General features: G+C 67.0%; 50 protein-coding genes and 2 pseudogenes (2 of these 52 only partly in view). 24 read left to right on the plus strand and 28 right to left on the minus strand.

Translation table 11 applies throughout. The features are described 5' to 3' along the window. Together BM115_RS13235 and BM115_RS13240 are read right to left on the minus strand one after the other, a co-directional pair. Positions 1–171 (minus strand): annotated as a pseudogene (locus BM115_RS13235) (chemotaxis protein CheW) (it extends 299 nt beyond the left edge of the window). A gap of 30 nt (positions 172–201) precedes the next feature. Beyond that, entirely contained in the window at positions 202–1,821 is a 1,620-nt protein-coding gene (locus tag BM115_RS13240) for a methyl-accepting chemotaxis protein (protein ID WP_092294496.1), read from the minus strand. A 287-nt stretch (positions 1,822–2,108) separates the two neighbouring features. On the opposite strand from BM115_RS13240, the gene BM115_RS13245 reads away from it, so the two are divergent. Next, on the plus strand, positions 2,109–3,434 hold the full coding sequence (locus BM115_RS13245; RefSeq protein ID WP_092294498.1) for a putative bifunctional diguanylate cyclase/phosphodiesterase: 1,326 nt from the start codon (positions 2,109–2,111) through the stop codon (positions 3,432–3,434). Positions 3,435–3,650: 216 nt separating this feature from the next. Next, positions 3,651–6,203: a DUF6600 domain-containing protein gene (locus BM115_RS13250; RefSeq protein WP_177219910.1), complete on the plus strand. Its 2,553-nt coding sequence runs from the start codon at positions 3,651–3,653 to the stop codon at positions 6,201–6,203. 150 nt (positions 6,204–6,353) lie between these two features. On the opposite strand, the gene BM115_RS13255 is transcribed toward BM115_RS13250, so the two are convergent. From BM115_RS13255 to BM115_RS13275, 5 genes are read right to left on the minus strand one after another with little or no spacing between them, the layout of a single operon-like run. Continuing rightward, positions 6,354–7,526, minus strand: coding sequence for an ABC transporter substrate-binding protein (locus tag BM115_RS13255; protein ID WP_092294500.1), 1,173 nt, complete (start codon positions 7,524–7,526; stop codon positions 6,354–6,356). A gap of 50 nt (positions 7,527–7,576) precedes the next feature. Beyond that, positions 7,577–8,284, minus strand: a complete 708-nt coding sequence (locus tag BM115_RS13260) for an ABC transporter ATP-binding protein (protein WP_092294502.1) — start codon at positions 8,282–8,284, stop codon at positions 7,577–7,579. Then, the gene (locus BM115_RS13265) at positions 8,271–9,035 is read right to left on the minus strand and encodes an ABC transporter ATP-binding protein (protein ID WP_092294504.1); all 765 of its coding nucleotides are present in this window, start codon (positions 9,033–9,035) and stop codon (positions 8,271–8,273) included. Before BM115_RS13265 ends, BM115_RS13260 begins: the two co-directional genes overlap by 14 nt. Then, entirely contained in the window at positions 9,028–10,059 is a 1,032-nt protein-coding gene (locus BM115_RS13270; protein ID WP_092294506.1) for a branched-chain amino acid ABC transporter permease, read from the minus strand. The genes BM115_RS13265 and BM115_RS13270 overlap by 8 nt, the downstream gene beginning before the upstream one ends. A 10-nt stretch (positions 10,060–10,069) precedes the next feature. Continuing rightward, positions 10,070–10,933, minus strand: coding sequence for a branched-chain amino acid ABC transporter permease (locus tag BM115_RS13275; RefSeq protein WP_092294508.1), 864 nt, complete (start codon positions 10,931–10,933; stop codon positions 10,070–10,072). A 634-nt stretch (positions 10,934–11,567) separates the two neighbouring features. On the opposite strand from BM115_RS13275, the gene BM115_RS13280 reads away from it, so the two are divergent. Further along, positions 11,568–12,047, plus strand: a complete 480-nt coding sequence (locus tag BM115_RS13280) for a carboxymuconolactone decarboxylase family protein (RefSeq protein WP_092294510.1) — start codon at positions 11,568–11,570, stop codon at positions 12,045–12,047. Positions 12,048–12,051: 4 nt separating this feature from the next. Continuing rightward, positions 12,052–12,456, plus strand: a complete 405-nt coding sequence (locus BM115_RS13285; protein WP_092294512.1) for a cupin domain-containing protein — start codon at positions 12,052–12,054, stop codon at positions 12,454–12,456. Between the two features lie 74 nt (positions 12,457–12,530). Here BM115_RS13285 and BM115_RS27095 read toward each other — a convergent pair whose 3' ends face one another. After that, positions 12,531–12,755 carry a hypothetical protein gene (locus BM115_RS27095; protein WP_143093890.1) on the minus strand — a complete coding sequence of 75 codons (225 nt, stop codon included), beginning with the start codon at positions 12,753–12,755 and terminating at the stop codon, positions 12,531–12,533. 109 nt (positions 12,756–12,864) lie between these two features. After that, on the minus strand, positions 12,865–14,118 hold the full coding sequence (locus BM115_RS13290) for an MFS transporter (RefSeq protein WP_092294514.1): 1,254 nt from the start codon (positions 14,116–14,118) through the stop codon (positions 12,865–12,867). A gap of 277 nt (positions 14,119–14,395) precedes the next feature. Here BM115_RS13290 and BM115_RS13295 point away from each other — a divergent pair, with 277 nt between their 5' ends. Beyond that, a complete protein-coding gene (locus BM115_RS13295; RefSeq protein ID WP_177219924.1) occupies positions 14,396–15,343 on the plus strand; it encodes a Bug family tripartite tricarboxylate transporter substrate binding protein in 948 nt (315 codons plus the stop codon). A 99-nt stretch (positions 15,344–15,442) separates the two neighbouring features. Then, on the plus strand, positions 15,443–16,129 hold the full coding sequence (locus BM115_RS13300) for a GntR family transcriptional regulator (RefSeq protein ID WP_092294518.1): 687 nt from the start codon (positions 15,443–15,445) through the stop codon (positions 16,127–16,129). 33 nt (positions 16,130–16,162) lie between these two features. Here the strand turns inward: BM115_RS13300 and BM115_RS13305 are convergent, their stop codons facing one another. Then, positions 16,163–17,146: a Bug family tripartite tricarboxylate transporter substrate binding protein gene (locus BM115_RS13305; RefSeq protein WP_369823418.1), complete on the minus strand. Its 984-nt coding sequence runs from the start codon at positions 17,144–17,146 to the stop codon at positions 16,163–16,165. Between the two features lie 43 nt (positions 17,147–17,189). After that, a complete protein-coding gene (locus BM115_RS13310) occupies positions 17,190–18,380 on the minus strand; it encodes a CaiB/BaiF CoA transferase family protein (protein ID WP_092294522.1) in 1,191 nt (396 codons plus the stop codon). Between the two features lie 192 nt (positions 18,381–18,572). Between BM115_RS13310 and BM115_RS13315 the strand changes: the two genes are divergently transcribed. From BM115_RS13315 to BM115_RS13330, 4 genes are all read left to right on the plus strand, one after another. After that, positions 18,573–19,553 (plus strand): quinone oxidoreductase family protein, encoded by a 981-nt coding sequence (locus tag BM115_RS13315; protein ID WP_092294524.1) that lies wholly within the window; start codon positions 18,573–18,575, stop codon positions 19,551–19,553. Between the two features lie 15 nt (positions 19,554–19,568). After that, entirely contained in the window at positions 19,569–20,321 is a 753-nt protein-coding gene (locus BM115_RS13320; RefSeq protein ID WP_092294526.1) for a glutathione S-transferase family protein, read from the plus strand. A 16-nt stretch (positions 20,322–20,337) separates the two neighbouring features. Next, complete coding sequence (locus tag BM115_RS13325) at positions 20,338–21,096, plus strand: enoyl-CoA hydratase/isomerase family protein (RefSeq protein ID WP_092294528.1); 759 nt, start codon at positions 20,338–20,340, stop codon at positions 21,094–21,096. Between the two features lie 65 nt (positions 21,097–21,161). After that, positions 21,162–22,781, plus strand: coding sequence for a carboxylesterase/lipase family protein (locus BM115_RS13330; RefSeq protein ID WP_255370809.1), 1,620 nt, complete (start codon positions 21,162–21,164; stop codon positions 22,779–22,781). 14 nt (positions 22,782–22,795) lie between these two features. Here BM115_RS13330 and BM115_RS13335 read toward each other — a convergent pair whose 3' ends face one another. From BM115_RS13335 to BM115_RS13350, 4 genes are all read right to left on the minus strand, one after another. Next, entirely contained in the window at positions 22,796–23,113 is a 318-nt protein-coding gene (locus BM115_RS13335; protein ID WP_092294531.1) for an NIPSNAP family protein, read from the minus strand. A 44-nt stretch (positions 23,114–23,157) separates the two neighbouring features. Continuing rightward, a complete protein-coding gene (locus BM115_RS13340) occupies positions 23,158–24,132 on the minus strand; it encodes a Bug family tripartite tricarboxylate transporter substrate binding protein (RefSeq protein WP_092294532.1) in 975 nt (324 codons plus the stop codon). A 122-nt stretch (positions 24,133–24,254) separates the two neighbouring features. Beyond that, on the minus strand, positions 24,255–25,154 hold the full coding sequence (locus tag BM115_RS13345) for a helix-turn-helix domain-containing protein (protein WP_092294534.1): 900 nt from the start codon (positions 25,152–25,154) through the stop codon (positions 24,255–24,257). A gap of 61 nt (positions 25,155–25,215) precedes the next feature. Beyond that, entirely contained in the window at positions 25,216–26,349 is a 1,134-nt protein-coding gene (locus tag BM115_RS13350) for a DSD1 family PLP-dependent enzyme (protein ID WP_092294536.1), read from the minus strand. Positions 26,350–26,439: 90 nt separating this feature from the next. Between BM115_RS13350 and BM115_RS13355 the strand changes: the two genes are divergently transcribed. Continuing rightward, entirely contained in the window at positions 26,440–27,438 is a 999-nt protein-coding gene (locus tag BM115_RS13355; RefSeq protein WP_218158030.1) for a LysR family transcriptional regulator, read from the plus strand. 27 nt (positions 27,439–27,465) lie between these two features. On the opposite strand, the gene BM115_RS13360 is transcribed toward BM115_RS13355, so the two are convergent. Then, a complete protein-coding gene (locus tag BM115_RS13360) occupies positions 27,466–29,661 on the minus strand; it encodes a phosphocholine-specific phospholipase C (protein ID WP_092294540.1) in 2,196 nt (731 codons plus the stop codon). A gap of 53 nt (positions 29,662–29,714) precedes the next feature. After that, positions 29,715–30,023 (minus strand): hypothetical protein, encoded by a 309-nt coding sequence (locus BM115_RS27100; protein ID WP_143093891.1) that lies wholly within the window; start codon positions 30,021–30,023, stop codon positions 29,715–29,717. 219 nt (positions 30,024–30,242) lie between these two features. Between BM115_RS27100 and BM115_RS13365 the strand changes: the two genes are divergently transcribed. The 5 genes and pseudogenes from BM115_RS13365 to BM115_RS13380 all read left to right on the plus strand — a co-directional run. Next, positions 30,243–30,431: a hypothetical protein gene (locus tag BM115_RS13365; protein ID WP_177219911.1), complete on the plus strand. Its 189-nt coding sequence runs from the start codon at positions 30,243–30,245 to the stop codon at positions 30,429–30,431. Further along, positions 30,428–31,312, plus strand: a complete 885-nt coding sequence (locus BM115_RS13370) for an isocitrate lyase/PEP mutase family protein (protein WP_092294542.1) — start codon at positions 30,428–30,430, stop codon at positions 31,310–31,312. Before BM115_RS13365 ends, BM115_RS13370 begins: the two co-directional genes overlap by 4 nt. A 14-nt stretch (positions 31,313–31,326) precedes the next feature. Next, the gene (locus tag BM115_RS27475; RefSeq protein WP_255370838.1) at positions 31,327–31,473 is read left to right on the plus strand and encodes a hypothetical protein; all 147 of its coding nucleotides are present in this window, start codon (positions 31,327–31,329) and stop codon (positions 31,471–31,473) included. After that, a complete protein-coding gene (locus tag BM115_RS13375) occupies positions 31,412–31,630 on the plus strand; it encodes an isochorismatase family protein (protein WP_255370833.1) in 219 nt (72 codons plus the stop codon). Before BM115_RS27475 ends, BM115_RS13375 begins: the two co-directional genes overlap by 62 nt. After that, positions 31,609–31,962 (plus strand): annotated as a pseudogene (locus tag BM115_RS13380) (YciI family protein); the annotation flags it as partial. The gene BM115_RS13375 and the pseudogene BM115_RS13380, both read left to right, overlap by 22 nt. Positions 31,963–31,986: 24 nt before the next feature. Here BM115_RS13380 and BM115_RS13385 read toward each other — a convergent pair. Next, a complete protein-coding gene (locus BM115_RS13385; RefSeq protein WP_177219912.1) occupies positions 31,987–32,607 on the minus strand; it encodes a LysE family translocator in 621 nt (206 codons plus the stop codon). A 97-nt stretch (positions 32,608–32,704) separates the two neighbouring features. Between BM115_RS13385 and BM115_RS13390 the strand changes: the two genes are divergently transcribed. The 4 genes from BM115_RS13390 to BM115_RS13405 all read left to right on the plus strand — a co-directional run bounded on the left by BM115_RS13390 (position 32,705) and on the right by BM115_RS13405 (position 36,492). Further along, complete coding sequence (locus BM115_RS13390; RefSeq protein ID WP_092294550.1) at positions 32,705–33,556, plus strand: LysR substrate-binding domain-containing protein; 852 nt, start codon at positions 32,705–32,707, stop codon at positions 33,554–33,556. Positions 33,557–33,704: 148 nt separating this feature from the next. After that, positions 33,705–34,547 (plus strand): IclR family transcriptional regulator, encoded by an 843-nt coding sequence (locus BM115_RS13395; RefSeq protein WP_092294552.1) that lies wholly within the window; start codon positions 33,705–33,707, stop codon positions 34,545–34,547. Between the two features lie 50 nt (positions 34,548–34,597). Further along, positions 34,598–35,410, plus strand: a complete 813-nt coding sequence (locus tag BM115_RS13400; RefSeq protein WP_092294554.1) for an SDR family oxidoreductase — start codon at positions 34,598–34,600, stop codon at positions 35,408–35,410. 107 nt (positions 35,411–35,517) lie between these two features. After that, positions 35,518–36,492, plus strand: a complete 975-nt coding sequence (locus BM115_RS13405; RefSeq protein ID WP_369823434.1) for a Bug family tripartite tricarboxylate transporter substrate binding protein — start codon at positions 35,518–35,520, stop codon at positions 36,490–36,492. Between the two features lie 9 nt (positions 36,493–36,501). Here BM115_RS13405 and BM115_RS13410 read toward each other — a convergent pair whose 3' ends face one another. Further along, positions 36,502–37,245 carry a winged helix-turn-helix domain-containing protein gene (locus tag BM115_RS13410; protein WP_177219913.1) on the minus strand — a complete coding sequence of 248 codons (744 nt, stop codon included), beginning with the start codon at positions 37,243–37,245 and terminating at the stop codon, positions 36,502–36,504. 557 nt (positions 37,246–37,802) lie between these two features. Here BM115_RS13410 and BM115_RS13415 point away from each other — a divergent pair. Next, the gene (locus tag BM115_RS13415; RefSeq protein ID WP_092294560.1) at positions 37,803–40,493 is read left to right on the plus strand and encodes a glycoside hydrolase family 18 protein; all 2,691 of its coding nucleotides are present in this window, start codon (positions 37,803–37,805) and stop codon (positions 40,491–40,493) included. A gap of 364 nt (positions 40,494–40,857) precedes the next feature. On the opposite strand, the gene BM115_RS13420 is transcribed toward BM115_RS13415, so the two are convergent. The 3 genes from BM115_RS13420 to BM115_RS13430 all read right to left on the minus strand — a co-directional run bounded on the left by BM115_RS13420 (position 40,858) and on the right by BM115_RS13430 (position 46,470). After that, positions 40,858–42,258: an MFS transporter gene (locus BM115_RS13420; protein WP_092294562.1), complete on the minus strand. Its 1,401-nt coding sequence runs from the start codon at positions 42,256–42,258 to the stop codon at positions 40,858–40,860. A 129-nt stretch (positions 42,259–42,387) separates the two neighbouring features. Beyond that, positions 42,388–45,819 carry an ATP-binding protein gene (locus BM115_RS13425; RefSeq protein WP_092294564.1) on the minus strand — a complete coding sequence of 1,144 codons (3,432 nt, stop codon included), beginning with the start codon at positions 45,817–45,819 and terminating at the stop codon, positions 42,388–42,390. Between the two features lie 6 nt (positions 45,820–45,825). Further along, on the minus strand, positions 45,826–46,470 hold the full coding sequence (locus BM115_RS13430; RefSeq protein ID WP_092294566.1) for a response regulator: 645 nt from the start codon (positions 46,468–46,470) through the stop codon (positions 45,826–45,828). A gap of 230 nt (positions 46,471–46,700) precedes the next feature. On the opposite strand from BM115_RS13430, the gene BM115_RS27480 reads away from it, so the two are divergent. Then, on the plus strand, positions 46,701–47,297 hold the full coding sequence (locus BM115_RS27480) for a hypothetical protein (RefSeq protein WP_255370810.1): 597 nt from the start codon (positions 46,701–46,703) through the stop codon (positions 47,295–47,297). 62 nt (positions 47,298–47,359) lie between these two features. Here the strand turns inward: BM115_RS27480 and BM115_RS13440 are convergent, their stop codons facing one another. The 5 genes from BM115_RS13440 to BM115_RS13460 form a co-directional block, all read right to left on the minus strand. After that, entirely contained in the window at positions 47,360–47,809 is a 450-nt protein-coding gene (locus tag BM115_RS13440) for a BLUF domain-containing protein (RefSeq protein WP_092294570.1), read from the minus strand. 10 nt (positions 47,810–47,819) lie between these two features. Then, on the minus strand, positions 47,820–48,545 hold the full coding sequence (folE, locus tag BM115_RS13445) for a GTP cyclohydrolase I (protein WP_092294572.1): 726 nt from the start codon (positions 48,543–48,545) through the stop codon (positions 47,820–47,822). A gap of 90 nt (positions 48,546–48,635) precedes the next feature. Then, entirely contained in the window at positions 48,636–49,904 is a 1,269-nt protein-coding gene (locus BM115_RS13450) for an arsenic transporter (RefSeq protein WP_092294574.1), read from the minus strand. Positions 49,905–49,925: 21 nt separating this feature from the next. Continuing rightward, on the minus strand, positions 49,926–51,992 hold the full coding sequence (locus BM115_RS13455; protein WP_369823419.1) for a penicillin-binding protein 1A: 2,067 nt from the start codon (positions 51,990–51,992) through the stop codon (positions 49,926–49,928). A 10-nt stretch (positions 51,993–52,002) separates the two neighbouring features. Then, on the minus strand, positions 52,003–52,929 hold the full coding sequence (locus tag BM115_RS13460; protein WP_092294578.1) for an alpha/beta hydrolase: 927 nt from the start codon (positions 52,927–52,929) through the stop codon (positions 52,003–52,005). A gap of 132 nt (positions 52,930–53,061) precedes the next feature. Here BM115_RS13460 and BM115_RS13465 point away from each other — a divergent pair, with 132 nt between their 5' ends. Continuing rightward, positions 53,062–53,295 carry a hypothetical protein gene (locus BM115_RS13465; RefSeq protein ID WP_092294580.1) on the plus strand — a complete coding sequence of 78 codons (234 nt, stop codon included), beginning with the start codon at positions 53,062–53,064 and terminating at the stop codon, positions 53,293–53,295. An 18-nt stretch (positions 53,296–53,313) separates the two neighbouring features. Here BM115_RS13465 and bglX read toward each other — a convergent pair whose 3' ends face one another. Continuing rightward, positions 53,314–55,611 carry a beta-glucosidase BglX gene (bglX, locus tag BM115_RS13470; RefSeq protein ID WP_092294581.1) on the minus strand — a complete coding sequence of 766 codons (2,298 nt, stop codon included), beginning with the start codon at positions 55,609–55,611 and terminating at the stop codon, positions 53,314–53,316. A gap of 273 nt (positions 55,612–55,884) precedes the next feature. On the opposite strand from bglX, the gene BM115_RS13475 reads away from it, so the two are divergent. After that, positions 55,885–56,609, plus strand: the beginning of a protein-coding gene (locus tag BM115_RS13475) for a glucan biosynthesis protein G (protein WP_177219914.1). Its footprint extends 823 nt past the window's final position; the window shows 725 of its 1,548 coding nt (coding positions 1–725); it begins with the start codon at positions 55,885–55,887; its stop codon lies off the right edge, out of view.

Raw genomic sequence — 56,609 nt, forward strand, 5'->3', positions numbered from 1 at the left:
CGGGATGTCGATCACCGGCACCGGCTGGCCATGACGCACCATCAGCCCGGCGACCCATGCCGGCGCCCCCGGAATCTGCTTGAGCGTGGTCAGCGGCAGCACCTCGGCCACCTCGGCGGTATCGAGCGCGTAGTGGTCAGGACCGATGCGGAACAGCAGGAAGAGGGCCATGGCGGGACATGCGCGTCGCGGAGCCCGCGCTCACACCTTGAAGCGGGAGACGCCGCTGCGCAGTTCGTTGGCCACGAGGGTCAGCTCGTCGATGGCCTGGCTCGACTGGCGCAGCGACTCCACGGTCTGCTGCGCGGCTTCGGACAGCTGCATCAGCGCCTGGTTGATCTGTTCGGCGCCGCCGGCCTGCGCCTGCATGCCCTCGTTCACCATCTGCACGCGCGGCGCCAGCGACTGCACCTGGCCGATGATCTGGGAAAGCTGGTCGCCCACCTGGGTCACCTCGGACATGCCCCGGCGCACTTCCTCCGAGAACTTGTCCATGCCCATCACCCCGGCCGAGACGGCCGACTGGATCTCGCGCACCATCTGCTCGATATCGTAGGTGGCCACGGCGGTCTGGTCCGCCAGACGCCGGATCTCGGTCGCCACCACGGAAAAGCCGCGCCCGTACTCGCCGGCCTTCTCGGCCTCGATGGCGGCGTTCAGGGACAGCAGATTGGTCTGGTCCGCCACGCGGGCGATGGTGGTCACCACCTGATTGATATTGCCGGCGCGCTCGTTGAGCGTGGCCAGCCGGGCGTTGACCGAGCCGGCGGCCTCCATCACATGGTGCATGGTCGCCTCCATGCGCGACAGCCCGACCTGCCCGGTGCCCGCCAGCCCGGCGGTCTGCTCGGCGGCATGGGAGACTTCGCCCATTGTCCGCACGAGGTCACGCGAAGTGGCCGAGATCTCGCGCGAGGTAGCGCCGATCTGGGTCGTGGTGGCGGCGGTCTCGGTGGCCGTGGCCTGCTGCTGGCGGGCGGTGGCGGCGATCTCGTTGACCGACGTGGTGACCTGGATCGCCGAGCGCTGCGCCTGCCCAACCAGCGTGGTCAGTTCGCCGGACATCTGGTTGAAGCCTTCCTCGACGGCCAGGAATTCGTCGCGCCGCCCCAGCGCCATGCGCTGGCGCAGGTCGCCGCCGCGCATGCCGGTCAGCAGCGAGACGATGCCGCCCATCGGCACGGTAATCGAACGCAGCAGCAGGTAGCCGCAGACCGCGGCCACTACCACCGCCAGCGTCAGCGCCACCTCGATACTCTTCTTGGCGCCATCCACGGCCTTGCTGATGTCGGTGGCGGCGCCGCTCGCGATGGCGTTGTTGTCGTCGACCAGGGATTGCAGCGCCTTGCGGCCGTCGAGCCAGACGTCGTGGGCCTGCCCGCGCAGGGCGGTCTCGGCGGTGGCGGTGTCGCGCCATTTGGTCGGGTCGAGGTAAAGTTGCGCAGCCTGGTCGTATCGTGCGTGAAGTTCCTTGAACGCCGCGAAACGGGCTCGATCGTCCCCGCGGACGATGGATGCTTCATACAGCTGTTCCATGCGGTGGAAACGCTGGGTGGCGTCCTGGTGCTGGGCCAGCAGGCGGTTGCGCGCGCCGGCGTCGTCGGTGGTCACGATCTGCCAGGCCAGCACGTAGAACTCGCCCCAGATGCCGCGCATGCCCGCGCTGTAGTTCAGGCCGGGCAGGGCATCGTTGCGCATGACATCGCTTTCATGCTCGATGGCGGACAGGCGGTTATAGGCGACCACGCCCATCAGCGCCATGACAAGGAGAATGAGGCTGAAACTCGCCAGGATGCGCGAGCGAATGGTCCAGTTGTTCACGGTCGGGTCCGCGTTGGTCTGCTTGAATGAGCCGCTGGCAGGATTCGCGGCGGGGCGCTATCCGCCGGAAGGCGGATGGCCTTGCGGGTGCGGCAGGCGTTTGCGGCGTAGGGTACTGTAAGCGCCCGGCGCTGACAACGTGGGAGGGTGCCGGGCAGCCGCCCGCCAGCCCGCGCCGTTGCGCGGTTGCGCCGCATTTCTGTACCGCTTGATTTTTCCATGGTTTTCGTCACACTTGCCAAATAGCTTGAGCGGGACATATGTTCATCACAACTGATAGGGCAGGGATGGTGGCCAGGTCGGAGGTACAGGCGACTGGCGCCTTGCCGCCGGCGGATCTCGATCCGCTGACCGGCGTGGTCGCTCGCCAGGCATACTTGACGCGACTGGAGGCGCGCCTGCGCAGCGAGGCGCCGCCACGCTTTGCTTTGCTGCTGGTGGGCATCGACGACTTTCGCGCCTTCAACGACATGCACGGGCATGCCGAGGGCGACGCCATTCTCCAGGGCGTGGCCCGGCGGCTGGCCGACGCCTCCCCGCGCGACGCCATCATCGGCCGCGTGGGCAGCGACGAGTTCGGCGTGCTGCTGACCTCCATTTCGGACCCGACGCTGGTGCGCCACGTGAGCGCCGCCATCCTGTCGATGCTGTCCGCCCCCTATGAAATGAACGGCCGCCGGCACCATGTGCTGGCCAGTATCGGCGCCTGCGTGATGCCGGCCGGCGGCGAGAATTCGTCCGATGTCCTGGCGGCGGCCAGCCTGGCGCTGGCCCGGGCCAAGCACGACGGCGGCCGGACCATCCGCTTCTTCAAGCCGCAGATGCGCACCGACGTGACCACGCGGCTGTCGCTGGTGCAGGCGCTGCGCGAGGCCTATGCCCAGCGCCAGTTCGAGTTGCTCTATCAACCCCAGGTGGACCTGCGCGATGGCCGCGTGGTGGGCGCCGAGGCCCTGATGCGCTGGCGCCACCCGACGCTGGGCCTGCTGACGCCCGCCGCTTTCATCGACGCCCTGGCGGCCAGCAGCGTGGCCGGCGACGTGGGCATGTGGCTGCTGCATACCGCCTGCGCCCAGGCGCGGGCGTGGTCGCTGACCTTCGCCGAACCGCCGCGCGTGGCCATCAACCTGTTCGCCGCCCAGCTATCGGAAAGCCGGCTGCTGACCGAGGTGCGCCACGTGCTGCGCGCGCTGGAGCTGCCGGCGAAGCTGCTGGAGATCGAAATCACCGAGACCATCGCCCTGCAGCAGGGCGACGATGTCTCCGACCAGCTCCAGGCCCTGCGCCGGGACGGCGTGACGCTGACCTGCGACGATTTCGGCACCGGCTACGCCTCCCTGAGCTTCCTGAAGACGTTCCCCGTGGACCGGCTCAAGATCGACCAGTCCTTTATCCGCAACGTCACCCACGACGATGTGGACGCCGCCATCGTCCGCTCGGTCATCAATGTGGGCGAAAGCCTGCGCATCGGCGTGGTGGCGGAAGGCGTGGAGACCGCCGAGCAGCGCGATTTCCTGCTCGCCAACCGCTGCATCGAGGCCCAAGGCTACTTCTATGGCCGCCCGATGCCGCCTGACCGGCTGACCGACTTCCTGCGCAACCAGCCGCGCTGAGCGTTTATGCTGCGTCGCAGCAAACCGGTCGTCCTGTCAGCATCTGCAAGACTTGTTTCCGCGCATATCCGCCCGACCTCAGGACGGTGCGGGGGAAATATGTGCTTACAAAGTCAGGTCCGCAAGTCGCGTTCCCTGCCGTTATCCGATATACGGTGACATTACGGCGACACCCGCCAAACGCGGTGGGTGTCCGGAACAGAGATGATTTGCACGATGCAACCCCTTAATCGCCTGGCGATTGCCCTGGCTGCCGCGCTGGCGGCGCACGGCCTGATGGCGCAGGCCCAGGATTACGCACCGCCCGGCTACGCGCAGGGCGCCCCGGACGGCTCCGTCCTCGGCAACCCCGACGCACTGGCGCCGAACGGGCAATATGCCGATCCGTCATCCCGGATCGCCACCCTGACCGATGCAGCCGGCGGCATCAGCTTCGCGCCGGCCGGCTCGGACGAATGGGCGGCCATCGGCCTGAACCGGCCCGTGACCACCGGCGACCGGCTCTGGGTGGATCCGGGCGGCCGGGCCGAAGTCCATGCCGGCACCACCACGGTGCGGCTGGGCGGCGGCACGGCCGCCAGCATCCTCAACCTCGACGACGACACCACGCAGGTCAAGCTCACGCAAGGCTCGCTGCAACTGCGCGTGCGCGCCCTGCCGCAGGGCCAGCAGGTGGAAGTCGATACGCCCAACCTCGCCTTCGTGCCCAATGAACCGGGCGATTATCGGATCGACGTCTCGCCCGATGGCAGCACCACGCTGGTCAGCATGCGCCACGGCAGCGCAGTCGTGTATGGGGATTCGCGCTCGGTCGAGCTGTCGCGCGGCCAGCGCATGCGCTTTGCCGGCACCGACCTTGCCGATGCCGGCGCGGGCGCGTACCCGCCGCCAGACGGCTTCGACCAATGGACCGCCGCCCGTGACGCCCGCGAGGACCAGTCCGTCGCCGCGCGCTATGTGCCGCGCGAGATGACCGGCTACGCCGCGCTGGATGATTATGGCGACTGGCAGCAGGACGCCGGCTACGGCGCGGTGTGGTTCCCGCGCGCGGTGCCGAGCGGCTGGGCGCCGTACAGCACGGGGCACTGGGCCTGGGTGGCGCCATGGGGCTGGACCTGGATCGATGACGCGCCTTGGGGCTTTGCCCCGTCGCACTATGGCCGCTGGGCCCATTTCGGCAACCGCTGGGGCTGGGTGCCCGGCCCGGCCAGCGTGCGCCCGTACTACGCGCCGGCCGTGGTCGGCTTTATCGGCGGCAGCGCGGCCACTATCCGGATTGGCGGCGGCCCCGGGGTCGCCTGGTACCCGCTCGGGCCGCGCGATGTCTACCGGCCGGGCTATCGGGCCAGCCAGAACTATGTCTCGCGGATTAACTACGCCCCGATCCACCACTATGGGCGGGGCGGGGACGGCCGTGACCGGGACCGGGAGCGCTGGGTTAATCGCAACGTGCCGGGCGCCATCACGGGCATGCCGTCGCGCAATTTCGTCGAAGGCCGGCCTGTGCCGCGCGGGTCCCACCACGACGCGTGGCGGACCTTGCCGGTGGGCGAGGGCCGGGGCGCGCCGCCGATGGCGCCAGTCAAGCGTAGTTATATAGGCGAGGCGCCGACGCGTGCGCTGCCGCCGATGGCGCGGCAGGGGTTCGAGCGGCAGGCCATCGCCACGCACCTGCCGGGCCGCCCGGCGTTCGACGACCGGCGCCCGGGGCGCCCGCCGTCGCAACAGGCGGGGCAGGCCGATAGAGGTGATAGAGGTGATCGCGGTGACCGAGGGGGGCCGGGCGGCCAAGGTGGACAGGGCCGGCCGGACGTGCGCCTGACCGAGGCCGCGCTGGCAGCCCGCCATCGTGGCGGCGATCCGAGCCGTGACGGCGCGCCGCGCGGCTTCGTGAACCCGGTGCAGGGTGGCGCCCAGCGTCCCGACGACAATCCGCGCGACAACGGCAGGAACTGGAGCACACGCCCGGACCAGATGCGCGGCGTGCCGCCCGAGGCCCAACGCCAGCAACAGGCCGTGCAGCGCCAGCAGTTCGAGCAACAACGGCAGTTGGGCGAGCAGCAGCGGCAATCGGCCGATTTCCAGCAACGCCAGCAGCAGGCGCTACAGAATCAGCGCCAGGAGCAGCAGCGGCAATTGCAGGAGCAGCAGCGCCAGGGGCAGGATCTGCAGCGGCGCCAGCAGTACGACCAGCAGCGTATGGCGCAGGAGCAGCAGCGCCAGCTTCAGGACCAGCAGCGCGAAGCGACCCAGCGCCGTCAGTTCGACCAGCAGCGGGCGCAGCAGGAGCAGCAGCGCCAGCAGCAGGACCAGCAGCGCGAGGCGATGCAGCGCCACCAGTTCGACCAGCAACGGGCGCAGCAGGATCAGCAGCGGCAGCAGCGCCAGCAGTTCGAGCAGCAACGCGCGCAGCAGGAGCAGCAACGCCAGCAGATGGAACACCAGCGGGCCGCGCAGGAGCAACAGCGCCAGCAGATGGAGCACCAGCGCCAGGCTGCGCAACAGCAGCGGCAGGCGCAGGAGCAGCAGCGCGCGCAGCAGGACCAGCAGCGCCAGCAGATGGAGCAGCAGCGTCAGGCCCAGCAGCAGCGGCAGGCCCAGGACCAGCAGCAACGGGCGCAGCAGCAACAGCAACAGCAGCAGGAACGCCAGCGGCAGTTCCAGCAGCAACAGCAGCAGCAACAACAGCGCGGCCAGAATGAGCCGGGTGACCGGGGCGGCCACGGCAACCGCGGGGCGATGCAGGCGCGCAACGACGATCGGCGCTAACCCGCGCGACGCGCACCAAAGACAAAGGGCGTCCGGAGCCACCGGACGCCCTTCGCTTTCTCTCCACATTTCACGCCGGCTGTGCCGCCGGCTGGTACCGCCTTGCTACGCCTTCTCCCTCCGTAGAAGCCTGTTGCTGCGCCGCCTGGCTTACTTCGCCAGTTCCGACAGGCGCACCGGTGCGATCTTGCCGTTCTGGACCCAGCCGACCACGGTGTCCGCCACCGAGCCGCCCTTGGCGTCGATGCCCTCCACCTCGTTCGGGTTCACGTCCTTCGGCAGGGCCTTGACGGCCTCCGGAATCTTGGCGCGGATGGCCGCCGAGTCGGTGGTCGTGCCGGCCAGCTTCATCGCATTGGCCAGCGCCCACGTCATCGTGTAGTTCAGGGACATCTCCGTGGTGGCATCGCGGCCATCATGGAGCTTCTTGTACTTGGCGTTGTAGGCCTGCGCGGCCGGGCGCGTGTCGTTGACCAGCGGCATCACGCCGATCGAGCCCTCGAGCATGCCGAGCCCGTTGGTGACCTTGGCCATCTCGTCCATCTTGGCCTGGTCCATGACGATGAAGCCGCCCTTGAAGCCCAGCTCGCGCGCCTGCTTGACGACCAGCGCGGTCGGCTCCGAGGGGCCGCCCACGAACATCACGTCCGGCTTCTCGGCGATTGCGCGCGACACGCCGGTGTAGAAGTCGGTCGCCTTGGTGTACGACATCGGGTTGTTGCCCACGATCTTGCCGCCGGCGCCTTCCCAGGCCGGCACGAAGGCCTGCACCCATGCCTTGGCGTAGTCATGGTCGGCCGGCACCAGTGCCACGTTCTTGCCGTAGCGCTTCATCTGGGCCTTGATAAACGGCTCGATATAGCCGGTATAGGCCGGCGGGATGCGGATGGTCAGCTTGTTGCCGGCATCGGTGATGCGCGGCACGCTCGAGTAGGCCATGACCAGGAACTTCTCCTGCTCGTTGAAGGCCTGCAGCGCGAAGATGCCGCCCGAATGCGGCACGAAGACGGCCGGGGTCTTGTGCTGCTGCACCAGGCGGCGGGCGTTGATGGCGGCCTCGGCCGGCGCGTACTTGTCGTCCAGCGCCACCACTTCCAGCTTGACCTTCTTGCCGTTGACGGCCAGGCCCTGCGCGTTGATCTCGTCCACGGCCATCTGGATGCCAGACAGCACGTTCTTGCCATACAGCGCGGCGCCGCCGGAGAGCGGGCCAGTGTAGCCAATCTTGACCACTTCCTGCGCGAGCGCGGGCGTGGCGGCGAAGAGCGCGGCCACGGCGCATGCGGCCAGCGGGAAGAAACGACCCATCGTCTTGTGCTGCATTGCTGTCTCCTTTTTGGATTTGGTACTGCGCTTGTCTGGTGTTGTTCGATCTACCCGCCGATGTAAGCCTTCCGAATGCCTTCGTCCTTGAGCAGCGACTCCCGGTCGCCTTCCATCACGATCCGGCCGCTCTCGATCACGTACGCCCGATGCGCGATGCCGAGGGCGGCGTAGGCGTTCTGCTCGGCCAGCAGCACCGTGGTGCCGGCGCGGTTGATGCGCTGGATCACCTCGAACATCTGCTTGACCACCAGCGGCGCCAGCCCCAGCGACGGCTCGTCCAGCAGCAGCGCACGCGGGCGGCCCATCAGCGCGCGGCCCAGCGCCACCATCTGCTGCTGCCCGCCGGACAGCGAGCCGGCGGGGTCGTCCTTCTTCTGGCGCAGGATCGGGAACATCTCGAAGACTTCCTCGAGCGTCTCCCGGATGCCCGCGCTGTCGCGGCGGTGCACGTAGGCGCCCAACGTCAGGTTCTTCTGCACGCTCATCGCCGGAAACAGCTTGCGGCCTTCGGGGCAGTGCACCAGCCCGGCCTGCACGATCTGCGACGGCTTCATGCCGGACAGCTCGCGGCCATCGAAGCGCATGCTGCCGCCGCTGGTGCGATGGATGCCGCTCATCGCCAGGAAGATCGAGCTCTTGCCCGCGCCGTTGGCGCCGAGCAGCACCACCAGTTCACCGGCCTTGGCGTGCAGCGAGACGTTGTCCAGCGCACGGAAGCTGCCGTACGACAGCGAGACGCGTTCAAGCTGCAACATGGTCGGCTCCCAGATAGGCTTCGATGACGCGCGGGTCCTGCTGGACCTGCGCCGGCGTGCCTTCGGCGATCTTCTCGCCGTAGTTGAGCACCATGATCTTGTCGGCCAGCCGCATGATCATGTCCATCTTGTGTTCGATCAGGCAGACGGTCTTGCCGTGCCGCACCATCTTGCGGATCAGTTCGGCCAGCCCCACGGTTTCCTCGGGGTTCACGCCGCCGGCCGGTTCATCGAGCAGCAGCAGTTCGGGGTCCGTGGCCAGCGCCAGCGCGAAGGCCACGCGCTTGCGGGCTTCCTGGGTGATGTCGGCGGCCACCTCATGGGCCAGATGCGTCAGGCCGACGAAGTCGAGCGCCGCCTCGGCCTTCTCGCGGCACAGCCGCTCTTCCTGGCGCAGGCGCCGGGAGTTGAACAGCACGTCGGCCAGCCCCGACGACGTGCGCAGCCGGTGGCCGACGATCAGGTTGTCGAGCACCGTCGCGCGGTCGAACAGGGCCGTGGCCTGGAACGTGCGCGCCACGCCGAGCCGGGCGATCTGGTCCGCGCGCAGGCCGGCCACGTCCTGCCCCTTGAACAGGATCTGGCCAGAACTCGGCGCGTGCGTGCCGGCAATCAGGTTGAAGAAGGTGGTCTTGCCGGCGCCATTCGGGCCGATGATCGCGTTGATATGGCCGGCTTCGAACGCCACGGACACGTCGTGCACCGCGGTCAGCCCGCCGAATTTCTTGGTGAGGTTGCGGATCTCAAGCATTCTCGGCTCCGGGGCGGGTGGTCGGGACGGGTGGCTGCACGTTGCCGGGGCGCGCGGCGGCATGCTGGCCACGGCGTGCGGCGGCGGCGCGGCGGGCCTGCTTCTTCAGGTACGAGCCGACGATGCCATCCGGGAAGAAGATGATCAGCAGGATCAGCACCGGGCCGAACACGAGCATGCGGTAGTCCTGCAGGAACTGGAGCGTCTGGGTGACCCAGGGCACCAGCACCGAGCCGAGCAGCGGTCCGAGCAGCGTGCCGGTACCGCCGACCAGCATCGCCATGACCATGTCGAACGTGACATCGGTACGGGCGATGTCCGGGCCCAGGAAGCGCACCTGCCCCGCGTAGAGTGCGCCGGCATAGCCGGCGAAGCCCACCGACAGCACGAACGACAGCACCTTGGTGCGCATCAGGTTGATGCCCAGCGCTTCGGCCAGCGCGTCGCTGTTGCGTACCGCCAGGAAGCTGCGGCCCAGCAGCGAGCTGACGATGCGATGCATGATGAACATGCCGATCACCAGGAAGGTCAGCACGAGGTAGTACTGCGCCGGCACGCTGTCGAAGGTGATCGGGCCGATGGCCGCCGGCACCGGAATGCCGATCAGGCCGACCGTGCCGTGCGTGAGGCCTTCCCACTTCTCGATCAGCAGGTAGATGATGTAGCCGACGCACATCGTGAAGATCGAGAAGTAATGGCCCTTGAGGCGCAGCGACACCACGCCCACCACGTAGCCGAACGCCATGCAGACCAGGCCGGAGAGCGCGAAGGCGAGCCAGAACGGCAGTTGGTGGTCCACGGTCAGGATGCCCACCGTGTAGGCGCCAATCGCCATGAAACCGCCGTGCGCCAGGTTGAGCTGGCCCGTATAGCCGGTCAGCAGGTTCAGGCCGAGCGTGGCGATGCCGTAGATGAACGCCAGCGTCATCACGGTCAGGAAGTAGCTGTTGGGCACGACCAGCGGAAACGCGATGGCGGCCGCCAGCAGCAGGGCCCAGCCGGTCTTTCCTTGCAGTGCTTTCATGGATCGCTCCTTACGCCGTCTTGGCGGCGAACAGGCCCTGCGGGCGGATGGACAGGATGATCACCAGCAGCATGAACGCGATGATGTCCTTGTAGTCGGTGGAGATATAGAAGCCGCCGAAGCTCTCGGCCATGCCGATGATCAGGCCGCCGACGATCGCGCCCGGGATGCTGCCCATGCCGCCGAGGATGATGATCACGAACGCCTTGGTGATGACCAGGTTGCCCATGCTCGGGTAGACGAGGTTGATCGGCGCGTACAGCGTGGCGGCGATGGCGGCGAGCGCGCCCGAGATGGCGAAGACCAGCAGGGTGACGCGCGTGGCGTCGATGCCGACCAGCGCGGCGCCCTCGCGGTTCTGGGCCATCGCCATGATCGTGGAGCCGGTGACCGTGCGCGTCAGGAACAGGTGCAGCAGCACCATCAGGCCGAACGCGGCGACGATGATCAGCAGGCGCTGCATCGGCGCGGTGAGGCCGAGGAACTCCACCATCTGGCCGTACGGCGTGGGCATGCGGTGGAAGTCCGCGCCCCACAGCGCCTGCGCGCCGGCTTCCAGGAACAGCAGGATGCCGATGGCGGCAATCATGTCGTGGATCTCGGGCGCGTTGCGCAGCGGATGAAACACCAGGCGGTCCGCCAGCATCGACAGAACGGCCACCACGGCCGCGGCAGCCAGCATCGCCAGCCAGTAGTTCAGGCCCAGCGTGGTCATGGCGTAGTACGACACATAGGCACCGGCCATGTACAGCGCGCCATGCGCGAAGTTCGGCACGTGCAGGATGCCGTAGACCAGCGTGAGCCCCAGCGCCACCAGGCTATACACGCCGCCCAGCGTCAGGCCGTTGAGAAACTGTTGGAAAAACAATGCCACGGGATTACCTCGTACGGTTCGCGAAACAAGGTGCGCGCCGGCGCGGGACCGGGGCGCGTGGAGGTGCGTTGCCGTTGGGGCGGCAGCGCGGGCCGGATCGGCGTTGCGTCAGCCTGACCGGCGCGGATGCTGGCGGTTCAGCGCTGTCGCGGGGTGGCCGTCGATGTGGCGGGCAAGCGCGGCCAGCCTGGCGCTGGTGCCGCGTGTCGGTTGTCTTGCATGTGTTGTCTCCTTGCGTTGCCGCGCCAGGTGGCGCGCCACTCTCCTGGAACCCGGCAGGGCCGAGGGTCCGGTGACGCCGTGTCGTTGCCGCGAATCCTGTCTCCCGCAGCGGGGCAGTGGAGGCGGTTCGCGTTCTAGCACGGTCGTTCGTTTTCAGCGAATTTGCATGGCGATTCGACCAGCGTCAAGCAATCGGGCGATGCATTCCGCTGTGCGAAATACGCATCCCGCGCCAGTGCTTGGGGTCTTGGTGTTATCCCTGATTCTTTGGGGGTAAACGGGGGGCGGCGTGCGCTGCCGTGGGCATGCGGATTGATGCCTGACGGGAAACACTGTGCGCGCCTAGTCGGTCTGGCGTGGGGTCCACGCGCCACCTACCATGGTCTCAGGCATCGACCACAGGAGAAACGTCATGACCCAACGTACGAACTACTTCCAGCAATCCCCGGAACTGACCAAGAAGCTCATCGAGTTCGGGGCCCTGTTCCAGAAGACCACGATCGAGGCACCGATCCACGAGCTCGTCGAGATTCGCGCGTCGCAGCTCAATGGCTGTGCGTTCTGTGTCGACATGCACATCAAGATGGCCAAGATCCACGGCGAGCGGGAACTGCGCCTGCACCACGTGGCGATCTGGCGCGAATCGACGCTCTTCTCGCCGCGCGAACGCGCCGCGCTGGCTTGGACCGAAGCGCTGACCCACCTTGCCGCCGACGGCGTGCCCGACGCTATCTACGAGCGCGTGCGCACCCAGTACAGCGAAAAGGAACTGTCGGATCTGACCTTCCTGGTCGGGGCCATCAATGCCTGGAACCGCCTGAACGTGGCGTTCCGCATGGTGCCCGGTTCCTCGGACAAGGCGTTCGGACTCGACAAGGCCAACCTGGAGTAATGCCATGAAGACAGTCGCATCCGTTGCTGCAACCCTGATGCTGTCGTGCCTGATGGTGGCCGGGCCGGCAGCCGCCGCGCCGCAGGCCAGCGTCAAGCAGTTGATGACGAAGCCGTTGCCCGAATATCCGGGCAAGGAAGGCGAGATGATCGTCGTGGACTATCCGCCGGGCGCCGTGGATCCCGTGCATCGCCATGATGCGCACGCCTTCGTCTATGTGCTGGAGGGCAGCATCATCATGGGCCTGAAGGGCGGCAAGGAGGTCACGCTCAAGGCGGGCGATACCTTCTACGAAGGCCAGAACGATATCCACACGGTCGGGCGCAACGCCAGCAATACCGAGCCGGCGAAGTTCGTGGTGTTCCTGATCAAGAAAAAGGGCGCGCCGATCCTGACGCCGGTGAAGTAACCGGACAGGGGCCTCCGCGCGTCCCCGTCAACGTCATCTGACTTGGCAACATTTGCCTGCCCCGGACCCATCCCCTAGGGGGTCGTGCGTTTGGGGCGGGTGTCGTGCACGGTGGAGGGCGGCGGGTACACGTCGTCGCTCGCGGCGATGGGCTCGCGCGGGGGCGGGGGCGTGGAGGAGGTGTCCCGGGGCGGCGTGTCGCAGCCGGCCACGCCAAGCCCGAGCAGGGTAATGAGAATGCATCCGGCCAACGCGCTGCCCAGGGCGCGGCCAGGACGGGGATCTCGGTGATAGGCCATGAATGGTCCCGGTGAATGTGCTGTCTTCCAGCATAGACCACCGGTGTTGCCTGCGGATGACTTGTGAATGCGAACCGATTCTGCCCGTCCCTGGGGCTGACATGCCGGTTCAGCGCGCCTTGGCCCAGCGATCGAACACGGCGCAGGCGAGCAGCAGGGCGCTGGTAACAAAGAACACCGCGCGCATGCCAAGGTGCACGCTGATCTGCGCGCCGATCAACGGCCCGATCACCTGCCCGGAGAACTGCGCGGATTGCAGGTAGCCGAGCATCTTGCCGGACTGGTGCTCCTTGACGGCCTGGCGTACGAGCTTGCCGATGGCGGGGAGCAGCCCGGCGAGCGCCATCCCCATTACGCCGCGCAGCGCGGCCAGCGTCCACCAGTTGGTCACGAACGCCTGGGGAATCAGGACAAGGGCGGTGGCCACAAGGCAACCGATGATGACATGCCAGGCACCGACGCGGTCGGCCAGCGCCCCTAGCCGCGAGGCCGTCAGTACGCTGCCAAATGCCGAGCAGGCCATGACGATGCCGGCCACCGTGGCCAGCCGGTCGTGCGGTACATCGAGTTGTCCGATATAGACGGTGATGATTGGCTCGATCGACATATTGGCCAGCAACACCATCGCCGCGGTCACCAGCAAGGCCGGCAACGCGAAGCGATGCGCGCTGCGGGTAGCACCGTCGGAGGGCACGGGTTGGCTGGCGGCCTTCGGCGGACGTGTGAAATCCTCGCGCACGCCAAAGATCGTCAGCAGCGCCGCCACGCCGATCATGGCGCCGCCGGCGAAGAACGTGCCGCGAATCCCGATCAGGTTCGGCAGCAGGCCCCCAATGAGCGGGCCGACCAGATTACCCGTCAGCGCACCGGTGGACAGCACGCCGAGCGCCCAGCCCGCCCGCTCGGGCGGCGCCTGCGTGCCGATCATCACGGTGGCCGCCGACGCATAGCCGCCGATCAACCCCGCGGCGAAGCGCAGCGCAACGAGTTCATAGACGTTGTGGGCCAGCCCGATCATCGACATCACGATGGCCATGCCCACCGCGGCGCGTACCAGCATCGGCTTGCGCCCGAAACGGTCGGCCAGCTTGCCCCACAGGGGCGCGGTCACGGCGGTCGCAAGGAACGTGATGCCGAACGCCACGCCTGACCACTGCACCACTTCGTCCTGCGACGTCACGCCGAGTTGCTCCACGTACAACGGCAAGAACGGCAGCAGCATGCTGAGGCTGACCAGCGTGGTGAAGGAGCCGAAGACGGCAACCGCCAGATTCCGTTGCCAGTAAGCGGCATTGCGGCCGACGTAGCTGTCAGTCGGGTGCCGGGTTGCGGGAGAGGGGAGGGAGGGGGCGGATTCAGTCATTGCGGCGGACGTCTGCGATCGGTGGGGGGCACGGGCCAATCTAGCTGCCCGGCGCCGAGCGAAGAAGACACATCGCGGATCAACAGTTTTGTGCGTTGGTAAAGAATGCGGCGCGCCGGCCCCCCCGATGGCCGGATATCGAACACCACTTGCGCGGCGCTCGTTGGTTTGGCCGTTGCGTCCCCCATAATGAGCCGCCGACTCGCGCGGCAATTCAAAGAAACAGAATCGGAGACAGCAATTGAGTATCAAGACACGCGCCACGGGCGCCGCACGCATGGCGGCCATCCTCATTGCGGGACTGGCCATCGGCCAGGGGGCGAGCGCAGCAGAATGGCCGACGAAGCCGATCAAGGTCATCGTTCCTTATACGCCGGGCGGGTCGACCGACACCGTGTCGCGCGTGGTGTTCGAGCGGGTCTCGCAGACCCTTGGCCAGCCCATCATCATCGAGAACAAGCCGGGCGCCAACAGCACGCTTGGCGTGGGTGTCGCGGCGCGTTCCGCGCCTGACGGCTATACGTTCGTGTCGGTGCTGGCCGCCTACAGCGCCAACATGTCGCTCTACTCGAAGCTGAGCTACAAGCCGTCTGACCTGGTGCCGGTGGCCGAGATGGCGGAACTGCCGCTGTTCCTGTTTGCCAGCAAGCGGCTGCCGGTAAAGACCGTCGGCGAACTCGTCGCCTATGGGCGCAAGAACCCGGACGCGCTGACCTTCGGCTCGAGCGGCGTTGGCAGCTCGGCGCACCTGACCGGCGAACGTCTGGCGATGGAGTCGAAGCTCAAGATGACGCACGTGCCCTACAACGGTAGCGCGCCGATCCTGCCGGCGCTGGTGTCTGGCGAGGTGTCGATCGCGTTCGATCCGCTGCTGGTGCCCATGCCCCACGTGAAGACCGGCAAGATCAACGTGCTGGCTGTGGCGTCGGCAAAGCGCTGGCCCGGAGAACCGCAGATCCCGACCATGGAGGAGTCCGGCTTCCCCGGGTTTGTCATGAGTTCGTGGACCGGCCTGCTGGCGCCGGCCGGCACGCCGCAGCCGGTGGTGGACCGCATGGCGAAGGCCATCGCCGCCGCCACTACCAGTCCTGAAGTATCGAAGAAGCTGACCGAGCTCGGCTTCGTGCCGGTCAGCGATACGCCGGAGGCCTTCCGCAAGCTGATCGAGCGCGACACGGTGCGGTACGGCGAGATCGTCAAGGCGGGGAAGATCTCGCTGGACTGAGTGGCGTCGCTTTTGTGCACATAGCGGGCAATTGCGCATACGCGGGCGGGCGCGGTAGTAGAATCGCGCCATCCCCACTCAGCGCGCTCGCAGTGTTCCATGTCCGATGAAAAGAAGAGCTTGTCCGAGACCATCCGTACGGCGATCGAGCAAGACATTCTGAGCGGGAAGTTGCCCAGCGGCACGCAGCTGGAGGAACAGCAGTTGCTCGCGCGCTTCAAGGTGTCGCGCACCCCGGTGCGCGAGGCGCTGATCCAGCTCGAATCCGCCGGACTGGTCGATCTGGTGCCGCGTCAGGGCGCCATCGTGGCATCGATCACGCTGCGCGAATACGTGGCGATGAGCGAGATCCTGGTGCAGTTGGAGTCGCTGGCCGCCCGGCTGGCGGCACGCCGCATTTCGGCGCCGCAGCGCAAGGCGATCCAGACGGCACTGGAGGCATGCCGGGCGGCTGCCGAGCAGGCCGATGGCGGGGCGTACCGCAAGGCCAACGACACGTTCCATCACATCATCTACGAAGCCAGCTGTAACGACATCCTGTCGCGCCAGATCCTCACCATGCGCGCACGGATGCGCGGCATGCGCGATCTGCGCTTCGAAAAGCCTGCGCGCATCCGCGCCTCGCTGGCGGAGCACGAGGAAGTGCTGGAAGCGATCCTGCGCGGCAGCGAGGACGCCGCCGCGGCGGCCATGGTGCGCCACATCGCCACGGGCGGCGATGTCTATGCGGACATGATCGCCTCGATGCCCGGCGACGGTGCGGGGCGGGGGCGCGGCCGGCGCTGATCGGCGCCGGGGCTCTTCATTGTCAGATCTTCGTCAATCAAGCTTCACGCCGGCCTGCACGATACGCTCCAGCGCATTGCGCCCATCGGCGGAGGCCCACGCGCCGAACTCCGCCGGCGATTCCGATAGCGACACTTCGCTGCCATTGGCGGCCAGCTTGGCGCGGATTTGCGGGTCGGCCATGACCTTGCGCGTGGCCGCGAAGATCTTGTCCCGAATCTCCGGGGGCAAGCCCGCCGGGCCATAGAGACCGAACCAGAACGTGAAGTTGAACCCCGGGAGCCCGGTTTCGGCCAGCGATGGCAGGCCGGGCGCCACTTCGGACGGCTTCGGCGTCGTCACCCCAATCATCTTCACGACGCCTTGCGTGCCCATCGGCAACACCGAGGCGGCCGTCCCGAATGACATTTGCACTTCACCGGCTGCCACGGCCTGCAAGGCCGGCGCGCCGCCCTTGTACGGCACATGCGTCATGCGCACGCCCGTGGCTTTCTCGAACTGCAGCCCCGCCACGTGCGGCGAACCGCCAATGCCGGACGACGAGTAGTTGAAGCCGCCCGCATCGGCCTTCGCCTTGGCCACGAGCGCCTTGACGTCCGCGACACCCAGGTTCTTGTTGACGGCCAGGATCAACGGCGAGACGGTCAGGCGCGTGATGGGCGTGAAATCCTCCCCTTTGTAGCGCGCCTTGTAGAGCCGCTGGTCGATGCCATACAGCGTGGCCGTGGCCAACGCCAGCGTATAGCCGTCCGGCGGGGCGCTGGCCAATGCGGTGGAGGCCAGCGTGCTGCCCGCACCGGGCTTGTTATCGACGACGATGGTCTGTCCGAGTTGCTTGGACAAGGCTTCGCCGAAGATGCGCGCCACGTAGTCGGCCGCGCCGGCCGGCGTGTAGCCCACCAGCACGCGAATGGGGCGATTCGGGTAGTCGTCGGCCGCGAGCGCGGGCGAGGCGAACGTTGCCGCCAGCGCCGCCATCGCGAGTACGCGCCTGGCGCGCAAGTATCGAGGGTTCATCGCTTGTCTCCGCTTATTGTTTTGGCTTGTCGGGTGCGGCCGGTCACGCCGCGATATTGGCTTCACGCAATCGGCCGATGCGGGCATCGTCGTAGCCCAGGTCGCGCAGGATGGCGTCCGTATGGGCACCGGGGTCGGGCGCCGCGCTGAAGAATCGCTCGGGATGCGGCGCGGCGGAGAGGTTGATCGGCGAACGCAGCAGCGCCAGCGGTCCCAGTTCGGGGTGGTCGGCGGGGCGTGTCATGCGCAGGTGCTGGACCTGCGGATCCTCGAACGCCTGGCCGATATCGAAGACCGGGCCGCACGGCACGCCGACGGCGTTGAGCCTGTCCGTCAGCTCCGCGGCGGTGAACGCGGCTGTGCAATCGTTGATTGCCGCGTCGACCCGCTCGCGCTGTGCATTTCGCCCGGCGGCACTGTGCAGCGAGGTATCGGCCAACAGCGCATCCGCGCCGAGCGCCTGGCAGAAGTGGGTCCACATGCGGTCGGTGCTGGCGGCGATGTTGACGACGCCATCCTGGCATCGATACGTGCCCATCGGGGCCAGCGTGGGGTGCGCATTGCCTTGCTGCGTGGGCACCACGCCTTCCACCGTGTAGCGTGCGCCCTGGAAATCGAGCTTGTTCAGCATCGCCTCGATGAGCGAGGTGTGGACCCATTGGCCGCGTCCCGTGCGCTCGCGTTGCAGCAGCGCCAGCAGGATGCCTTGCCCCAGGAACATGCCGGCCGTGGTGTCCGAGATGGCGATACCCACGCGTAGCGGACCGTCCCCGGGCATGCCGGTCACCGAACTCAGTCCGCACATGCCCTGCACGATCTGGTCGAGCCCGGGGCGCTCGCAGTACGGGCCGTCCTGCCCGAATCCGGAAATGCTGGCCAGGATCACACGCGGGTTCAGCGCGCTCAGGCGTTCATAGGTCAGGCCCAGCCGCTCCTTCACCACGGAACGGAAGTTTTCCACCACCACGTCCGCGCGGCGCACCAGCGTGGCCAGGATCTCAGCCCCTTCGGGCGTCTTCAGGTCCAGGCAGAGGCTGCGCTTGTTGCGATGCAGATTCTGTTCGTCCGAGCCCCGGCGGCGCCCGGTGACCGAGCCGCGGTCGCGCGGCGGTGGCGGTTCGATGCGGATGACATCCGCCCCCCAGTCCGCCAGCAGCCGCACGGCAACCGGGCCGGCGCGGGCGATGGAAAGATCCAGGACGGTGTAGCCGGACAGCGGTGCGTCGTGAGTCATCGGTCCTCTTCGAGAATTCGTTATCGCCGGTAAAGTATACGAATAGGCAGCATAAATATACGTATACGGATTTACCATGATGCGACTTGACCCCACATGCGCTACGCTTCCCCCGGCCCACCTACGGCCAATAGGCCACTTTTTGCAGCGGAGCCGGGCATACCTCCCGCCGGCTTGGAGACCACAGACCGTATGCATACGAACGCAGTCCGTATAAGAAAGCATGGCGACGCCGACGTGCTCGAACTCGACGAAGTGCCGGTTGCTGCGCCCGCAGCCGCCGAAGTCCAGATCCGGCAATCGGCTATCGGCCTGAACTTCGCCGACATCTACCAGCGCAGCGGCGCCCATGGCCCGCACACGCCGACGCCGTTTCCCATCACGTTGGGATCGGTCGGCGCGGGCATCGTCACGGCGGTCGGGCGGGAGGTGTCGGGCGTTGTGGTCGGGCAGCGCGTGGCGGCCATGTATCCGGGCGCGTATCAGGTCACGCGCAACGTGCCGGCCGATCGCGTCGTGCCGCTGCCGAACACGATTTCCGAGGAGGTGGCCGGCGCCACCCTGTTGCGGGGACTGACGGCCGAGTACCTGTTGCGGCGGCTGTATGTGGTGCAGCCCGGCGATGGGGTGCTGGTGCATGCGGCGGCCGGCGGAATGGGCGTGCTGCTGTCGCAATGGGCGCGCTCGCTCGGCGCGACAGTGATCGGCACCGTGGGCAGCGAAGCCAAGCGCCGCGTGGCGCTGGACCACGGCTGCCATCACGTGATCTGCTATCGCGGCACGGATTTTGTCGCGGAAGTCATGGCGCTGACACAGGGCAAGGGTGTCGCCGTCGTCTACGACGCGGTCGGCAAGGACGTCTTCGTGCCATCGCTGCAATGCCTGAAGCCATGCGGGATGGCCATCAACTACGGCACCGCGTCCGGCGACGTGGAAGCATTCGACCTGCAGCTGCTGCATGCGAAGTCGCTGATCGTGTCGCGGCCGACGCTGCGTACGTTCATCGCCGATGCGGCGTCGCTACGTCGCGCGGCGCTGGCGCTTTTCTCGGCGGTGGAAGCAGGGCACCTGCGATTGGAGGTGGGGCAGCGCTTTGCCTTGTCCGACGTCCGGGAGGCCCATCGCAGCCTCGAAGGCCGCGCCACGACGGGCGCCACCGTGCTGATTCCCTGACCGGAGATCGCCCACATGAGACTGTTCCACGGCTGGTTATCCAGCGCGTCGCGCCGCGTGCGGCTGTGTATGGCGGAGAAGGGCGTCGATTACGAGAGCGTGCCTGTCGATCTGGCCGCGCAGGAGCACCATTCGCCAGCGTTCCTGGCGATGAATCCGAACGGCGTGGTGCCGGCGCTGGTGCTGGACGATGGCCGTTTCCTGTACGAAAGCGGCACGATCTGCGAATACCTCGACGACGCCCTGCCGCATCCCCCGCTGCGCCCGGCCGACCCGTATGCGCGGGCCACGATGCGCAACTTCGTCCGCTGGACCGACGACAAGCTGCTGCCTAACCTGCTGATCCTGAACTGGAGCATCGCGCTGCAGCCCGTGGCGTCGCAATGGAGCGATGCGGATCTGGCGGGGAAGCTTGCGCGCATCCCGACACCGGAGCGGCGCGAAGCCTGGCGCCGTATCGCACGCAAGCCGTACTCGGACGAGGAGAAGCGCGCGGCGCTCGACGCCTTGCTGGCATTGCTGCCGAAGATGGCATCGATGCTCGACAACGGGCCCTGGCTGATGGGCCCACACTATTCGCTGGCCGATATCGCCGCGGTGCCGTTTATCGCGCGGATTGCCGAACTCGCGCCAGAGGCCATGGCGGCAGACCGCATGCCGGCGGTGGCCGACTGGTGGCAGCGCGTGCAGCAGCGTCCGGCCTTCGCGCAGGCGCGCATCGAACGATTCGACGTCGCGCTGCGAGCGCGAGAGACTACCCTTTCTTGATCCGGAGATTTGACGCATGGCTTCCGAAGGTTTGCTTCCCACGCTCGATATTGCCGCCCATGTGGCCACGCTGACGCTGCAGCGCCCCGATGTGGCCAACCGGCTGGGCCCTGACGATCTGCAGGCATTGCTGCAGCACATTGAAACCGTGAACGGCAGCGATGTCCGCGTGCTGATCCTGCGCAGCACGGGCAAGTACTTCTGCAGCGGCTTCGATATCGGCAAGCTCGCCGCCGGCCAGCGTGGCGCGGGCTTCGAGCCGCTGGTCAATGCGATGGAGGATTGCCGCGCGGTGACCATCGCCGAAATCCAGGGTGGCGTCTACGGCGGCGGCACGGACCTGTCGTTGGCGTGCGACTTCCGGCTCGGCACCGACGCCGTGGAGATGTTCATGCCAGCCGCGCGCCTGGGCCTGCATTTCTATGAGCGCGGCATGCGCCGCTACGTGACGAGGCTGGGCCTGAATGCCGCCAAGCGCCTGTTCCTGACCGCTGAACGGATCCAGGCACCCGAGATGCTGGCGTGTGGGTTCCTGACCGAACTGCTCCCCGCGGATCAACTGCGCGAGCGTGCGGCGCAGTTGGCCGGGACCATCGCCGGGCTGGCGCCCATTGCCGTGCAGGGCATGAAGCGGCATCTGAACGCGATCGCGCGCGGAGACCTGGACACCGCGGCGCTTGCCGAGGACATCCGGCGCGCGACGCAATCGGAAGACATCCGCGAAGGCGCGCTCGCGTGGAAGGAAAAGCGCAAGCCAGCTTTTACGGGCAAGTAAGGTCGCATCACGCAGCAGACAAACACAAGACCAAAAGAAAGGGAGGGGCGATGGAGCACAAGGGAATGTCGCGCAGGCAGTGGCTGAAGTCGGCTGCCGTGCTGACGGCGGGGAGTGCGGTCACGGGAAGCGTGCGCGCGATGGCAGAAGATCCGGTGTTCTCGGTGGTCGAGACCGCCGATGGCAAGGTGCGGGGCCTGCGGTCAGGGGGCGTGCACGTGTTCAAGGGCCTGCGCTACGGCGCCGACACAGGCGGTGCCAACCGCTTCATGCCGCCGCAGCCGGTGGCGAAGTGGAGCGGCGTGCGCGATGCCACCGCCTACGGCAACTACGCGCCGCAGATGCCGGCCGACCGGCGCCGTGCCTACGCGGACCTGATCGCCTACGATCTGCAGCCGGGCGGCATGGGCGAAGACTGCCTGGTGCTGAACCTGTGGACGCCATCGCCCGCAAAGGCCGCGAAGCGGCCGGTGCTCGTGCATCTGCACGGCGGCGGGTTCTATGCGGGATCGGGCAATTCGCCGCAGTTCGACGGCGAGATGATGGCGCGCTTTGGCGACGTGGTGTTCATCACCATCAATCACCGGCTTGGCTCGTTTGGCTATCTGAATCTGGCCGAGGCCGGCGGCGAGCGCTATGCGCAGTCGGGCGCGGTGGGCATGCTCGATATTGTCGCGGCGCTGCGCTGGGTGCGGGAGAACGTGGAGTCGTTCGGCGGGGATCCGTCGCGCGTGCTGGTGTTTGGCCAGTCGGGCGGCGGCCTCAAGACCAGCACGCTGATGGCGATGCCGTCGGCGCAGGGGCTGTTTCATCGCGCTGGCGTCATGAGCGGTTCGGGCATTCGTGTGCTGACGGCGGCGCAGTCCACGGAGGTCGCGGCCAAGTACCTGTCCACGCTCCAGATCGGCAAGGGCTCGGTGGACCGACTGCATACGCTGCCGTTCGAGCAACTGCTGGCGGCGCAAATGCGCTTCGAAGCCGCAGACCGATTGAAGGGCGAGGCGCCACGCGCCTTCGCGCCGTCGATAGACGGTGTGGCGATTCCCCGCCATCCGTTCGATCCGGATGCGCCGGCCATCTCGTCGCAGGTGCCGATGATCATCAGCACGACGCTGGACGAGCGCGCGTACCGCCAGATCAATTTCGATCTCGACGATGCCGGGCTGCTGCGATTCGCGCAGACGCGCGTGGGCGACGACGCGTCGCGTCTGGTGGCGATGTATCGGGATGAGGACCCGCGTGCCACGCCGTTCGTGCTGCAGGCGCGGATCGATACGGACATGACGTTCCGTCGCATCGCCCAGCTGCAGGCGGATCGCAAGGCCGCCGCGCACGCCAGTGGCAACAGCGCGCCGGTGTGGACATATCTGTGGAAGACGCCGAGCCCGGCTTACGGCGGCCGCTATGGCGCGCCGCATGGCGTCGATATCGGACCGAGTCTGCACGACATCCGCATGGGGCTGAACGGGCCGAGCGACACCAGCCTGCGTCTGGCCGATCAACTGGCCAGCGCCTGGGTCAGCTTCGCCGCGACGGGCGACCCCGCCAATGCCAAGACCCCGCAATGGCCAGCGTATTCGGCTACGCGGCGCACCACGTTGGTATTCGATGGCGAGGCCTCCGGCACCCGCGCGCAGGAGGATCCTCGCCGGGCGTTCCGGGAGTACTGGGCCGGGCGGCTGTAGGCCACCCGTGCCGGCTAGGGCTTGAAGAACGACACCGGCGTCATCAGCCGGTTTTCCTGGCTGATCAGGTAGGCGGCGTCGGCGCTTATCTTCAGGTACTCGCCCCAGGCCGGATCCTTCTGCAGCGCCTGGCGCTTGGCCTCGCGGTCGGCCGCGCTTTCATAGACCCAGATGTGCGTGTAGCTGTTCACATTGCCGGTCTCGGTTTGCATATAGGCCAGCGGCTTGCCCAGATGGCGGCTCTGGGTCTCGTAGCCGTGCTCGGCATACAGCGCCAGGTGTTTCTTGATCGTGCCGGGGCGGCAGGTGTAGGTGCGAACGTCGTACAGCATGGGGTTTCCTCCAGGGATAGCGATGGCGATGGCGATGCGTGGCGTCAATCGACGGTGGCGCCGGACTGCTTGACCAGCACGGCCCAGCGCGCCACTTCCTGATTCACGTATTTCTGAAATGCGGGTTGATCGTCCCCGACCGGGTCGGCGCCCAGCCCTTTCAGCCGATCCTTGACGGCGGGGTCGGCCACGCTCTGGACGATGGCCTGCGAGAGCTTCTCGACGGCAGCTTTCGGCGTGCCGGCCGGTGCGAACAGGCCGAACCACGAGCGCGCGGTCATGCCCTGGAACGGCGTTTCGGAGAAGGCGGGCACGTCGGGCAGGGCGGCGTGGCGCTTGTTGCCCGTCACCGCCAGTGCCTTGAGCTTGCCGCTCTGCACTTGCGCGAGGACTTCGGGCAGGTTGGCGAACATGACCTGCACCTGGCCACCCATCACGTCATTGAGCGCCTGCGCCCCGCCCTTGTAGGCCACGTGCGTCATCTTCGTACCAGCCAGCGTGCTGAACTGCTCGCCGGCCAGATGGGAGGCGGTGCCGGTGCCGCCCGACGCGTAATTGACACGGCCGGCGTTGGACTTGGCGTAGGCGGCGAGTTCGGCCGCCGAATTGACCGGTACGGTCGGATTCACCACCAGCAGCAGGGGGACGGACGCCAGGTTCGACAACCCTACGAAATCCCGCGTGAGACTGTAGTTGAGCTTCTGGTAGAGCGATGCGTTGATGGCATGGCTCGACGTGGCCATCAGCAGCGTGTAGCCGTCGGCGTCCGCGCGTGCGGCCGAGACGGCGCCGATATTGCCATTGGCGCCGGCCTTGTTCTCCACCACGACCGACTGCCCGAGCCGGGCCGACATGGCCTGCGCCACGGTGCGCGCGATCACGTCGGTGGCGCCGCCAGCGGCGAACGGCACGATGATGCGCAGGGGATGATCGGGGTATTCCGCCATCGCGCTGAAGGGGATAACGGCCAATACGGCGGCCACGGCAAGGCCCCGCAACGGGGCGATGACTCGGTACATGTCTGTCTCCTGTGCTTTTGGTACTTTTTGGTGCTTATGGATGCACCATGAGGAGCACTGTACGCACGCGCGTGGCGGCAGTGTTAGGACGGATCAGACGTTGAGTTGGACTTTTACGCGCGTTAGTCGAGCGGACGGCAGTGCTTCCTGCGGAAATCGCCCGGCGTGAGGCCGGTCTGCTTCTTGAAGAAGCGCGCGAAGTAGGCCGGATCCTCGATATTGAGCCGGAACGCGATCTCGGCGATGCCGGTTTCGGTGTTGCTGAGCCAGCGCTTGGCTTCCAGCACCACGCGTTCCTGTACCACCTGGCTGGCGGTGCGCGCCAGGGTGCGCTTGACTGCCTCGTTGAGCTGGCGCTCGCTCACGCAGAGCGCCTCGGCGTACTGGCCGATCGTGCCGAAGCGCAGGTAGTGGGTTTCCACCAGCATCGTGAAGCGGCGCGTGAGGGCCTGATGCGGGCCAACGCCGCCGGCGGGCTCGTTCTCGGGGCACAGGCGGCGCAGGCGCGTGAGCAGGATCAGCAGGCAGGCCTGCACCACGTCCGGGAAGCCGGGCTGGCGATTCCGCGCCTCCTGCTCCATCTCGTCGAGCAATGGCAGCAGGCCGTCATGCTGGTGCGGCGTGAGATAGAGCGCGCTCTGGGCGCGCGTGGGGTGGTAGAACGGGAATTTCGCGGCGTCGTCGGCGCGCGGAAACATCCGGGCGAAGAAGTCAGTGCTGAAGTTCAGCACGTAGCCGTGCGGCTTCACGGATGACGTCCAGGCATGCACCTGCCCGGGCGAGAGGAAGAACACCGAGTGGTCGCGCACGTCGAAATGCGCGAAGTCGAGCATGTGCGTGCCGCTCGCCCGGGTCATCCAGAGCAGGTGATAGTAGTTGTGCCGATGCAGGAAGCCGCGCGGGATGTCGTCGCGGTCCTGCAGCCGTACGAGGTCGAAGTAGAACGACCCATCGCCCGCGAAATCCGATGTCTCGAAGGTGGGAATCTCGCCGGCGGGGCTGGCGGGGAGGGCTTCGGGCAAGCGCGGGTCTCCTTGTGTTTCTGATCCTGGTTACCGGCGCCATGCTATCGCAAAACCGTGCTCACCATCCCCCGAAACGAGGCCATTGCGCTTCCACCACAGTGCTGCCCGCGACGACCGTGTAGGCGCCATGCTGCGCCCCAGTGGCGCACGCGTGATTGGGCAGCACGCGCAACAGCGTGCCGACCGGCAGCATCGGCGTGGCGGACGGATCCGTGCGATGGCTGACGATGCCATGCTCCTGGTTGGCATCGACCATCACCAGATCCGGCAGCGGCTTGCCGTCGATATCGCACACCAGCCCGTAGCCCTGGTCGATCGGCTGCTTCGCGGTGCCACGGTCGCGCGACATCGCCATCCATCCCGCGTCCGTGATCAGCCAGCCTTTCTCGCGCTGGTGGCCGATCACCGTGCACAACACCGACAGGGCGATGTCATCCACGTTGCAGACCCCGATGCCGTGCATCACCAGATCGAAGAACACGAACACGCCGGCCCGGACCTCCGTCACACCTTCGAGCGAGCGGGCGAAATGCGCGGTAGGCGTGCTGCCGACGCTCACCACCGGCGCCCGGTAACCGGCGGCGCGCAGCCGTTCCGCCGCCTGGACCGCGCCGGCGCGCTCCTGCTCGGCGACGGCTTCGATGGCCTCGGCCGAACGGCAATTGTAGGAATCGCCCGCATGGGTGAGCACGCCCGCGAGCCAGGCGCCCGTGCCTTCGTCCTTGCCCAGTGCGGCGGCGATATCGAGCAATGCCGGGTCCGCCGGCTTGACGCCCGAGCGGTGCCCGTCGGTATCGATCTCGATCAACACCGGCACGTTCAGGGCGCGTTCGCGACACCAGTTGGCGAGTGCGTGGGCGGCCTCGACGTTGTCCAGCAACAGCGTCAGCGCGGCGCCGCGTCGCAGAAGGTCTTCGACATGGGGCAGCTTGGACGGCACGATGCCCACTGCGTACAGGATGTCGCGCCAGCCGTGGTCGAGGAAGTAGCCTGCTTCCTTCAACGTTGACACGGTGATGGGCGTGCCCGGTGCGCCGATGCGAGACGCGACGTCGGCGGACTTGTTGGTCTTGGCGTGTGGTCGCAGCGTGACGCCGAAGGGCGCAAGGCGGTCTCGCAGCCGCGCGATATTGCGCTCCATCTTCAGGCGGTCCAGCACGAGGACCGGCGTTTCAAGTGCTTGCAAGTTCATGGGAATCCGTTATGCGAGTGCCAGCACGCGCTGGAGGTTCGAGCCTTGCAGTGTAGAGGGGCCGGACCCTCAGGTGGTTAATGCCATAGAATGGCTTCATTCACCTACAGGTTAATAATGAAGCTGGACATCGAGGATCTGCGGTTCATCCTGGCGCTGGACCGTCTGGGGAGCCTGGCCGCCCTGGCCCGGGAAGAGAATGTCACGCCGCCGGCCGTGACCAAGCGGCTGAGCCAGTTGGAGGCGCGCCTGGGGACCCGGCTGGCCCAGCGGACCACGCGGCGCCTGCAACTGACGCACGAAGGACACCTCCTGGCGCAGCACGCCACTGGCGTTCTGGAGCAGATGCAGGTGATCGAAGAGGCGCTACAGCAGCGTAGTCAGGTTGTGGCGGGCAAGCTGAAGGTCCACGGGCCGTTTGGCTTCGGGCGCCGCTACCTCGGACCGCTGTTGGCGCAGTTTCACAGCACCCATCCTAATCTCGAGGTGCAGTTGTACCTGTCGGACAACCTGATGCTGCCGCGCCAACCCGTGCATGGCCGCGATGCCTTCGACGTGCTGGTCAGCATCGGCACGATCCCGGATTCGCGCTGGATTGCGCATCGCCTTGCCCCGAACCGTCGCATCCTGTGCGCCGCGCCCGAATACCTCGCCAAGGCCCCGCCGTTGGAGACGCCGGCGGACCTTGAACGGCACGCCTGCCTGGTGCTCAGGGAGAACGACGAGGATGTGACGCTGTGGCGCTTTGCCGAAGACGACGGCGACGGCGACAGGAACCATCGCCCAGCGCGATCACGGGACCTGACCGTACGGGTGCGTCCCACGATGGAGAGCAATGATGGCGACGTGGTTCATCACTGGTGCCTGACCGGCAAGGGCATCATGGCGCGGTCGGAATGGGATGTGGCCGATGAACTGGCCGCCGGGCGGCTGGTGGCGCTGCTGCCAGCGTACCGGCTGCCCGATGCGGATGTGATGGCGCTGGTGCCGCAGTCGCGCCAGTCTTCCATGCGCACGCAACGATTCGTCGAGATGCTGCGCAACGCGCTGGGGCCCAGGCCGCCGTGGCGCATGACCCGCCAGCCGTAGAAGGCGGACGGGTCAAGCCAAGGCAGGTTACGACAGCTGAGCCATGGCCGGATCGCTCACCGTATCCTTGCCGGTCTCGATACGGCCCGCGATACGGCGGCGGAGCGACGGTGCCAGATCGCAACTGATCTCGAAGTCGTACCAGTTGCCGCTGTCACCGAGCGTCCAGGTCAGCTCGCCCGCCTTGCCGGCCTCGACCTTCTGGCCCCACGGGCCGTCCGTGCGATAGGCCTTGGCGCTCGCGCTGAACGTGCAGGCCTTGTCGCTGCGGTTGTACAGCTTGACCTGCAGCACGGGCGGATCGCACGGTTCGTAGCAGACCTGGATTTCCGTGCCGCCGGCAGCCGACTGCTCGTTCAGGTCGCCCACGAATTCGCGGTGATAGCCGTTCGGGCCCAGCACCCACAGATCGTACTTGCCGTTGTCGGCCGCCACGTTCCACAGGCCGTCCAGACTCTTGCCCGCCTCCACCACGTAGCGGCGCGGAATGGCGTCGAGGTGCAGCTTGTCGTAGACGTGGAAGACCGTGCCAGCCGTTCCGGTGTTCGAGAACATCAGCGTGACGGTCTTGGCGCCGGCGTCGATGCGGGACGTGGTGTGCAGCTCGTACGGCAGCGCGCGCGAGGGACGCGTGCCGGCCACCTGCGGCGGCAACACGGGCGTGGCCGGCACGGGAATCGCGACCGAAGCCTTTTGCGTCAGCGCAAGGTTGTCGACCGTGACCTTGGTGCTGCGGCCCGCCAGCGTCGGCAGGGCGTCCTTGTTCGGGCTGACGAAGTTGAAGGCCGAGGTCAGGTCACCGCACACGGCGCGGCGATAGGCGCCGATCTGCGGCTCCTTCACGCCGAAGCGTTTTTCCAGGAAGAGCAGCGTGGACGTATGGTCGAAGACCTGCGAGTTGACGAAACCACCGCGGCTCCACGGCGAGACGATCCACATCGGCACGCGCGGGCCCGGACCGTAAGGCTTGCCATCGCTGGCCGACTGGTTCGTCGTGGCGGGCGCGTAGTTGTGATACTCGAAGGCCATGTCGGCATCGCTGAGCGTGCTGCCGCCGGCGAGCGTGGCATCGGCATTGCGCGACGGGGCCGAGGGCGGCGGCAGGTGGTCGAAGAAGCCGTCGTTCTCGTCGTAGTTGATCAGCAGCACGGTCTTGCTGAAGACCTCGGGGTTGGCGGTCAGCGCGTCCAGCACCTGCTGCACGTACCAGCCGCCCTGCGCCGGGCTCGACGGCCCCGGGTGTTCGCTATAGAGCGACGGCGGGATGATCCACGAGATTTCCGGCAGCGTGCCGTTCTGCACGTCGTCACGGAAGGACTGGAGCAGGCCGTCGGGCATGGTGTTGCCAAAGCCCTTGGCGAGCGGGCTCAGCGCGTCGTCGATCGTCGGATCGTAGGCGGGCGAGGTGCCGGGCAGCGCCACCGGGCGCCGTGCCACCGGCATCGACTCCATCGCCGTGCGCCAGTGCTGGAAGCTCATCATCTCGTTGCAGCCGTAGTTGTCGGCCAGGCTCTGATACACCTTCCAGCTCACCCCCGCATCCACCAGGCGGTCGGCGTAGGTCTTCCACGTCCAGCCCTGGGTCGACGGTCCCACGTCATTGCCGCCATTGAACTCGTTGACCATGGCCGCCACGTTGGCGCCGCTCGGGCCGTTCGTGCCGGTCCAGTAGAACAGGCGGTTCGGGATCGTGCCGGTGTGCATCGAGCAGTGGTAGGCGTCGCACAGCGTGAACGCATCGGCCAGCGCGCGCTGGAACGGCACCTCGGCGGTGTCGTAGTACGACATCGACAGCCGGTTCTTGGCCACGGGCCAGCGATTCATGCGCCCGTGGTCCCACGCCGCCTGCCCATCGGGCCAGGTATGCGGGGTGCTGCCCGCGCGCTGCGCGTTGCCCAGCGTGGCGTCAAGCCGATAGGGCGTGATCGTGTTGTTCGTGGCGTCGGTCTGGAAGAACGCGTTCTTGCCGTTCGCCAGAGGGATCGCGAAGCGGTCGCCGTAGCCGCGCACGCCCTTGAACGTGCCGAAATAGCTGTCGAAGGAGCGGTTCTCGAGCATCAGCAGCACCACGTGCTTGACGTCCTGGATCGTGCCAGTGGCGTTGTTCGCCTCGATGGCCAGGGCGCGGCGGATGCTGGGCGGGAACGATGCGAGCGTGGCAGCCGCAGCCGCGGTGCCGAGCGTGTTGCGCAGGAAGCTGCGCTTGGACGGGTTGAATGTCATGCCGGGTCGGTGTCGGTTGGATGGGGAGGGCGCGGGCGGCGCGGGGTTAGCGGTCAGGGAGCCGGCGCGCAGTGCGCCGTGGTGCAGGCAGCGGGCGTGGTGCCGGGGCCGCCGTTGCCACCGTCGCCGCCACCCGGGGCGGGCGGCGGGGTGTTGTTGTCGTCGCCGCCGCAGGCGCTCAACAGCAGGGCCAGACACAGTGCACCGGCACCGAGCACCGGCCTGTATATGCGCGAATGAACAGGTTTTGTGGTTGTCATGGGTTTTAGGTCAGAGAAGTTCAGGTGACGGATCGGGTCGCAATCGCCCGCATTCCGTACGGATTCCACGCCGCCTTTGTCTGCCAATGTCTTGATGGACAAGGATCACCCTACTCAGGTGGGGTGCCGGTGGGCGAGACGTGGAGTCTGTCTTCTTGATATGTCAATGATGTGACCAAATCCATACGAAGCGACCGTTTGAAAGTAAAGACATTTCAAATGAATGTCACTTTTTGGGGTTGGAGGCAGGTGGCGGGGAGGGCATTTACTGGCATTCGTCGGGGACTTGAACGCCAACGGTGATACCGTGATGCGATTACCGTGGGCGTGCAGAACGGTCTCGATATCTTCACCGCGGCGGCGCAGCCGAAGAGCTATGTGTCGCTCGATGGCGCCGATCATCTGTTGCAGGACCGGGCGTCGGCGGCCTACGCGGCGAACCTGATTGAAGCGTGGTCGCAGCGCTATCTGCCGGCTGGCGATCGAACCTCACTACCGGAGACACCATGACCTCCCTTTCATCCTCCCGCCGACAGGCATTCCGAAAACAGGTGGCGGCGAAACAGGCGCTGCTGGTGCCCGGCGCGTTCAACGCCATGAGTGCGCGCGTGATCGAGGACCTGGGCTTCCAGGCGGTCTACCTGACCGGCGCGGGCGTCACCAACATGTCATTCGGCCTGCCTGACCTTGGCTTCATCGGCCTGAGCGACATCGCCGAACATACCGCGCGCATCCGGGATGCCGTGGCGTTGCCGATGATCGTCGATGCCGATACAGGGTTTGGCAACGCACTGAATGTTCAGCACGCGGTGCGTACGCTCGAGCGCGCCGGGGCGGATGCGATCCAGCTCGAGGATCAGGTGATGCCCAAGAAATGCGGGCATTTCGCGGGCAAGCACGTCGTCAGCACGAGCGAGATGGTCGCCAAGATCCGCGCGGCGGCCGACGCCCGGCAGGATGACGCGTTCCAGATCATCGCCCGTACGGACGCTGCGGCGGTGCACGGCATCGAGGACGCCATCGACCGGGGGCACCGCTTTGCGGAGGCGGGCGCCGATATCCTGTTTCTCGAGGCGATTGAAGACTTGCCCGACATCGAGCGCCTGCCCGGACTCTTCCAGATTCCGTTGCTGATCAATATCGTCATCGGCGGCAAGACGCCCGTTCAGGATCGAGACGCGCTTCAGCGGCTCGGCTACGGGCTGGTCCTCTACGCGAACGCGGCGCTGCAGGGCGCGGTACGCGGCATGCAGCAGGCACTGGGCCAGTTGCAGTCGAACGGCCAGATGAACGAGGACCCCGCGATCGTGGCACCGTTCAGCGAGCGCCAGCGCCTGGTCAGGAAGCCGCTCTACGACGAGCTTGACGCCCGGTACAAGAGCGACGACTGAGCACGGGAGCCATCATGAGAACCGCCTTGCTCGTGCTCGACCTGATCAATGACATTGTGGATGCCCAAGGCAAGCTTGCCTGCGGCGGCACCGCAGCCCATGCGCGTTCGCAAGACCTGCTGCGCAACGTCGGTGGAGTCCACCGCGCGCGACGCGCATGACCGGGACTATCAGGTCATCGTCATCCAGGACGCCTGCGCGGCGCGCAGCGACGAAGACCACGGCCACGGGCTGAAGATGGGCTGCGCCACGGGCAGGCCGTGGCGCCGTGAAATCGAAAGACAAGGAGACAGACGATGCGTGTCATGGTGTTGGTGAAAGCGACCGAAGACAGCGAAAGGGGCGACCTGCCCAAAACCGAGATGTTCGAGGCGATGCACAGGTTCAACGAGGAGCTGGCAAAGGCCGGCATCCTGCGCGCGGCCGATGGCCTCAAGCCCTCGTCGCAGGGCAGGCGTGTGGCGTTCGATGGTGCCGGTCGTACGGTCATCGACGGACCGTTCGCCCAGACCCGTGAACTGGTGGCCGGCTTCTGGCTCTGGGAAGTCAAGGACATGGACGAAGCCGTCGCCTGGGTGAAACGCTGCCCCAACCCCATGCCAGGGCCGAGCGAGATCGAAATCCGGCCGCTGTACGAGATGTCGGATTTCGAATGAGGGGCTGAGTGCGGCTGCCTACCAGGCCTGGACGCCCAGCTTCACGCCCAGGCCAACCAGCAACACGCCAACGATCCAGCGCTGGGCGGTGAGCAGGCCCGGACGGCCGGCCATCGCCGTGGCCGCACTTCCCGAAGCAATCGCCACGCAGGCATTCACCGAGGCAAAGGCGGCCGTGAGCGCCAATCCCAGCGTGAGCGATTGCCTCAGCACGTCGCCGGCCTGGTAGTCGATGAATTGCGGCAGCACGGAGATGAAGACCAGGGCGAGCTTGGGGTTGAGCAGGCTGGTCACGGCCCCCATCGCCAGCAGCCTGCGTGTCGGCTGCGCATCCGCCTGCGCCACCTGGAGCGGGGAACGGCCGCCGGGGCGCAGGATCCGCCACGCCATGTAGAGCAAATAGCCGCTGCCGAACAGCGTCAGCAGGCGCGCGGCGCCGGGTATCGCCAGGAACAGCGCGCTGATGCCAAAGGCCGCGCCGAACATGTACGAGAGATAACCGAGCATGACGCCCGCCAGCGAGATCAGGCCCGCCCGGGTGCCTTGCGAAATCGAGCGCGCCATCACATAGACCATGTTCGGCCCCGGGGTCACGGCGAGCAGCCCGCCCACCACCAGGAAATCCACCATTGCTTTCATGTCTGCCACCGTCCGAGAGATGAAGACAGTGTCGGGGGGACCGATCCCTAAGTAAAACGGAATATACTGAAGCGATTCATCAGATTATCTGAATCGCATGCGCAAGCTCGACCTCGATGTGCTGGAAATGATCGTTGCCGTGGCGGATGCGGGCTCCTTCGCTCGCGCGGCGGAGGCGCTGCACCGCTCGCCCTCGGCCGTCAGCATGCAGATCAAGGCGATCGAGGATGTCCTGGGCAAGCCGCTGTTCGTGCGGAATACCCGCAACGTCGCGCTGACCGACGACGGCCGGATGCTCACCGACTACGGCCGGCAGATGCTGGCCCTGCGCGAGGAGGCCTGGTCGGCGGTGGTGCGGCCGGAGATTCGCGGCCGCGTGACGATTGGCGTGCCGGACGACTACGCGTCGTCCCTGCTGCCTTCCGTCCTGCGCAAGTTCGCAGCCGCCCATCCGCGCGTGGAGATCCGCGTCATCGGCATGCCCAGCCACGCGTTGGTTCCCCTCCTGAAGGACAACACGCTCGACCTCGCCTGCATGACCAGGTCGCGTGGCGTGAGCGGCGAGTTCCTCCGATATGAGCCGATGGACTGGGTGGCCGCGCGAGGGGCAACCCAGATCTGGAAGGAGCGGCCATTGCCGATCGCCGTCTTTCCGCAGGGCAGCGCGGGGCGCGCCAGCGCCATCCACGCGCTGCAGCAGGCCGGTATCCCGTTTCGCATGTCCTACGAGAGCCCGAGCCTGCTTGGCCTGATCAGCATGGTCGACGCCGGCCTGGCCGTCGCCCCGCTCGCCCGTTGCAGCATCCCGGCGCAGCTAGATGCCCTCGGGGCGGCGGAAGGGCTGCCGGAACTGCCGCCGCTCGAAGTGATCCTCGCCCGAAGCGCCGGCTCCGCCCGCCCGCCATGCGATTTCCTGGCCGAACAGTTGCTGGCTAATTTGAAGGGGTGAGGGCTTTTGAACGCGTACTCACTCAGCTAAAAGCTATCTATAAGACACGTCGCGTTGACTGTCCGGTTGTCATAAGCGCCGTTTCCGGGTCACATGTTTTCGCTGCATAGCGGGCGTGCCGCCGCGCGGAAACTGTTATGAATCTGCCATGAAGCGCACCACCTCGATTCCGCAACCGGCCGATGCCGGACTCCTGTCCGGCGACGCGGCCCATCCCGCTGACGGCGAGGACCGCAATTTCGTGACGGCGCTGGCGCGCGGGCTGGAGCTGCTGCGCGCGTTCGGCCCGAATGACGATTTCCTCGGCAATGCGGAGCTGTCGCGCCGGACCGGCATTCCGCGCCCCACGGTGTCGCGGCTGACCTACACGCTGGCGAGTCTCGGCTATCTGGTCTATGTGGAGGGACAGGAGAAGTACCGCATCGGGCAGGGCGCGATGCTGCCCGGGCAGCGTTACCTTTCCGGCGCAGGCATCCGTGACATTGCCCAGCCGCTGATGCAGTCGCTGGCCTTCGCGACCGACTGCACCGTGGCGCTGGCGGCCCCGGACCGCCACGACATGCTGTACCTGGAAGTCTGCCAGCCGCGCGGCGCGCTGGTTATGCGCCTGACGCCGGGCTCGCGGCTGCCCATGGCCACGTCCGCCATCGGGCGTGCGTGGCTGGCCGGGCTGGCCCCGGCACGCCGCACGGCGGTGCTGGCGGAACTGGAGCGGCACCACGGCCCGCGCTGGCCGGGTCTGCGCGCCAAGCTGGATCGCGCCTTGCGCGACCACGCGCGGCGCGGCTTCTGCCTGGCCCATGCGGAGTGGGACCGCACGGTCAGCGGCGTGGCCGCGCCGGTGCGCCTGCAGGATGGCGCGGAGGTACTGTCGATCAATATCGGCGGGGCGTCCACGCGTCTTTCGCCCGAAATTCTCGAAACCAATCTCGGCCCGCGCATCCGCGAACTGGCCGATACGCTGGCCGCACGGCTCTGGCAGGCGGCCTGACGACCGAACACGCGAACGCTCGAACATTCGAACACCAAGAGGAGACAAGCATGGAGATTCGTAACAAGACCGTCATCGTGACGGGCGGCGGCACGGGCATCGGCCGGGCGCTGGTGCTGGCGTTCGCACAGGCCGGCGCGCGCGGCGTGGCCGTGGCGGACATCGACCACGCCGGCGCTGCCCAGGTGGCCGCCGAGGCCGCGGCGGCGGCGCCCGACTGCCAGATCTTCGCCCAGCGCGTGGATGTGGCCGATGCGGCCGCCGTGCAGGGGCTTGTCGATACGGCCACGGAGCGCTTTGGTCAGGTAGACATCTTCTGCTCGAACGCCGGCATCATCCTGCGCAAGGGGCTGGACGCCACTGACGCCGAATGGCAGCGCATCTGGGAGATCAACGTCATGGCCCATATCCACGCGGCCAAGGCGGTACTGCCGCAGATGCTCGAGCGCGGCGAGGGCTACTTCGTCAACACGGTGTCGGCGGCGGGTTTGCTGTCGCAGATCGGCTCGGCGCCCTATGCGGTGACCAAGCACGCGGCCATCGGCTTTGCGGAATGGCTGTCGATTACCTATGGAGAGCAGGGCATCCGGGTCAGCTGCATCTGCCCGCAGGGCGTGCAGACCAAAATGCTGTTTGGCGAGGGCGGCGAGCGCAAGGGCTTCCTGCAGGCAGGTTCCGTCACGCCGGAGCATGTTGCCGAGAAGACGCTCGAAGGCGTGGCCAATGAGAGTTTCCTGATTTTGCCGCACCCGGAGGTGCTCGAGTACTACCGCCGCAAGGGCCAGGATTACGACCGCTGGCTGCGCGGCATGCGCCGCCTGCACGACCAGGTGTCTAAGGAATTCGGAAATATCGCCGTATAAGATGACAGGCGGCAGAAGATCGCCGCCCATCCCAAAAAAAGACAAGACAATCAGGAGACAACTTCATGCGAGTACGTGTATACCCGCGCCGCCGCTTTATGGCCGCCATGGCCACGATGGCGGGCGTGGCAGTGACGGCGGCGTTCTCCGCGGTGCCGGGGGCGGCCCAGGCCCAGGCCCAGAACTATCCGAACAAGCCGATCCGCATGGTGGTGGGATTTCCGAGCGGTGGCGCGCCGGACATCCTCGCGCGGATTTTTTCCGAGAAGATCTCCCCGTCGTGGGGCCAGCCCGTGGTGGTGGACAACAAGCCCGGCGCGGGCGGCAACATCGGCGGCGAGGCCGTGGCCCATGCGGCGCCGGACGGCTACACGCTGGCGCTCGGCACTGTCGGCACGCACTCGATCAACGGCGCGCTGTACAGCAAGATGCCGTACGACATGGTCAAGGACTTCGCGCCGGTGATCCTGCTGGCGTCCACGCCCAATGTGCTGGTGGTCAATCCGTCCGTGCCGGCCAAGAACGTGCAGGAGCTGATTGCGCTGGCCAAGTCCAAGCCCGGCGCGCTGCAGTTCGGCACGCCCGGTGTCGGCACGTCACTGCACGTGGCCGGGGAACTGTTCAACACGATGGCGCAAGTCAAGATCACCCACGTGCCGTACAAGGGCCGGGCGATGGCCATCCCGGACCTGCTGGGCGGACACATTCCCATGATGTTTGACAACCTGCCCTCGGCGCTGCCGGTGGTGAAGGAGGGCAAGCTGCGCGCGCTCGGCGTGACCAGCGCCAAGCGCTCGCCGTCCGCGCCGGACATCCCCACCATTGCCGAGCAGGGCCTGCCCGGCTACGAGGCCGAGTCCTGGTTCGCCGTCTTCGCGCCAGCCAACACGCCCAAGGACGTGGTGGCCAAGCTCAACACCGAGCTGAACCGCATCTTCAAGCTGCCCGACGTGCAGGCCAAGCTGAAGACGCTGGGGCTCGATCCCGTGCTCGGCACGCCCGAGGCGCTGGCCACGTACCAGCGTAGCGAAATCGCCAAATGGGCCAAGGTGGTGAAGGACTCGGGCGCCAAGGCGGAGTAAGGCGCGGCGCTACATGGCGGGCGGGCGCGCCCCGCCATACCCCTGCTGGCGGAAGCGGTAGCCCACCTTGGGCACCGCCGCCACGCAGTTGTCGAGGCCGAGCGGGTGCAACGCCCGCCGCAACCGCGACACCAGCTGCGTGAGGCAATTCTCATCGACCATCGCCTCGGCGCCCCACACCGCCTCGATAATCTGCTGCCGCGACATCACGGTGTCGCGGTGCTCGATCAAGGCGGCCAGCAGGCGTAACTCAAAGCGCGTGACCTTGGCGACCACCCCGCCGTAGGAAATGACGCCCTGTGTCTCATCGACATGGAGGTCGTCCTCCGTGGCCGGCAAGGGCTGGGTGGCGGGCGGCATGCCCAGCCGGGCCAGCACATGCGCCAGGCCGCGCGCCTGTTCGAGTTCCGCACGGGCCTGGCCGGCGGGATCGGGCGCCAGCACGGTGTTCGGCACCGGGATGAAACGGTAGCCCTCGCGCGGCACGGTCACGATGTGCCCGTCCAGACCGACGGCGCTCAGTGCCTTGCGCAGCCGGTAGACCAGTTGCACGAGGTAAAGCTCGTCCACCAGTTCGGCACGCTTGCCCCAGACGCCATTCAGTAAATAATCCTTCGGCTTAACCGCTGGTTTTTCCTCTACCAATAACCGCAGCAATCGCTTTTGCTGGCCGGTTATCGTTGTCTCCACGCCGCCGCGAATCACGCGGTCATTGTCCCAGTCAAAAAATACCGAATCGCCATTACGGATCATTTCGCAACCCTCATGTCGTCTGCGATGGACGACAAGCGTACGGGCGCGATTCACCGGCTCCCATGGAAGATATTTTCGCGGCGATGTGCCCCGAGCGGGTGACGCCATCGCACCGGGCACGCGCAATATCACACGGGGTTGAAACAATGCGGCCGGACGCGCAATGGTTGTCGTCATTCTTTTCAGGAATTCACGTTGTCCACGCGGCGTAACCCAGCGCCGCGCGCGAACTCTCTAACATCGCGCGTTCCCGCTTATGGCGGCGATCATAACCCATTCGGGTCCGGCATCCTTGTGCGTCCGCACACTCAAAACTGCCAGTGCATAACCGGATGGATTCCCGGAAATCCACGTCATCCATTTCTTTGGCGTAGAAACATGATTCTTCGCATCGATTTTTTTTATAGCCTGCGATTAATCCTGACACAGAATATTCCATCCCCATTCCATGTCATTAAGTCTGGCCCGAGAGAAAGATGGCATGGCCGCCTGGCGAGGGTTTTGTCAACGCGAAGGGAACCGGCGGCATTCATCCAATTCTGCAAGGACAGATAGTCATGGCAAAAGTATCGGACAACAGCACCCCGGGCCAGCAAGGGCGGACAGGATTCGCATCCACGGGATATCGGAATGGGGCTCCCGATGAGCAGGCGCCGCCGAAAACGCCGCTGTCGCGCTTCAAGGGCCGCAGGCAAGCATTGAAGGGCGGGCGCGCCGGCAGTGCGCTGGTGTACAACGGCGACCCTGGCGATCCCGCCAAGCCGCAATCGGTAGGTGCCACGGAGCGCACTTACCAGCAAAACAAGTTCGATCCGGCCACGGAGACCGAGGACTATTCGTACACGGCGACGCGCGTGGTCAAGCGTGTCTACAACACCTACGGGGCCGTGCCCCAAGGCAGGAAGGTGTTTGGGTATTTCACGGATTGGTCGCAGTACGACGGTCGCCTCGAGGGCAACTTCAACAATGCATCGGCCGGGCGCGGCCTGGACATGATGCTGGTGAACGCGGCCGCCTACGACAAGATCATCATCGGCTTCGCCGGCATCGTCGGCGACAAGGGCGAGAAGCAGTACGTGATCGACAACGCCGCCGTGGATTTCGGCAAGAAGCTGCACGAAGCCACCTTCGTTGATCCCTGGGGCGATGTGGCGTCGTTCCTGAACGTGGGGTTCACCAGCTGGGTCAGCAATGACTACCAGGATCTCTTCATCCAGAGCAAGGCCCAGGGCGTGCTCGGCGGCCTGAAAAAGCTGAAGGACAAGAACCCCAACCTGAAGTTGTCGCTCAGTCTGGGCGGCTGGACGATGAGCGAGGCGTTCCACGCAGTGGCGGCGAATCCGAGCCAGCGCAAGACGCTGATCGACAGCCTGGCGTTCATCGTCCAGCGTTTTCCGATGTTCACCGAGATCGACCTGGACTGGGAGTATCCGGGCAACGCGGGCGCCGGCAATCCGCACGGCCCCGAGGACGCTGGCAACTTCCAGACGCTGGTGCGCGAACTCAAGCAGCGCCTGCCAAGCATCCGGGTCAGCATTGCCGCGGGCGCGTCCATGTCGACGCTGCTGACGTCCGATATCAAGGGGATGATCGCGTCGGGCGTGGAAGGCATCAACCTGATGACCTACGATTACTTCGGCACGCCGTGGGCGCCCAAGCTCGCCCATCATTCGAACTTGTTCGATGTCGATCCGGCGGACCCCGAAGGCCACAGCATTGACCGTGCCGTGAAGTACCTGCTCGGACAGGGCGTGCCGTCGACCAATATCAACATTGGCTTCGCCGCCTACAGCCGTAGCGGGCGCAACGCCGTGATCGACAGCTGGTCGCCGCTGCAGGGTACGTACAACCCGGGCTCCGGCACCACCACCGGCACGTTCGAGTCGGGCACCACGGAATTCTTCGACCTGCTCTACAACTACCTCGACCTGGAGCACCAGACCGGCATCAACGGCTTCAACGTCTATACGGACGAGGTGGCCGACGCGGACTATCTGTACAGCCCGGAGAGCGGCCTGTTCCTCTCCGTCGATACCCCGCGCTCGGTGTACGCCAAGGGCGAGTACGTGCGCAAGCACAACCTCGGCGGCCTGTTCACGTGGACCATCGACATGGACAGCGGCGTGCTGGTCAACGCCGCGCGTGAGGGATTGGGCGCACCCGTGCAGACGCGCGTCGTCGACATGGACCCGTTCTACTTCTCCGGTATCAACGTGCAGGACGGCGGCAGGGCGCCGGTAGCGGTGATCGACGGCCCCACGGAGGCGTTCGAGGGCGACGACGTGGAATTCACGGCGCTGCGTTCGGTGGGCTCTGACCTGACGTACAGCTGGAGCGCGCCGGGCCTGACCTTCATCGACGACAAGACCACGTCGACGGTGGGCGGCCTGCTGCCCACCGTGGCCCGTTCGTACACCATCACGCTGACCGTGCGTGACGGGAGCAACCGCACCAGCACGGCGACACAGACGCTGAAGGTCAAGGCGCGCACCGCAGCGCCGCCCACGTCGCGCATTTCGGTGGTGCTGGAGGCCGGCACGCCCTTCGCGCTCTCCGGGGAAGCGTCGTTCGATCCCGACAACGATCCGCTGACCTACCTCTGGGACGCGCCGGGCCTGCCGTTCTCCGGGAGTACCGAGGAGCTGGTGGAGGGTACGGCACCGTCGGTGGACGAGCAGACCGACTACTGGGTCAAGCTGACCGTGAACGATGGCACGCAGACCGACCAGAGCGCGATCTTCCTCTCCGTGGTGCCTGGCGAGACGCCGTCCGGCGGGGTGGTGGCCAAGATCACGGGTCGCTTGCAGGTGGAGGCGGGCGCGCCGATTTCGCTGTCGGCCGTCGACTCGACCGGCCCCGCGCCGCTGCTGTATGCGTGGGACGCGAACGGCCTGTCGTTCGATGGCGCCGACACGATCTCCGTGACCGGGAACGCGCCGATCGTCGACCGCGACACCACCATCCAGGTGACGGTGACGGTGACTGGCGCGGGCGGCAGCGGCGACCGGGACTCGGATACCGTGGAACTCCTGGTGCTGGCCGGCGGCAGTAGCGGCGACGAGGGCACGTGGCGTCCCGAGGGCTATCCGGGCGATGCCATCGTGACCAACAACTACCAGGGCCAGGGGCTGCATCAGTACAAGGCCAAGTGGTGGGCGGGCGCCGATCAGGAGCCGGGCGATCCTGACGTGACGACCACCCATGCGGAGGGCGACGCCAAGGTCTGGTACGACATGGGACCGGTCTGACAAACCGGGAAGACGGCCGGGTGAAGACCCGGTAGCGGTTCCGGGTGGCGGGTCATCGGCAGGATGACGCCCACCCGGCTTTTTGTTTCGGGCTACCTGATGTGGGGCGAGGCGCCATGGCCAGACTGCGGCGGCGGCGGAGGTGGTGGGTGGGATGGAGCCGGTGGGCGTGCGCGGCATGCCTCCTGGCGCTCTCCGGCTGCACGATGATCTGCATCCGTGGCGACCACAACCGCGTGCAGGATGCCGGCGGGCACGGCAAGATCATGCTGCCCGACCTTCGGCACGATGACAGCCCGACCCGCCATCAACCTGACGGTCAGGCGCGCCATCGTGAGGGCGGCCGGGGGCCCTAGGCTATCGCCTACGCGTCGGGTTCCGGCGGTTCCGGGCGGGCAACCGCGGGTCGCGCGTCGTCCTGGCTGCGCAGGCGGCTCAGGCTGATGGCGGCGCCGATGGCGGCGACTGCCGCGGCCACGCACAGCGCGCCGCGCGCGGCGCCGGTCGGATCGAGCCCGAACAGCAGCGCCACCACGGCCGTGCCGGTGGTCTGTCCCAGCAGTCGCGTTGTAGCTTGCGCGCCGCTCGCGCCGCCGCTGCGCTCGGGCGGCGTGGCGGTGATCATCGCGCGATTGTTCGGCGACTGGAAGAACCCGAAGCCGATGCCGCAGAGCGCCGTGCGCCAGGCGATGTCGAGGCTGGAGGCATCCTTGCCGAGCAGGGCCAGTCCGATCAGGCCGCCGGACAGGCAGATCAGGCCGGCACCGGCCAGGATCGACGCCGGATACCGCTCGGAGAGGCGTCCCGATACCAGCGCCATCGCGGCCACCATCAGCGGCCAGGGCGTGATCAGCAGTCCGGTCTCCTGGAGACTGCGTGCAAGCTGGTATTCCAGATAGAACGGCAGCGACACAAACGCCAGCATCTGGGTCATGAACGAGCAGAACGACGTGCCCACCGCCAGCGTGAAGGCCCGGCTGGCGAACAGGTCCACCGGCACGAGCGGCGCGAGGCGCCCGCGCTGGCGCCGCACCAGCAGCCAGCCGAGCCCGATCGCCGCGACCAGGCCCGCCGCGCCGGCCAGCCGCAGCGGGGCATGCCCGAGCGCGTCCACGCCCAGCACAAACATCCCGAACACGATGGCTGACAGCACGGCGCTGGGGTAGTCGAATTCGCGCGGCTGGGCGGGCGTCTCCGGCAGCGCGGTACGCGAGATCGCCAGCGCGGCGAACGCCACGGGAATATTCACGGCGAACAGCCATGGCCAGCTGCCCACGGCGAGGATCAGCGCGCCGAGCGACGGGCCCACCGCAATCGTCACCCCCACGACCAGCGCGTTGAGCCCGATACCGCGCCCGAGCTTGGTCGGCGGGTAGATGAACCGTACCAGCGCGGTGTTCACACTCATGATGCCGGCGCCGCCAATGCCCTGCAGCACCCGCGCCGCCACCAGCATCGGCAGGTTGGTGGCCAGTGCGCAGAGCACCGAGCCGACCAGGAAGGTGGCCAGCCCGACCCGGTACACGCGCTTGTAGCCGAGGATGTCGCCCAGCGACGACAGCGGCAGCAGGCAGACGGTGACCGTGAGCTGGTAGGCGTTGACGACCCAGATGGTCCGGGCGGGATCGGAATCGAGCGCCCGCGAGATGGACGGCAGCGCGATATTGGCGATGGAGCCGTCCAGCACGGCCATGATCAGGCCGCAGAAAACCGTGAGGATGGCCCAGGTGCGCTGGGGCTGGGGAAGACCTTGATCGGGCGGCATGAAAGGGGGGCGACTGGCGTATTCGTGCCGCGCCCCGGCCCCGGGGGAACCGGACCGGCGCGGCCGCGCCATTATCGTCCGGTGCCGCCGTCCCCGCAAATCGCGCTTTTGTGGTAGGCGCGGGTGGCCTCAGACCTGCGGCGCGGTGTCGCCCTCGGCATAGTGCTGCACCACGGTATGGAGCTGGTCGGCGAGGCCAGCCACCTCGGGCGTCCACGTGGCAGCGGCCTCGCACAGGTGTTCGACGTTTCGGCACACGCCCACGATATCGTGGGCCTGGACGATCTGGAACGCGCCCGCCGACCGGTGCGCCCAGTGCCGCAACCCGGCGGGGTCGTGCGCGGCGATGATCCGGGTGAGGTCGGGCAGATCGGTCTGCAGGTGTTCGCGCAGCAGCGACTGGTAGCGCGAGATGTCGGCGGGCGGCAGCACGGGCGGGGCCGGTGGCGCGGCCGGTGCCGAGGGGAGCGGCATCGCGAACGTCCGCAGCACCTGTTCCATCTCCCGCAGCGAGGCAGGTTTGCCGATATGGCCAGCGAAGCCCAGCGTATCCCAATCCACGGCCTGTCCGGTCTGGGTCACGGCGCTGAAGGCGAGCACGGGCAGGGCGGGCCGCGTGCGCCGCAGGGACTCGAGCAGCGCGTAGCCATCCATCACCGGCATGTGGATGTCGGTCAGCACGAGGTCGGGCTCGGCGGACATCTGCTCCAGCATCGCCAGCGCCTGACGCCCGTCGCCCACCACCACCGGATGCCAGCCCAGCGTCTGCAACTGTTCGGCGACCAGCGTCTGGTTCAGCGCGTTGTCCTCCACGACCAGGATCGTCCGGCCCGGGGCGGGGTTGTCATCGTTGGCGAGGGCTGCCGAGGCTTCGTCCTCTGCATTGTCGGCGTCGCCCTCATCCTCGCCGGAATCGCCCAGCGCCGCCTCGATGGCTGCGAAGATCGCGCTGTGGCTGTAAACCATCGCCTCATGCACGCCCGGTGCACGGCGCGCGGGACGATCAGGACCGTTGCGCGTGAGCCACGCCACGCCGGCAGGGCGGATCTCGCGCAGGGCCGCGAGCTCCGGCAGGCCGTAGTCCCCGGTTGCGACCAGTACATGGGGCCGGTTCCCGCGCAGGTATGCCAGCGCGCCGCCCAGGGTGTACGCGACATGGGTTTGCCATCCGGCCGATTGCAGCCAGGCGTCGATGGCCTCGCCGGACTCGGCTTCCTGGCACAGGACCATGGCGCGGCCGCCCGGCGCGGGCGGGGGCTGGGCGGCCCAGCCGGCGGCCCGTTCGAGCGGAATCGCCACGGTGAACGCCGTGCCGACGCCCTCCACGCTCTCCACGGCGATGCGGCCGTCCATCAGTTCGCAAAGCCGGGCGCAGATGGACAGCCCGAGGCCCGTCCCGCCATGGCGGCTGGTCGCTCCGGCGTCCCCTTGCACGAATGGCTGGAACACCCGCGCGACCAGTTCGGGCGGCATGCCGACGCCGGAATCCAGCACGCGGCACACCAGCGTCGTCCTGCCCCGGGGATCGGTGCCGACCTCGGCGGCCAGCGTGATCTTGCCGCAGGACGTGAACTTGAACGCGTTGCTGAGCAGGTTGTTGGCGATCTGCGCCAGCCGGGTCCGATCGCCCACGAGCACGGTATCGAGCGACGGCATCAGGTTGGCATGGAAGCGGATCGGCCGGTCCGCCGCCAGCGGGGCGAAGGCCAGCGCCACGCTTTCCAGTTCGTCGATGGGCCGGAACGGCGCTGCGGCCAGCGTCATCTCGCCGGCGTCGATCTTGGAGAAATCGAGGATGTCGTTGACGATGCGCCGCAAGCCCTCCGACGCCGCATTCAGCGCGCGCAGGCGCGGCGCGTGGGCTTCCAGGCCCTCGTCGCGCGCCAGCAGTTCGAGGTTGCCGAGCAGCGCATTCAGCGGCGTGCGGATCTCGTGGCTCATCGACGCGAAGAAGTTCGAGCGGGCCCGCATCATCGCCTCGGAGGTCTGCTGTGCCGCGCGCAGTTCGTGCTCGATCTGCTGTTGCGCCGTCACGTCCTGAATCGCACAGAACAGCACGTCCTCCTCCTGATACCGGGCGCGCGCGTGCGTGATCTGGAGGAACTGCTGTGCTTCGTCGTGCGGCTTGGGGGCGTCGTCCGGCTCCCGGGCGGGTACCACCACCTGCGCGACCGACACGATATCGCCCGGCGTGTCACGGCGTGCGCCATGCCGCAGCGCCTGCACCACGTGCGCGGGCAGCCGGCCGCCCTTGTTCAGGCTCAACAGCGAATCGGCGACCTGATTCGACGTCAGCACCACGTCGTCCTGGAGCCGGACGATGCACAGCCCGATCGGCGTGGCGCTGACCAGGATATGGTTGATCGTCTCGCTCTCCAGCGCACGGGCGGCTTCCGCGTGGCTGCGGCGCAGCAGGTGAACATCCCAATATCGCGCCGTCACGACAATGGCAGCGATCAGCAGCGCCCCGATCAGACCGATCAGCCCCAGCGCCTGCGCCACGGCGCTGAACAGGAGGCCGTACGAGAGCAGATAGACCAGCGCGCCGAAGCCGTGACCCAGCGGCTGGATCAGCACCATACCGGCGCGGGTGAAGGCAAAGGCGTCGGACGAGCGATCGCGCGCGTCAGTCAAGATGCGCCGAACCACCGCCGGCGGGGCGGGCGGGGACGGCGGTGACACGTCGATCTGCGCCTGCGCGTGGTTCACCAGCATCAAGGTGGCGGGGTCGCTGGGCCGCTGCAACTGGGCAAGGAAAGCGCCCACCGGGACGCTCGCGGCGACGAAGGCGACGGGTCGTTCCCCGTCGCTAACGGACATGAGGGCCGTCATCGCTGGCAACTGGAGCATGGGGTCGACGGTCGGGCCGATCCAGCGGGGCTCCCCTCGCGTGCCCGGCGCCGGGCCGGCGGGCAAAGCCCGCAGCGCCTCGGCGAAGCTGTCGCGCAACGTCGTCACAAGCCCCGGTTGCAGCGCAAGGGCCGTGGCCGAGGTACTGCCCGGCGACAGGACGATCGCGTAGGCCGCGTCGGCATCGACGATATAGGCCGGGTGATGGAGATCGAGCGCCTGTTGGGTGGTCAGCGCGGCATTGGCTACCTGCTGCAGCTGCCAGAGTCGATCAGGCAGCGCCGCACCCCAGGCGGCGCGCGTCTCGGGGGGAATCAGCAGGGTGTAGCGGCCGTCGGGCGGCGAGGCAATCCCGCTGGCGTGGACCTGCTGGAGCAGCGCCCGGGGCAGGTCGGCATCGGCGTGCGCCGGGTTGGGGGCCGGCCGGTACCGCTGCACATTCACCACGGTCAGGGCGGTGCGCCGCAGGAAGGTCGCCTCGCCCTGCAATTGCAGCGAGATTGCGCTGACATACTGGGCGACATGCCCGCGACGGTAGTCGATCTCCCGCGCCGCTGCCAGCACGGCAAGCAGCACCGCGGAGACGACGACGATGGCAATCAGCAGGCCGATGGTGGTGTAGTAGAGGTGCTGCTGCCGCCGGGCATTGCGCGCGAGCGAGGCGAAGGCCTGGGCGAGCGATTCTTGCGTGCGGTCGAGAATCTGCTGCATGAAGGATCAGATCAACCCGTGCTCGTAGGCATACCGGATGAGGTCCGTGTTGGTCTGGATGCTGAGCTTGCGCATGGCCACGGTCTTCTGGCTCGAGACCGTGCTGACCGAGCGGCCGAGCTTGCTGGCAATCTCGTTGAGCTGCAGCCCCTGCGCGTAGAGCCGCACGATCTCCAGTTCGCGCACGGTCAGTTCGGTGGATGGCGCGGCGGTGCTCGCGGCCTCCAGCACGGCGCGGATGGAGGGGGAAAAGAAATCGCCGCTGGTGGACGTGACCTGGATGCACGCGCGGATCACCTCGTGCGGATCGTCCTCCTTGCTCACGAAGGCGCGCGCGCCGAGTTTCATCGAGCGATGAATGACACCGGTATTGGTCTGGGCGCTGATCACGACGACCGGCGTCTTCGGATGCAGCCGCACCAGCCGGCGCAGCAGGTTGAAGCCGTCCAGCGAGCGGTCGCCGTGGCCCATGCTGAAATCGGTCACGGCGACGTCCGCCGGGGTGTGGCTCAGGGCGCTGGTCAGCTCGCTGCCATTCGTGCATTCGCACGCAATGACAAAGCCAGGCGTGCGCTGGAAGCAGTCTCGCAGGGCTGCCACCACGAGTGGGTGATCATCGGCCAGTGCAACTCGAATGATTCTTCCGGACATGCCTCGATTTCCTCTCGCTGACTGGCAGCGCATTCGGTATAAAACAGTGAAATGACAGCGCGTTGCGTGAAGTGTAGTGCTTTCGCAATGCTTAGGAAAATGCCTGCTGGATATCGATGATGTCTATCTTGAATTTCCGATGAATTAGGACCAGTCCGATATCGATGACGTATCTGCGAAGTCCATGACAATTGCAACAGTGTTGTTGCAATGCCGCGGCGTGGAACGCGATGATCGACCCTTTGCAGATTGTTGATGCCGGCGATTTCAGATTCGGAAAGATAAGATATTTTCGCAATAAATTCGATACGAAGAGAATCGTAATTTGGCGAAAAATTGATTGCCATCATCGATTTCTACTCGACGCTGTTCGCAGTCTGGCGTGGGGCTGGAAAGGGGCTGGGATGGTGCTGGCGAAGGGGGCGGTGCCGGGCGGCGCCCGCCAGGGCCCGCCGGGAATACATCTACCGCCATTGGGGTCATTGGCCCGCCATCACGTGCCGGGCAGATTGGTGGCATGCTGTGGCGGCGCTCGCGCAATCCTGGCGCGACGCTCTTCCACGGTGAGGTGTGCCATGGCAAACCGCCCATTCTCCGAGTTTCCCGCCCATGAACGGCAAGACGTCGAGGCCGTGTTCCGGCAAGTCGGTCTTGCGTCACAAGAGTTCGAGATCTCAGACGTCAATGGCACGTCGGCCCGGCAGGTCACCGTGCGAAGGCAGCGCACCGGGGCCGAAAGCGTCTACGACGCCAGCCCCGGCAACGTATGGGTCGAGGAGTTCGAGAGCGATCTCGAGTGCGGCCTGTTCGGCCAGGTCTCGGTCTGACGGCGCTGGCGGTGCATGATCAGGCACCCAGGAGTGCCAGCCTGCCAGCGTCCTGACCGACGCTAGGATGTGTGCCGCCCGCGTTCCGGCGCGCGGCCGACAATGGCGGCGCCCGCGATCAACTCCTTCAGCAGCGCCAGCGACGACGCGCCGGGCATCCGGCACGGGTCCAGCTCGCCCTGGGCGGAGTAGCGCAGCAGCGTGGCGGCGTTGATCTTGCTCGCGTTGACGCGGCCCATCGACCAGCCCGCGAAGGCCCGCTCGGCGATTTCCTCGTAGTGCAGCAGCACCACGTCGTGGTGGCGCTTGTCCCGGCCAATGCTGAGGTACAGGCGCGAAACCGCCTCGCGGTCGCCTTCGAGCGCCTGCAGGAACACCCCGTTGCCGTGGCAGAGCACCCCGGTAATGCCGTGGCGCAGGTTCTGTGCGAGGCTGGTTTCGAGAATATCGTCCAGCATGGCCGGTTCCATCGGCGCGCTGGCGCGGCTGGCGTAGATCAGGCGGACTAGCATCGGCAAATCCTCAGCGGCGATTCAGGTTGAGCAGCGTCAGGAACTCACGGCGCAGCTTGTCGTCCTTGAGGAACGAGCCGCGCATGACGCTGTTGGTCATCTTGGCGTCGGTGTCGCGCACGCCGCGCCAGTGCATGCAGAAATGCTCGGCCTCCATGACGATGGCCAGGCCATCGGGGTTCATCTTCTCCTGGAGCAGATCGGCGATCTGCGCCACCGCTTCCTCCTGGATCTGCGGACGGCACATGATCCATTCGGCCATGCGCGCGTACTTGGACAGGCCGATCAGGTTGGAATGGCGGTTCGGCATCACGCCGACCCAGAGACTGCCGATGATCGGGCACAGGTGGTGCGAGCACGCGCTGCGCACGCGGATCGGGCCCACGATCATCAGTTCGTTGAGCTGCTCGACGTTCGGAAACTCGGTGACCTCCGGCGCCTTGGCGTAGCGGCCCGCGAAAATCTCCTTCAGGTACATCTTGGCCACGCGGCGCGCGGTCTCGCGCGTGTTGTGATCCTGGTCCACGTCGATGACGAGCGTGCGCAGCACCTCTTCCATGCGCGCCTCGACTTCGGCCTGCAACGCGTCCAGCTCGCCGTGCTCGATAAAGCGGGCGATGTTGTCGTTGGCGTGGAAACGCTCGCCGGCGGCTTGCAGGCGGCCCCGGATGCGTTCCGAGACTGGTGTGGAGGCGGGCGCGGGGAGGGAATCCCCGGAATGATCCTTGTGTGGCATGAGCGGGTGCTGGGGCAGTGGTGCGCGGTGCTTCACTATATGGCAGATGGCAGGGCGCCACAACCGGCCCCATCCGCGTGGGCAAACCGGCTAGCGCAGCACGGCCAATGCCGGCAGCAGCGCCAGCGGCATGACAAGGGCGCCAGTCTTCAGGAATGTGCCGGCGCCCACGGCATGGCCCTCACGCCGTAGGGCGGTCAGCCACAGCAGCGTGGCCAGCGAGCCGGTAACGGAGAGGTTCGGGCCCAGATCCACGCCGATCAGCACCGCTGCCGTCACGGTGTCCGAGGCGTGGCCGGCCGCCAGCGCCGAGGCCGACAGCAGCCCCGCCGGCAGGTTGTTCACGATATTGCTGATTACGCCCACCATCACGCCGGCCAGCCCGGCACCGAGCAGGCCGGCCGGGCCACCCTGCGCGGACATCGTGGAAAGATCGCGCACCCAGTGCGCCAGCGTATCGACCAGCCCGGTGCGCTCCAGGCCCGCCACCAGCACGAACAGCCCCGCCACCAGCGGCAGCACGCCCCAGGAAACCTCTTTCAGCGCCGGCACCAGCAGGCGGGGCCGCGTGGCGCAGACGGCGGCCAGCGTGGCCAGCCCGCCGAGGCAACTCGGCCAGCCCAGGTCCTGGCCGCGCAGCGAGGCCACCAGCAGCGCCAGCCCGGTACCGACGATGCCGAGCGTGGTCAGCCATGCCTGCGGCGTCAGCGGCGGCACGGGTACGTCTGAATCGATGCGTTCCGCCAGCGCATGGCGCTGCGTCCAGTACAGGACGACGAAGGTCATGACGATGGCGACCACGGACGGCAGTGTGAAGCGTGCGAGCCAGCCCGCCAGCGGCGGCATCCGCTCGCCGAACAGCACGAGATTGGCCGGGTTCGAGATCGGCAGCACGAAGCTCGCCGCGTTGGCGATGAATGCGCAGGCGTAGAGGTAGGGCAGCGGATGCTTGACCCGCGCGGCGCGCGTGGCCGCCAGCACCGCCGGCGTCAGCACCACGGCGGTGGCGTCGTTCGACATGAACACCGTGACCGCCGTGCCGAAGCCGTAGACCAGCAGGAACAGCCGGCGCGCCGAGCCCCGCGCGCCGCGAACGGCCAGCGCGGCCACATGGTCGAACAGGCCGGTCTTGCGGGCCAGTTCCGAGATCAGCATCATCCCGGCCAGGAACAGGTAGACGTCGTTGCCGCGCGCCACGGCGGCCAGCGCCTCGCGCCAGGGCAGCAGGCCCGCCACGCAGAGCAGCAGCGCGCCGGCCATGGCCCAGAAGGCTTCGGGCAGACGGAACGGACGCAGCAGCACGCCGGCGGTGGCCGCCGCGGCCACCGTCCAGATCATCGAGGCATGTTCACCGGGCATGGGAGGGAGCGTGTCGTCGGTTCAGAGCGGCGCGGCGGGGCTGGCCGGGGCAGCGGGCGGCAAACTGGTCGCGGCGGGCGTGGGGCCGGCCGGGCCCGGCGTCACCGGCACGCCGGCATCGGCAGGCAGGTCCGCCACCGCTGGCGGGGGCGGGAAGCCCAGCGCCGCGATGCCGTGCGCGCCGTCCGCGTTCTCGGCATAGGCCCAGTCGCCGTTGAACTTGGCGAGGTCCGCAGGCGGGGGGAAGGGGGCTTCCGGCACGCCGGCCAGCCGGCCTTCCATATAGGCGGCCCAGATCGGCAGCGCCGTGGTGGCGCCGAACTCGTGCCGGCCCAGGCTGTGGTTGTCGTCGAAGCCCATCCACGTCACCGTGACCACGTCGGCCGCATAGCCGGCGAACCAGCCGTCCACGGCATCGTTGGTCGTACCGGTCTTGCCGGCGATGTCGCCGCGCCGCAGGTAGCGCCGCACGCCGTTGCCGGTGCCGGCATCGACTACGCTCTGTAGCAGGCTGTCCATCACGAAAGCGTTGCGCGCGGAAATCACTTGCGGCGGTTCCGCACCTGCATCGCCCGTGCCGGCGGTAAACAGCACGTTGCCTTCGCCATCGGTGATCTTGTCGATCAGGTACGGCTCCACGCGATGGCCGTGGTTGGCAAACACGCCATAGGCGGCCGCCAGCCGCAGCGGGGAGGTGCTGCCGGTACCCAGCGCCAGCGGCAGGTAGGGCGGCAGCCGCTTGGTGGCGAAACCGAACTTGCCGGCATGCTCGATGGCGTACGGCACGCCCACGGCCTGCAAGGTGCGGATGGCCGGCAGGTTGCGCGACTCGGCCAGCGCCTGGCGCACCGTGATCGGGCCCACGAAGCGGTTGTCGTCGTTCGACGGCTGCCAGCGCGGATTGTCCAGCGGCGCGTCGTTGATCAGCGTGGCCGGCGAGATGCCGCGCTCCAGCGCCGCGGAATAGATAAAGGGCTTGAAGGTCGAGCCGGGCTGGCGCTGGGCCTGCGTGGCGTGGTTGAAGCGATTGGTGGCGAAGTCCGCGCCGCCGATCATGGCCTCGATGGCGCCGGTGCGGCTGTCCAGCGAGACCAGCGCGGCCTGGGGCAGGGCGGCGTTAGGGGCATCGGCAGGCTTGGCGCCGTGGCGCTTGCCATAGCGCTCCAGGCCGGCCTGCACGGCGTCGTAGGCCAGCGTCTGGCGCATCGACGACACCGTGGTGTAGACATTCAGCCCGCGTGTATAGGCGTCGTCGCCAAAGCGGTCGTGCGCCAGTTGCCGGGCGAGTTCGGCCACGTACTCGGCATGGCCCGCGAAGCGGCCATTGCCGGCGTTGCTGACCACCAGCCGGGCGGCGCGCGCCTCGCGGTATTCATCCTGGTTGATCATGCCGAGCGCCAGCATGCGCCCCAGCACGTACTCCTGCCGCCGCTTGGCGCGCGGGAAGTTGACCACCGGATTCATCGTGGAGGGCGCCTTGGGCAGCCCGGCCAGCATCGCGGACTCCGCCAGCGACAACGCCGCGAGCGGCTTGCCGAAGTAGGTCTGCGCGGCACTGCCAAAGCCGTAGGCGTGCTCGCCCAGGTAGACCTGGTTCATGTACAGCTCGAGGATGCGCGCCTTGGGCAGCGTGCGGTCGATCTGCCAGGCCAGCAGGATCTCGTACCACTTGCGGGACAGCGTTTTCTCGCGCGAGAGGTAGAAATTGCGCGCCACCTGCATGGTGATGGTGGAGGCGCCCTGCGCGTAGCCTTCGCCCAGATTGGCCAGCGCGGCGCGGAACAGGCCCGGCACGTCCACGCCCACATGATGGAAGAACTGGTCGTCCTCGGCGGCGAGCAGTGCATTGGACATGCGCTGCGGCACGTGCTCGATCGGGATGAACTCGCGGTGCTCGGTGCCGAACTCGCCGATCAGCACGTCGTCGCTGGTGTAGACACGCAGCGGCACGTCGGGGCGGTAGTCGCGCAAGGCATCGACATTGGGGAGCTGCCGCAGGCTGATGACCGCGGCAAAACCGGCGAGCAACACGCCGCTCGCTGCCAGCGCCGCGGTGACGGCCGCAGCCTTGACTGCAAATCTTTTCATGGCGCGCATTCTACCGTGCTGCAGGTAGCGGCAACGCCACTCCGGTATCTGAATGATCGGTGGGTGGCACCTTATCCACACGGACGGCCGGTCGTTCGTGTGGATGATGAGGCACTTGTTGCGCGAATTCGCAGAGGGCCTGCCACGTCTCGGGCCGTTCGACGATGGTGAAGTGGTCCACGCCGGGAATGGTCTGGAGCGAAACCGGCCCCGGCCAGGCCGCCATCAGCCGTTCCGAGCACTCGTGCGGGACCACGTCGTCCGTCTCGGCCAGCAGCACCTTGGTGCTCTGCACGACCTTCTTGCAGTGCGAAATCGAGTCGAAATGGTGGCGCATGAGCTGGCGCAGCGGCACCAGCGGAAAGCGCTTGCGGACGATTTCCAGCAGCGAGTCGTAGGGGGTGATCAGCTGCAGGCTTTCGAAATCCTGCAGATCGGCGAGCTGGATGGCCACCCCGGTCCCGAGCGAGCGGCCCACCACGTGCACGCGCACGCCGGGAAAGGCGCGGCGGATATGGAGCAGGAACTGGCTGGCATCGGCCACGGCGGCGGCCTCTGAAGGCATGCCGTCAGAATGGCCCAGGCCGCGATAGTCGAATGTGGCGAAGCCCATGCCCGGCGCCAGCCACTTCACGTATTGCAGGGTTTCCAGCACGTCCTCGCCACGGCCCGGCAGGTAGAACAGCAGGTCCCGCACGCCTTCGTGGTCCGCGTGGTAGACGTAGCCCCGGAACAGGCCGCCCGGCACGGTGTGCGAATAGGCGACGATGCCTTCGGGCAGGTCGCGCGGCGGGCGCCGGCGGGCATCGAACAGCAGCTTTTCCTGGTTCACGGCCAGGTAGGTCCAGTAGCAGACAAAGCCGCCGGCGGTCAGCAGCGTGGCGGCGACCGAGCGGCGGAGCAGCGTGGTGAGGCGGGGGGCGTCGAGGGCAGACATGGGGCGATGGGGCAGGCGCGGCGGCAGGTGGCGACGAAGCTACCTGATTTTGAAGGATGAGGGCGTTCGACCGCCAGAGGCGCCGCCGAGTTCTTGTACGATACGCCTCACAAACATGGAAGGAACCTTGGCATGAACGACGAACAGAAGCGCGCGGAAGAAAACGAGGCGATGGAACGCGTGGTCAACGCCACGCGCCAGGTACAGGTGGCGTTTGCCGCGCTGCAGAGCCAGTATCCGCCGCAGGGCAGCGGCAAGCCGTCGAAGATGGCGCTCCAGACCTTCGACGCCGCGCTCCAGGCGCTCGAAGACGCACAGGCCGGCTTCGACGATCTGCTGAACGAACTGCTCGACGGCAACCGCTGACTCCCTGTCACGCGTCATCTACGGTTGCAGCGTGAACCGCTGCTGCCGCACCGAGGCCGAATCCAGGCCGACCTGCACGTTGAAATCGCCCGGCTCGGCCACGTACTCCAGCTTGCCGTTGTAGAAGCGCAGCTTGTCCTCGCCGATCGGGAAGCTCACCACGCGGGACTCGCCCGGCTTGAGCATCACCTTGCGGAAGTCCTTCAGCTCCTTCACCGGCCGCACCACCGAGGCGGTCACGTCCTGAATGTAGAGCTGCACCACGGTCTCGCCTTCGCGCGTGCCGGTGTTCTTCACCGTCACGCTGGCGGTGATCTGGCCGTTGCGCGGCAGCGCCTGGCCCGAGAGCGCCACGTCGGAGAGACTGAACGTGGTGTAGCTCAGGCCATAGCCGAACGGATACAGCGGGCCGGATTCCTCCTCGAAGTACTGGGAGGTGTAGTTCGGCGGCTTGCCCGGCGTGAACGGCCGTCCAATGCGCAGGTGGTTGTAGTACGTGGGAATCTGGCCGAGCGAGCGCGGGAACGAGATCGGCAGCTTGCCGGACGGGTTTTCGTCGCCAAACAGCACATCGGCGATGGCGTGGCCGCCCTCGGTGCCCGGATACCAGGCTTCCAGCAGCGCGTCGGCGTTGTCGCGCTCCCAGTTGATGGTCAGCGGGCGGCCGTTCATCAGCACCACCACCAGCGGCTTGCCGGTGGTGCGCAGCGCCCGCAGCAGCGTCTGCTGGCTGCCCGGCAGGGACAGCGTGGTGCGGCTGGAAGCCTCGTGCGACATCCCGCGCGACTCGCCCACGGCCACCACGATGGTATCGGCCTGCCGCGCCATCTCCACGGCCTCGGCAATCATCTCGCCCGGGGAGCGCTTGTCCTGCACCACCTCGGGGTTATCCCAGTTCAGGAAGTTCAGGTAGCCGACCACGCGTTCGTCGTCGGTCATGTTGGCGCCGCGCGCGTACCTCACCTGGCCGCTTCCGGCCAGCGCGTCGCGCATGCCCTGCAGCAGCGTCACGGACTGGGTGGCCTTGCCTGCCGCCGACCAGCTACCCATGATGTCGATGGGCGCGTCAGCCAGCGGGCCGATCACGGCCACCGTGCCGCCCTTCTTCAGCGGCAGCGTCTGGTTGCGGTTTTCCAGCAGCACGAGCGACTTGCGCGCCGCGGTGCGGGCCTCCGCGCGGTGCAGGCGGCTCTCGGCGTTCACGTCGGCCGGGTCCTGTGCCGCCGTGCCGATGCGGCGATACGGGTCCTGGAACAGGCCCATGTCGTACTTGGCGCCCAGCACCTCGCGCACGGCCTCGTCGATCAGCCGCACCGGCACCTCGCCTGTCTTCACGAGGTCGGGCAACTGCTCCAGGTAGCGCGAATCCGCCATGCTCATGTCCACGCCGGCCTCGATGGCGAGGCGGGCGGCCTGGCGGCCGTTGTCGGCCACGCCGTGGCGCAGCAACTCGTCGATGGCGCCGTGGTCGCTCACGGTCACGCCCTTGAAGCCCCATTCCTTGCGGAGCAGGTCGCGCAGCAGCCATTTGTTCGACGTGGCCGGCACGCCGTTCACCGAGTTCAGCGCGATCATTACCCCGCCGGCACCCGCATCCAGCCCGGCGCGGTAGGGCGGCAGGTAGTCTTGGTACATACGCTGCGGGCTCATGTCCACGGTGTTGTAATCGCGCCCGCCCTCCACGGCGCCATACAGCGCGAAGTGCTTGACGAAGGCCATCACGCTGTCCGGGTTGGCCGGCGTGGCGCCCTGGAAGCCGCGCACGCTGGCGCGCGCGCATTGGGAGACCAGATAGGGGTCTTCGCCAAAGCCCTCGGAGGTGCGCCCCCAGCGCGGATCGCGCGAGATATCGACCATCGGCGCGAAGGTGGCATCCAGGCCGTCGGCGCTGGCTTCCTTGCCCGAGATGCGCGCGGCCTGCTCGACCACGGCCATGTCCCAGCTCGACGCCAGGCCGAGGCTGATCGGGAACACCGTGCGATGGCCGTGCACCACGTCATAGGCGAAGAAAATGGGAATCTTCAGGCGGCTCTGCTGCGCGGCGGCGTCCTGGAGCGGGCGGTTGTCGGCGCGGGTCACCGAGTTGAAGGTGCCCCCCACGCGGCCGGCGGCGATTTCCTTGATCAACTGCGGCTGCGGCATGTCCTGGCCGATGCTGATGAGCCGCAGCTGGCCGATCTTCTCCTCCAGGGTCATCTTGCCGATCAGGTCGGCGATGAACGCGTTCTTGTCGCCGGCGGCGACCGGTGCGGCGCCGGCCAGCGCCGGCGTACAAACCAGGCTGGCCGCAAGGGCCAGCGTCGAAAGCAATCGCATGTGGTGAGTCTTCCCCAATGAGCCAGGCCCGCAATCATGCCCCGAAGTGCCCTGAAAGTGTGCACAAGGGTGCAGGAAGCGGCGCTGGCCGGCTGTCGTCCAACGTCTGATCGGCACGTCGGGCGAAATCGGTTATTTTTGTGGACTGCGTCGGCAGTTTACCCAAATAGGACGGCAACTTTGCCTCCCGGGCGCTGTCAGCCTGTTTTCGATTCGATTTTTCTGGAGGGATTCGTGGTTCTTGCCGTCTTTGCCGCGTCATTACGTAACAAGATGCAACTTGCCTTGCCGGCCATCGCGCTCGCGGGCGCGTTCGTGGCCAGCACGCCAGCCGCCGCCTTCTCGCTCGACGACGTGACCACCCGCGCCAGATCGATGGCGGACCAGCCCTATGTGGCCCCGGTCAGCAACCTGCCGCCGGCCTTCTCGAAGATGCAGTTTGCCGACTACATCAAGATCCAGCCGAAGATGGATGCGGTGGAGTGGAAAGACCAGCCCACGCCGTACCGGCTGGGCTTCTACCATCAGGGCATGCACTTCAGCACGCCGGTCAAGATCAACGAGATCGTCGGCAGGAACGTGCAGGAGATCCGCTACTCGCCCACCCGTTTCGATTTCGGCGACCTCAAGCTCGACAAGGCCGCGACCAACAACCTCGGCTACGCGGGTTTCCGCGTGCTCTACCCGCTGAACCGGCCAGACAAGCTCGATGAAGTGATGAGCATCCTGGGCGCGAGCTACTTCCGCGTGATCGGCAAGGGCCAGGTCTACGGGCTCTCCGCGCGCGGGCTGGCGATCGATACCGGCCTGCCCGTGGCCGAGGAGTTCCCGGCCTTCCGCGAATTCTGGATCGAGCGGCCTACGGCGCCGGGCAAGCCGCTGGTGTTCTTCGCGCTGATGGATTCCCAGCGCGCCACGGGCGCCTACCGCTTCGAGCTGATGCCGGGCACGGACGCAACGCTTAAGGTCCAGGCGCGCGTGTTCATGCGCGGCGCGGT

It is taken from the genome of Cupriavidus sp. OV096, from assembly GCF_900115455.1.
GTDB lineage: Bacteria > Pseudomonadota > Gammaproteobacteria > Burkholderiales > Burkholderiaceae > Cupriavidus.

Bases quoted from the DNA above. Each gene is read 5' to 3' on its own strand.
- BM115_RS13245 (WP_092294498.1), top strand. From the start codon at position 2,109: ATGGTGGCCAGGTCGGAGGTACAGGCGACTGGCGCCTTGCCGCCGGCG.
- BM115_RS13250 (WP_177219910.1), top strand. From the start codon at position 3,651: ATGCAACCCCTTAATCGCCTGGCGATTGCCCTGGCTGCCGCGCTGGCG.
- BM115_RS13255 (WP_092294500.1), bottom strand. From the start codon at position 7,526: ATGCAGCACAAGACGATGGGTCGTTTCTTCCCGCTGGCCGCATGCGCC.
- BM115_RS13260 (WP_092294502.1), bottom strand. From the start codon at position 8,284: ATGTTGCAGCTTGAACGCGTCTCGCTGTCGTACGGCAGCTTCCGTGCG.
- BM115_RS13265 (WP_092294504.1), bottom strand. From the start codon at position 9,035: ATGCTTGAGATCCGCAACCTCACCAAGAAATTCGGCGGGCTGACCGCG.
- BM115_RS13270 (WP_092294506.1), bottom strand. From the start codon at position 10,059: ATGAAAGCACTGCAAGGAAAGACCGGCTGGGCCCTGCTGCTGGCGGCC.
- BM115_RS13280 (WP_092294510.1), top strand. From the start codon at position 11,568: ATGACCCAACGTACGAACTACTTCCAGCAATCCCCGGAACTGACCAAG.
- BM115_RS13285 (WP_092294512.1), top strand. From the start codon at position 12,052: ATGAAGACAGTCGCATCCGTTGCTGCAACCCTGATGCTGTCGTGCCTG.
- BM115_RS27095 (WP_143093890.1), bottom strand. From the start codon at position 12,755: ATGGCCTATCACCGAGATCCCCGTCCTGGCCGCGCCCTGGGCAGCGCG.
- BM115_RS13290 (WP_092294514.1), bottom strand. From the start codon at position 14,118: ATGACTGAATCCGCCCCCTCCCTCCCCTCTCCCGCAACCCGGCACCCG.
- BM115_RS13295 (WP_177219924.1), top strand. From the start codon at position 14,396: ATGGCGGCCATCCTCATTGCGGGACTGGCCATCGGCCAGGGGGCGAGC.
- BM115_RS13300 (WP_092294518.1), top strand. From the start codon at position 15,443: ATGTCCGATGAAAAGAAGAGCTTGTCCGAGACCATCCGTACGGCGATC.
- BM115_RS13305 (WP_369823418.1), bottom strand. From the start codon at position 17,146: ATGAACCCTCGATACTTGCGCGCCAGGCGCGTACTCGCGATGGCGGCG.
- BM115_RS13310 (WP_092294522.1), bottom strand. From the start codon at position 18,380: ATGACTCACGACGCACCGCTGTCCGGCTACACCGTCCTGGATCTTTCC.
- BM115_RS13315 (WP_092294524.1), top strand. From the start codon at position 18,573: ATGCATACGAACGCAGTCCGTATAAGAAAGCATGGCGACGCCGACGTG.
- BM115_RS13320 (WP_092294526.1), top strand. From the start codon at position 19,569: ATGAGACTGTTCCACGGCTGGTTATCCAGCGCGTCGCGCCGCGTGCGG.
- BM115_RS13325 (WP_092294528.1), top strand. From the start codon at position 20,338: ATGGCTTCCGAAGGTTTGCTTCCCACGCTCGATATTGCCGCCCATGTG.
- BM115_RS13330 (WP_255370809.1), top strand. From the start codon at position 21,162: ATGTCGCGCAGGCAGTGGCTGAAGTCGGCTGCCGTGCTGACGGCGGGG.
- BM115_RS13335 (WP_092294531.1), bottom strand. From the start codon at position 23,113: ATGCTGTACGACGTTCGCACCTACACCTGCCGCCCCGGCACGATCAAG.
- BM115_RS13340 (WP_092294532.1), bottom strand. From the start codon at position 24,132: ATGTACCGAGTCATCGCCCCGTTGCGGGGCCTTGCCGTGGCCGCCGTA.
- BM115_RS13350 (WP_092294536.1), bottom strand. From the start codon at position 26,349: ATGAACTTGCAAGCACTTGAAACGCCGGTCCTCGTGCTGGACCGCCTG.
- BM115_RS13355 (WP_218158030.1), top strand. From the start codon at position 26,440: ATGGCTTCATTCACCTACAGGTTAATAATGAAGCTGGACATCGAGGAT.
- BM115_RS13360 (WP_092294540.1), bottom strand. From the start codon at position 29,661: ATGACATTCAACCCGTCCAAGCGCAGCTTCCTGCGCAACACGCTCGGC.
- BM115_RS13370 (WP_092294542.1), top strand. From the start codon at position 30,428: ATGACCTCCCTTTCATCCTCCCGCCGACAGGCATTCCGAAAACAGGTG.
- BM115_RS27475 (WP_255370838.1), top strand. From the start codon at position 31,327: ATGAGAACCGCCTTGCTCGTGCTCGACCTGATCAATGACATTGTGGAT.
- BM115_RS13375 (WP_255370833.1), top strand. From the start codon at position 31,412: ATGCGCGTTCGCAAGACCTGCTGCGCAACGTCGGTGGAGTCCACCGCG.
- BM115_RS13385 (WP_177219912.1), bottom strand. From the start codon at position 32,607: ATGAAAGCAATGGTGGATTTCCTGGTGGTGGGCGGGCTGCTCGCCGTG.
- BM115_RS13390 (WP_092294550.1), top strand. From the start codon at position 32,705: ATGCGCAAGCTCGACCTCGATGTGCTGGAAATGATCGTTGCCGTGGCG.
- BM115_RS13395 (WP_092294552.1), top strand. From the start codon at position 33,705: ATGAAGCGCACCACCTCGATTCCGCAACCGGCCGATGCCGGACTCCTG.
- BM115_RS13400 (WP_092294554.1), top strand. From the start codon at position 34,598: ATGGAGATTCGTAACAAGACCGTCATCGTGACGGGCGGCGGCACGGGC.
- BM115_RS13405 (WP_369823434.1), top strand. From the start codon at position 35,518: ATGGCCACGATGGCGGGCGTGGCAGTGACGGCGGCGTTCTCCGCGGTG.
- BM115_RS13410 (WP_177219913.1), bottom strand. From the start codon at position 37,245: ATGATCCGTAATGGCGATTCGGTATTTTTTGACTGGGACAATGACCGC.
- BM115_RS13415 (WP_092294560.1), top strand. From the start codon at position 37,803: ATGGCAAAAGTATCGGACAACAGCACCCCGGGCCAGCAAGGGCGGACA.
- BM115_RS13420 (WP_092294562.1), bottom strand. From the start codon at position 42,258: ATGCCGCCCGATCAAGGTCTTCCCCAGCCCCAGCGCACCTGGGCCATC.
- BM115_RS13425 (WP_092294564.1), bottom strand. From the start codon at position 45,819: ATGCAGCAGATTCTCGACCGCACGCAAGAATCGCTCGCCCAGGCCTTC.
- BM115_RS13430 (WP_092294566.1), bottom strand. From the start codon at position 46,470: ATGTCCGGAAGAATCATTCGAGTTGCACTGGCCGATGATCACCCACTC.
- BM115_RS27480 (WP_255370810.1), top strand. From the start codon at position 46,701: ATGATCGACCCTTTGCAGATTGTTGATGCCGGCGATTTCAGATTCGGA.
- BM115_RS13440 (WP_092294570.1), bottom strand. From the start codon at position 47,809: ATGCTAGTCCGCCTGATCTACGCCAGCCGCGCCAGCGCGCCGATGGAA.
- folE (WP_092294572.1), bottom strand. From the start codon at position 48,545: ATGCCACACAAGGATCATTCCGGGGATTCCCTCCCCGCGCCCGCCTCC.
- BM115_RS13450 (WP_092294574.1), bottom strand. From the start codon at position 49,904: ATGCCCGGTGAACATGCCTCGATGATCTGGACGGTGGCCGCGGCGGCC.
- BM115_RS13455 (WP_369823419.1), bottom strand. From the start codon at position 51,992: ATGAAAAGATTTGCAGTCAAGGCTGCGGCCGTCACCGCGGCGCTGGCA.
- BM115_RS13460 (WP_092294578.1), bottom strand. From the start codon at position 52,929: ATGTCTGCCCTCGACGCCCCCCGCCTCACCACGCTGCTCCGCCGCTCG.
- BM115_RS13465 (WP_092294580.1), top strand. From the start codon at position 53,062: ATGAACGACGAACAGAAGCGCGCGGAAGAAAACGAGGCGATGGAACGC.
- bglX (WP_092294581.1), bottom strand. From the start codon at position 55,611: ATGCGATTGCTTTCGACGCTGGCCCTTGCGGCCAGCCTGGTTTGTACG.